Source organism: Microcoleus sp. bin38.metabat.b11b12b14.051 (assembly GCF_013299165.1).
Taxonomy (GTDB): Bacteria; Cyanobacteriota; Cyanobacteriia; order Cyanobacteriales; family Microcoleaceae; genus Microcoleus.
Genome location: NZ_JAAFKD010000022.1, coordinates 1 through 57,671 on the forward strand (window position 1 = coordinate 1; position 57,671 = coordinate 57,671).

The 57,671-nt window shown below is 47.2% G+C and carries 47 protein-coding genes and 1 riboswitch (1 of these 48 running past the window's edge); of the genes, 21 read left to right on the forward strand and 26 right to left on the reverse strand.

The window, feature by feature from the left end; all coding sequences use genetic code 11:
- Positions 1–563: 563 nt before the first annotated feature.
- Positions 564–884, reverse strand: a complete 321-nt coding sequence (locus QZW47_RS21135; RefSeq protein ID WP_293130883.1) for a WGxxGxxG family protein — start codon at positions 882–884, stop codon at positions 564–566.
- 329 nt (positions 885–1,213) lie between these two features.
- Here QZW47_RS21135 and QZW47_RS21140 point away from each other — a divergent pair, with 329 nt between their 5' ends.
- Together QZW47_RS21140 and QZW47_RS21145 are read left to right on the forward strand one after the other, a co-directional pair.
- Positions 1,214–1,858, forward strand: coding sequence for a hypothetical protein (locus QZW47_RS21140; protein WP_293130886.1), 645 nt, complete (start codon positions 1,214–1,216; stop codon positions 1,856–1,858).
- A 20-nt stretch (positions 1,859–1,878) separates the two neighbouring features.
- Entirely contained in the window at positions 1,879–2,631 is a 753-nt protein-coding gene (locus QZW47_RS21145; RefSeq protein WP_293130889.1) for a pentapeptide repeat-containing protein, read from the forward strand.
- Between the two features lie 146 nt (positions 2,632–2,777).
- On the opposite strand, the gene QZW47_RS21150 is transcribed toward QZW47_RS21145, so the two are convergent.
- Entirely contained in the window at positions 2,778–3,308 is a 531-nt protein-coding gene (locus tag QZW47_RS21150) for a hypothetical protein (protein ID WP_293130891.1), read from the reverse strand.
- Positions 3,309–3,391: 83 nt separating this feature from the next.
- On the opposite strand from QZW47_RS21150, the gene pyrE reads away from it, so the two are divergent.
- On the forward strand, positions 3,392–3,967 hold the full coding sequence (gene pyrE, locus QZW47_RS21155; protein ID WP_293130893.1) for an orotate phosphoribosyltransferase: 576 nt from the start codon (positions 3,392–3,394) through the stop codon (positions 3,965–3,967).
- 144 nt (positions 3,968–4,111) lie between these two features.
- Here pyrE and thiC read toward each other — a convergent pair whose 3' ends face one another.
- The 4 genes from thiC to QZW47_RS21175 form a co-directional block, all read right to left on the reverse strand.
- A complete protein-coding gene (gene thiC / locus QZW47_RS21160) occupies positions 4,112–5,485 on the reverse strand; it encodes a phosphomethylpyrimidine synthase ThiC (protein WP_293130895.1) in 1,374 nt (457 codons plus the stop codon).
- A gap of 7 nt (positions 5,486–5,492) precedes the next feature.
- Positions 5,493–5,589, reverse strand: a riboswitch (TPP riboswitch).
- A 232-nt stretch (positions 5,590–5,821) separates the two neighbouring features.
- Positions 5,822–6,382, reverse strand: a complete 561-nt coding sequence (locus tag QZW47_RS21165) for a Uma2 family endonuclease (RefSeq protein WP_293130898.1) — start codon at positions 6,380–6,382, stop codon at positions 5,822–5,824.
- Between the two features lie 100 nt (positions 6,383–6,482).
- Positions 6,483–7,043, reverse strand: coding sequence for a Uma2 family endonuclease (locus QZW47_RS21170; protein WP_293130901.1), 561 nt, complete (start codon positions 7,041–7,043; stop codon positions 6,483–6,485).
- A gap of 168 nt (positions 7,044–7,211) precedes the next feature.
- Positions 7,212–9,941 (reverse strand): Calx-beta domain-containing protein, encoded by a 2,730-nt coding sequence (locus tag QZW47_RS21175; protein WP_293130904.1) that lies wholly within the window; start codon positions 9,939–9,941, stop codon positions 7,212–7,214.
- A gap of 383 nt (positions 9,942–10,324) precedes the next feature.
- Here QZW47_RS21175 and QZW47_RS21180 point away from each other — a divergent pair, with 383 nt between their 5' ends.
- Positions 10,325–10,504, forward strand: coding sequence for a hypothetical protein (locus QZW47_RS21180; RefSeq protein ID WP_293130907.1), 180 nt, complete (start codon positions 10,325–10,327; stop codon positions 10,502–10,504).
- Positions 10,505–10,815: 311 nt separating this feature from the next.
- On the opposite strand, the gene QZW47_RS21185 is transcribed toward QZW47_RS21180, so the two are convergent.
- The 3 genes from QZW47_RS21185 to QZW47_RS21195 all read right to left on the reverse strand — a co-directional run bounded on the left by QZW47_RS21185 (position 10,816) and on the right by QZW47_RS21195 (position 14,283).
- Positions 10,816–12,873, reverse strand: coding sequence for a tetratricopeptide repeat protein (locus QZW47_RS21185; protein WP_293130910.1), 2,058 nt, complete (start codon positions 12,871–12,873; stop codon positions 10,816–10,818).
- 259 nt (positions 12,874–13,132) lie between these two features.
- On the reverse strand, positions 13,133–13,255 hold the full coding sequence (locus QZW47_RS21190; protein WP_293130913.1) for a hypothetical protein: 123 nt from the start codon (positions 13,253–13,255) through the stop codon (positions 13,133–13,135).
- 155 nt (positions 13,256–13,410) lie between these two features.
- Positions 13,411–14,283: a 6-carboxytetrahydropterin synthase gene (locus QZW47_RS21195; protein ID WP_293131131.1), complete on the reverse strand. Its 873-nt coding sequence runs from the start codon at positions 14,281–14,283 to the stop codon at positions 13,411–13,413.
- A gap of 434 nt (positions 14,284–14,717) precedes the next feature.
- On the opposite strand from QZW47_RS21195, the gene QZW47_RS21200 reads away from it, so the two are divergent.
- Positions 14,718–16,220, forward strand: coding sequence for a cyclic nucleotide-binding domain-containing protein (locus QZW47_RS21200; protein ID WP_293131134.1), 1,503 nt, complete (start codon positions 14,718–14,720; stop codon positions 16,218–16,220).
- A 243-nt stretch (positions 16,221–16,463) separates the two neighbouring features.
- On the opposite strand, the gene QZW47_RS21205 is transcribed toward QZW47_RS21200, so the two are convergent.
- The 8 genes from QZW47_RS21205 to psbD form a co-directional block, all read right to left on the reverse strand.
- The gene (locus tag QZW47_RS21205) at positions 16,464–17,144 is read right to left on the reverse strand and encodes a J domain-containing protein (protein ID WP_293130916.1); all 681 of its coding nucleotides are present in this window, start codon (positions 17,142–17,144) and stop codon (positions 16,464–16,466) included.
- 827 nt (positions 17,145–17,971) lie between these two features.
- Positions 17,972–18,934 (reverse strand): cysteine synthase A, encoded by a 963-nt coding sequence (gene cysK, locus QZW47_RS21210; RefSeq protein ID WP_293130918.1) that lies wholly within the window; start codon positions 18,932–18,934, stop codon positions 17,972–17,974.
- Positions 18,935–18,990: 56 nt separating this feature from the next.
- Positions 18,991–19,431 carry an Rrf2 family transcriptional regulator gene (locus QZW47_RS21215; RefSeq protein WP_293130921.1) on the reverse strand — a complete coding sequence of 147 codons (441 nt, stop codon included), beginning with the start codon at positions 19,429–19,431 and terminating at the stop codon, positions 18,991–18,993.
- 1,378 nt (positions 19,432–20,809) lie between these two features.
- Positions 20,810–22,993, reverse strand: a complete 2,184-nt coding sequence (locus tag QZW47_RS21220) for an iron uptake porin (protein WP_293130924.1) — start codon at positions 22,991–22,993, stop codon at positions 20,810–20,812.
- Positions 22,994–23,284: 291 nt separating this feature from the next.
- On the reverse strand, positions 23,285–24,931 hold the full coding sequence (locus tag QZW47_RS21225) for an HD domain-containing phosphohydrolase (RefSeq protein ID WP_293130927.1): 1,647 nt from the start codon (positions 24,929–24,931) through the stop codon (positions 23,285–23,287).
- 245 nt (positions 24,932–25,176) lie between these two features.
- The gene (locus QZW47_RS21230; protein WP_293130930.1) at positions 25,177–26,397 is read right to left on the reverse strand and encodes a transposase; all 1,221 of its coding nucleotides are present in this window, start codon (positions 26,395–26,397) and stop codon (positions 25,177–25,179) included.
- Between the two features lie 33 nt (positions 26,398–26,430).
- On the reverse strand, positions 26,431–26,724 hold the full coding sequence (locus QZW47_RS21235; protein ID WP_293130933.1) for a 4a-hydroxytetrahydrobiopterin dehydratase: 294 nt from the start codon (positions 26,722–26,724) through the stop codon (positions 26,431–26,433).
- Positions 26,725–27,493: 769 nt separating this feature from the next.
- The gene (gene psbD, locus QZW47_RS21240; protein WP_293127209.1) at positions 27,494–28,552 is read right to left on the reverse strand and encodes a photosystem II D2 protein (photosystem q(a) protein); all 1,059 of its coding nucleotides are present in this window, start codon (positions 28,550–28,552) and stop codon (positions 27,494–27,496) included.
- A gap of 16 nt (positions 28,553–28,568) precedes the next feature.
- Here psbD and QZW47_RS21245 point away from each other — a divergent pair, with 16 nt between their 5' ends.
- The 3 genes from QZW47_RS21245 to QZW47_RS21255 all read left to right on the forward strand — a co-directional run bounded on the left by QZW47_RS21245 (position 28,569) and on the right by QZW47_RS21255 (position 29,942).
- A complete protein-coding gene (locus QZW47_RS21245) occupies positions 28,569–28,805 on the forward strand; it encodes a hypothetical protein (RefSeq protein WP_293130936.1) in 237 nt (78 codons plus the stop codon).
- Between the two features lie 169 nt (positions 28,806–28,974).
- Positions 28,975–29,247 (forward strand): hypothetical protein, encoded by a 273-nt coding sequence (locus QZW47_RS21250; RefSeq protein ID WP_293130939.1) that lies wholly within the window; start codon positions 28,975–28,977, stop codon positions 29,245–29,247.
- Positions 29,244–29,942 carry an ABC transporter ATP-binding protein gene (locus tag QZW47_RS21255; RefSeq protein ID WP_293130942.1) on the forward strand — a complete coding sequence of 233 codons (699 nt, stop codon included), beginning with the start codon at positions 29,244–29,246 and terminating at the stop codon, positions 29,940–29,942. The genes QZW47_RS21250 and QZW47_RS21255 overlap by 4 nt, the downstream gene beginning before the upstream one ends.
- A gap of 282 nt (positions 29,943–30,224) precedes the next feature.
- On the opposite strand, the gene QZW47_RS21260 is transcribed toward QZW47_RS21255, so the two are convergent.
- The gene (locus tag QZW47_RS21260; RefSeq protein ID WP_293130945.1) at positions 30,225–30,977 is read right to left on the reverse strand and encodes a DUF4058 family protein; all 753 of its coding nucleotides are present in this window, start codon (positions 30,975–30,977) and stop codon (positions 30,225–30,227) included.
- A gap of 466 nt (positions 30,978–31,443) precedes the next feature.
- The gene (locus QZW47_RS21265; RefSeq protein WP_293130948.1) at positions 31,444–31,686 is read right to left on the reverse strand and encodes a hypothetical protein; all 243 of its coding nucleotides are present in this window, start codon (positions 31,684–31,686) and stop codon (positions 31,444–31,446) included.
- Between the two features lie 124 nt (positions 31,687–31,810).
- Between QZW47_RS21265 and QZW47_RS21270 the strand changes: the two genes are divergently transcribed.
- A complete protein-coding gene (locus tag QZW47_RS21270; RefSeq protein ID WP_293130951.1) occupies positions 31,811–32,023 on the forward strand; it encodes a helix-turn-helix transcriptional regulator in 213 nt (70 codons plus the stop codon).
- A gap of 22 nt (positions 32,024–32,045) precedes the next feature.
- Here the strand turns inward: QZW47_RS21270 and QZW47_RS21275 are convergent, their stop codons facing one another.
- On the reverse strand, positions 32,046–32,384 hold the full coding sequence (locus tag QZW47_RS21275; RefSeq protein ID WP_293130954.1) for a hypothetical protein: 339 nt from the start codon (positions 32,382–32,384) through the stop codon (positions 32,046–32,048).
- A 165-nt stretch (positions 32,385–32,549) separates the two neighbouring features.
- On the opposite strand from QZW47_RS21275, the gene QZW47_RS21280 reads away from it, so the two are divergent.
- On the forward strand, positions 32,550–33,773 hold the full coding sequence (locus QZW47_RS21280) for a hypothetical protein (RefSeq protein WP_293130957.1): 1,224 nt from the start codon (positions 32,550–32,552) through the stop codon (positions 33,771–33,773).
- A 465-nt stretch (positions 33,774–34,238) separates the two neighbouring features.
- On the opposite strand, the gene QZW47_RS21285 is transcribed toward QZW47_RS21280, so the two are convergent.
- Positions 34,239–34,472, reverse strand: a complete 234-nt coding sequence (locus tag QZW47_RS21285; RefSeq protein ID WP_293130960.1) for a hypothetical protein — start codon at positions 34,470–34,472, stop codon at positions 34,239–34,241.
- Positions 34,473–34,643: 171 nt separating this feature from the next.
- Positions 34,644–36,152, reverse strand: coding sequence for a UbiD family decarboxylase (locus QZW47_RS21290; RefSeq protein ID WP_293130963.1), 1,509 nt, complete (start codon positions 36,150–36,152; stop codon positions 34,644–34,646).
- A gap of 606 nt (positions 36,153–36,758) precedes the next feature.
- On the opposite strand from QZW47_RS21290, the gene pstS reads away from it, so the two are divergent.
- From pstS to hppD, 8 genes are all read left to right on the forward strand, one after another.
- A complete protein-coding gene (gene pstS, locus QZW47_RS21295) occupies positions 36,759–37,787 on the forward strand; it encodes a phosphate ABC transporter substrate-binding protein PstS (RefSeq protein WP_293130966.1) in 1,029 nt (342 codons plus the stop codon).
- Positions 37,788–38,132: 345 nt separating this feature from the next.
- Positions 38,133–39,134 carry a phosphate ABC transporter permease subunit PstC gene (pstC, locus tag QZW47_RS21300; protein WP_293130969.1) on the forward strand — a complete coding sequence of 334 codons (1,002 nt, stop codon included), beginning with the start codon at positions 38,133–38,135 and terminating at the stop codon, positions 39,132–39,134.
- A gap of 2 nt (positions 39,135–39,136) precedes the next feature.
- Complete coding sequence (gene pstA / locus QZW47_RS21305) at positions 39,137–40,117, forward strand: phosphate ABC transporter permease PstA (protein WP_293130972.1); 981 nt, start codon at positions 39,137–39,139, stop codon at positions 40,115–40,117.
- A 270-nt stretch (positions 40,118–40,387) separates the two neighbouring features.
- Positions 40,388–41,239 carry a phosphate ABC transporter ATP-binding protein PstB gene (gene pstB, locus QZW47_RS21310; RefSeq protein WP_293130975.1) on the forward strand — a complete coding sequence of 284 codons (852 nt, stop codon included), beginning with the start codon at positions 40,388–40,390 and terminating at the stop codon, positions 41,237–41,239.
- A gap of 333 nt (positions 41,240–41,572) precedes the next feature.
- A complete protein-coding gene (locus QZW47_RS21315; protein ID WP_293130978.1) occupies positions 41,573–42,844 on the forward strand; it encodes an APC family permease in 1,272 nt (423 codons plus the stop codon).
- A 42-nt stretch (positions 42,845–42,886) separates the two neighbouring features.
- Entirely contained in the window at positions 42,887–44,296 is a 1,410-nt protein-coding gene (locus QZW47_RS21320; protein ID WP_293130981.1) for an OST-HTH/LOTUS domain-containing protein, read from the forward strand.
- A 503-nt stretch (positions 44,297–44,799) separates the two neighbouring features.
- Entirely contained in the window at positions 44,800–45,507 is a 708-nt protein-coding gene (locus tag QZW47_RS21325) for an SDR family oxidoreductase (protein ID WP_293130984.1), read from the forward strand.
- A gap of 537 nt (positions 45,508–46,044) precedes the next feature.
- A complete protein-coding gene (gene hppD, locus QZW47_RS21330) occupies positions 46,045–47,118 on the forward strand; it encodes a 4-hydroxyphenylpyruvate dioxygenase (protein ID WP_293130987.1) in 1,074 nt (357 codons plus the stop codon).
- A gap of 310 nt (positions 47,119–47,428) precedes the next feature.
- Here hppD and QZW47_RS21335 read toward each other — a convergent pair whose 3' ends face one another.
- Positions 47,429–47,956, reverse strand: coding sequence for a GNAT family N-acetyltransferase (locus QZW47_RS21335; RefSeq protein WP_293130990.1), 528 nt, complete (start codon positions 47,954–47,956; stop codon positions 47,429–47,431).
- A 28-nt stretch (positions 47,957–47,984) separates the two neighbouring features.
- Complete coding sequence (locus tag QZW47_RS21340) at positions 47,985–50,066, reverse strand: diguanylate cyclase (RefSeq protein WP_293130993.1); 2,082 nt, start codon at positions 50,064–50,066, stop codon at positions 47,985–47,987.
- A 495-nt stretch (positions 50,067–50,561) separates the two neighbouring features.
- On the opposite strand from QZW47_RS21340, the gene QZW47_RS21345 reads away from it, so the two are divergent.
- Positions 50,562–51,248 (forward strand): HAD family hydrolase, encoded by a 687-nt coding sequence (locus QZW47_RS21345; protein WP_293130996.1) that lies wholly within the window; start codon positions 50,562–50,564, stop codon positions 51,246–51,248.
- A gap of 779 nt (positions 51,249–52,027) precedes the next feature.
- On the opposite strand, the gene QZW47_RS21350 is transcribed toward QZW47_RS21345, so the two are convergent.
- Positions 52,028–52,639, reverse strand: a complete 612-nt coding sequence (locus tag QZW47_RS21350; protein ID WP_293130999.1) for a CPP1-like family protein — start codon at positions 52,637–52,639, stop codon at positions 52,028–52,030.
- A gap of 244 nt (positions 52,640–52,883) precedes the next feature.
- Positions 52,884–53,759, reverse strand: coding sequence for a peptidoglycan editing factor PgeF (gene pgeF, locus QZW47_RS21355; protein ID WP_293131001.1), 876 nt, complete (start codon positions 53,757–53,759; stop codon positions 52,884–52,886).
- Positions 53,760–54,449: 690 nt separating this feature from the next.
- Between pgeF and QZW47_RS21360 the strand changes: the two genes are divergently transcribed.
- Both QZW47_RS21360 and QZW47_RS21365 read left to right on the forward strand, forming a co-directional pair.
- Positions 54,450–56,282 carry a peptidoglycan DD-metalloendopeptidase family protein gene (locus QZW47_RS21360; RefSeq protein WP_293131004.1) on the forward strand — a complete coding sequence of 611 codons (1,833 nt, stop codon included), beginning with the start codon at positions 54,450–54,452 and terminating at the stop codon, positions 56,280–56,282.
- 375 nt (positions 56,283–56,657) lie between these two features.
- Positions 56,658–57,671, forward strand: the start of a protein-coding gene (locus QZW47_RS21365; protein WP_293131007.1) for a hypothetical protein. It continues 1,296 nt past the right edge of the window; only the first 1,014 of its 2,310 coding nucleotides appear in the window; the start codon lies at positions 56,658–56,660; its stop codon lies off the right edge, out of view.

The following is a 57,671-nucleotide window of genomic DNA, read 5'->3' on the forward strand; positions in this document are numbered from 1 at the left end:
GTTCCGAACCTAGAGTCTTGAAACGCAGACCGAAGCCCTATCCTCGAATGCAGGAACCTCGCTCTACCTTCAAATCTAAACTGGCGCCGTGATTCAGACTTTTTCAGTGCCATTGGACTTTAGTCCTCTCTTTTCCTAGGACTCGCATTCCTCACTACCAACCCGAATGACTGCACAAAAAACCCATAAAATAGGTTCGTAGTAAGGACTTTAGTCCTCTCTTTTCCTAGGACTCGCATTCCTCACTACCAACCCGAATGACTGCACAAAAAACCCATAAAATAGGTTCGTAGTAAGGACTTTAGTCCTCTCTTTTCCTAGGACTCGCATTCCTCACTACCAACCCGAATGACTGCACAAAAAACCCATAAAATAGGTTCGTAGTAAGGACTTTAGTCCTCTCTTTTTTGAGGACTAAAGTCCTCACTACAAACCAATCGAATGTACATCAAATCCAACAAAAAAACCTCACAGGTGGAGGTTTTTGATGATTATTCGCGCTATTGTGACAGGTTAAGACATCCTGTCCCTGCATCATGCCCACAGCGGGTTATACTGGAGCATTAGCGCAAATCTGTACGAACTGCGGGCTCGCGATCGTTCACTGTGGTAGTATAGCGGACATTTTCTTGGCGTTTGCGGGGCATCAAACCGAGCAAACCCGACAAGCCGAGCAAGCCTAGCCATCCCCAATCAAAATCGCGATCGTTCTCAGCACTGTAGACACCCGAGCGAGGAGTTGTGGTTGTAGTTGTGGTGTCTCTGCTGTTAGTACCAGGAGCAGTATTTGTCTGAGCAGAAGCTGGCAGATGAGCTGGAGCAATTGCTAAACCAGCAGCGATAATAGTGGCACCGATTGTTTTGGTTAAGTCAGAACGTTTCATAATTCAAATGCTCTCTGTTGGCTGCAAAAATCTTTAACTATCACCAATATATCGATCGGCAATTAAAGTTAAATCCACCTGTAGCAGTAAAGATTGATCAACTCCAGCTATTACTACAGATTGATCTCCAATTTTTTTTGAGCAAGCGCATCAAATGAAACGTGACTTGCTGTGGCCTTCGGGCAACAGACAAGGGCGGGCATTACAGCTTGGTTGCTTGTGAGATAGAAGCACCAAATATAATAGACAATCTACTGTTGACAAAAAAAGGTAAACTCAGGTATTGCACAGACAACACTTAAAGCTCGAACGACGGAGATCGAAACAAATTGGGAATAGAGCTACGCAGCTACGTATTTCTAGACAACTTGCAGCCGCAGCACGCAGCATACATTGGCACCATCGCCGCCGGATTTTTGCCGCTGCCGGGGGATGCGTCGCTGTGGATAGAAATCTCGCCCGGTATCGAAATTAACCGAATTACCGATGTCGCCCTCAAATCAGCCTCCGTGCGCCCGGGAGTGCAGATAGTCGAACGCCTGTACGGCTTGCTGGAAGTACACTCGGGCCAGCAAGGCGAAACCCGCGCCGCCGGGTTAGCAATTCTAGAATTCATCGGAGTCCGCAGAGAAGAATGTATCAAACCGCGAGTAATTTCCAGCCAAATTATTCGCAACATCGACCCCCACCAAACGCAATTAATCAACCGCAGCAGGCGCGGACAATTGCTGCTGTCAGGACAAACGCTTTATGTCTTAGAAGTAGAACCGGCCGCCTATGCAGCGCTGGCTGCCAATGAAGCAGAAAAAGGCGCATCGATTAACATCTTAGAGGTTCAGGCAGTCGGCAGTTTCGGGCGACTTTACCTCGGCGGCGCCGAACGAGATATTATCGCAGGTTCTCAGGCAGCAATTGCGGCGGTGGAAAGCGTATCGGGTCGAGAAAATCCAGCAATTTTTGGGCGCAAGGAGTAGGGGTTAAAGGAGATGGAATTATGGCAAACATACAGCATTTAGCGCTGCTAAAAAAAGGTGCAGTTACTTGGATAGAATGGAGAAATCTTAACCCCAATCTCGAACCGGATCTCAGCGAAGCTAACCTGGCATCAGTAAATCTCAGAGGCGCGCATCTCGGGCGGTCAAACCTGTTCAAATCTGACTTGTTTAAAGCTAAATTAATTGCAGCAAATCTCGCAGAATCTAACCTCAGTTTAGCAAATCTTACCGGAGCGCAACTGCTCGATACTAATTTAGTTAAAGCTAATTTAACAGGAGCTAACTTGCGAGCTGCTGACCTCCGGGGAGCTGATTTGAGCGGTGCTAATTTAATAGGAGCTGACCTCAGTGGTGCGAATATCCAACAAACCGATTTAGGAGATGCGAATTTGATCGGTGCGGCTATGTTTCGAGTTAATGCGATCGGCGCCAATCTCAATCATACTAATCTCAGTCAAGCTAATCTCAATCAAGCCGAATTTATTGAAGCACATTTTTACGCAGCTAATTTATCTAAAGCTAACCTCGGACAAGCTCATTTCACCGGAGCATATCTTTTGAGGGCAAATCTCAGTTTTGCGGACTTGAGTGCTGCCGATTTCCGGTGGACAAATCTCGGCAAAGCTGATTTGAGAGGGGCGAATTTGACCGGGGCAAATCTCAGAGGAGCGAACTTGGCGGGAGCTAATTTGGGCGGCGCTCATTTGCAAAATACAACCATGCCTGATGGCAGCATTGTTTCACCATCATAGGTTTGTAGTGAGGACTCGCATTCCTGACTACCAATCAAATTGCTCATCGACAATTCACGTTTGTAGTGAGGACTTCAGTCCTTCCTGTGACTTTGAGTAAATGCGGACTCGCATTCCTCACTACGAACCAAATTTTTGATCTGTAATTAATTTCTACCCGCTGGCGATACATTGTACAGTCCTCTAACCGGGCCCGGTGCTGCCTGCGGTTGTTGCTCCTGCCTCGGTACAAACGGCTCTGGGGCTGCTGCTGCTGGGGAAATCGGGAAACAGCCACTCGGTTGAGGCGCTATCTGGCAAGCAGGAGGTAAAGCCATGATTGAGGCGTCAAAGGGATTGGTGGCATCCGGGACGCGGAGAATCGGATCGCTAGAAACCTGCCGCTGCATGACTCGTCGGTACATCCCGTTGATGCGGCTGGCGTCCCGCTCCATTTCTTTTTCGGGAAAGGCAACGACGCCGCTAGGAGCACCGATGCCTAAATAATCGCCCAAGTAACCTTGCAAGCTGACGTTGTGGTAAAAATCTCCTGAAGCTTCAAAGAATTGTCGGTTGAAGTCGTCGCCAATTGGGTGAAATCGAGCTGGTTCTGCTTGAGCTCCTTTGGCTGATGCCACTGCGACAGAAGCGACAGCGAGAATCAACGCGCCACTCAGACTTTTTAACTTTTGACTCATATATTTCAGCTTCTAGATTAATTACGGTTCCAATATAAACTGATTATCGGCGGATTATTTGTGTTTTCTACACGGTGTAAGTTATGGATGCTGCTGATTTAAATGTGTTGCGCGATCGACTTTTGGATTTGTTGTGCGAGTTTGCCTATCGCGAGGGCGACTTTGTGTTGTCTTCGGGACAGCAAAGTTCCTATTATATCAACTGCAAACCGGTGACTTTGCACGCTGAAGGTGCTTTGGCGACGGGGCGCGTACTCCTCTCGATGCTAGCGCCCCAAGTGCAGGCTGTGGGCGGTTTGACGTTGGGTGCCGACCCGATTGTAACTGCGGTAAGCGTGGTTTCGGCTTTGGAAGGTCGATCGATTCCAGCGCTAATTGTCCGCAAAGAGACGAAGGGACACGGCACAATGGCGTATATTGAGGGGCCCGTATTACCAGAGGGGACGAATGTAGCGGTGTTGGAGGACGTGGTGACGACGGGTAAATCGGCGATGCAGGCGGTGGAAAGGTTGCGTGGTGCTGGCTATAAAGTCGATCGCGTGTTGTCTCTGATCGATCGAGAGCAAGGTGGAGATCAATTATATCGCGAGCAGGGATTGGATTTTCAGGCCGTTTTTACGATCGCCGATCTCAAACAATGGCTTAGTACCAAAAAATAGGGCTCTAAGTTTATTGTATGGTTGGTTGGGTTTGTTGGGTTGGGCGATCGACATAACATTATCAACGTAAATCTTGTCAGGGCGGGTTCACTCTAATCTCTGGTTTAAAACCAGAGAATTTGTCAACCCGCCCCCAGTCAGAGATTAGCTTAGCGCTACAGGTTCCTTAGCAAGAAACTTCTCCAACTCAGTCAAAGCATCAGCATCAACCTTCGTCTGCATCGGACAGAACTTAGGCCCGCACATCGAACAGAACTCCGCAGTTTTGTAGATATCCGCCGGCAAAGTTTCGTCGTGATATTCCTTCGCCCGTTCTGGATCTAATGACAGCTCAAATTGACGGTTCCAATCGAAATTGTAGCGCGCTTTGGAAAGTTCGTCATCGCGATCGCGCGCACCCGGACGGCCCCGCGCAATATCCGCAGCGTGGGCCGCAATTTTATAAGCAATCAGCCCGTTTCTGACATCCTCAGCATTCGGCAATCCCAAGTGTTCCTTCGGAGTCACGTAGCACAGCATAGCAGTACCGTACCAACCAGCCATCGCCGCTCCAATCGCTGACGTAATGTGGTCGTATCCAGGTGCAATATCAGTCACCAACGGCCCCAAAACATAGAAGGGTGCTTCCGAACATTCCTCCATTTGTTTCTTGACATTAAACTCAATTTGATCCATCGGCACGTGGCCAGGGCCTTCCACCATTACCTGCACATCATGTTCCCAAGCTTTGCGAGTCAATTGTCCCAAAGTTTTGAGCTCGGCTAATTGAGCTTCATCCGACGCATCGTGAGTGCAACCCGGGCGCAGAGAATCTCCCAAACTAAACGAAACATCGTATTTTTTGAAGATTTCAATGATATCGTTAAAGTGAGTGTAGAGAGGATTTTGTTTGTGGTGATGGAGCATCCACCGCGCCAAAATGCCACCGCCACGAGAGACAATTCCAGTCAGGCGATCTCTCACTAATGGGAGATGCTCAATCAGAATTCCGGCGTGAATTGTTTGATAATCAACGCCTTGTTGAGCGTGTTTATCAATGATGTGCAGGAAGTCGTTCGCCGTCAGACTTTCCATATTACCGTGAACGCTTTCTAGAGCTTGGTAAATTGGTACAGTACCGATCGGCACCGGTGAAGCTTTGATAATTGTAGTGCGAATTTCATCCAAATTGCCGCCACCGGTGGACAAGTCCATCACAGTATCAGCGCCGTATTTAACCGCTAGTTTAAGCTTGTCCACTTCTTCTTCCATATTGGAAGAGTTCGGAGATGCACCGATGTTAGCATTGACCTTGCATTTAGACGCAATGCCGATCGCCATTGGCTCCAAATTCGTGTGATTGATGTTAGCCGGAATAATCATCCGTCCCCGTGCTACTTCGGCGCGGATCAATTCTGCTGGGAGATTTTCTCGCTTAGCAACAAAGTCCATTTCCTCAGTAATGACACCTTGACGAGCATAGTGCATTTGAGATACATTGCTGTGCCCGTTACGCTTAGCGATCCATTCGGTACGCATATCTTATGTCCTTCCTAAACAGCTTCCCTCCGCTGGTATTACCCAGACTCAGGTTCTAAGGGTGTTTTCTCAGCCCGGATCTTCGGGCACCCCTAGCTTTAGGCATATGATACTATCACTTATGTTGGGCAAAGATTAAATTTTCATAAAAAATTCCACAAGTCTGTAAATATTTAAGAAATTTAAGAAATTTTATTAAATATTAAATATATTTAATTTTGCAATTGATAAATGATTGTAAAGCGCTGCTATCCCTAGGTAATCGGACTTTCCTTACTGGTGATATTTTTCCTGTCAAAAAAGTACGCCCAACCAGCTATCTCCTCGGGAATCGCCTTAACCCAAAATCAAATCAATACTGACTGCAAACTCTGGAAAAGCCAGCGGCGAGACTTGTTCCCCGCGTTCAATCTTTTGTACTGAAGTGTAGCCGTTGGCCGTCGGATTGCGGTAAACTTCTAAACAGTTCGCTTCCAGATCCCACAACCATACTTCCTGAATCCCAGAACGAGCATAGTTCGGTACTTTCACATCGCGATCGAAATCAACATTGCTATCTGAAACCTCTACCAAAAGCAACACTTCTGAGGGTATTGGATGCGCTGTAGCGTAGTAATCAGCACGAGGCTGTAGCAATACAACATCCGGCTGAGGTTCAGTTCTTTCTGTCAACTGAATTGGATCTTGAACACCCAAAATAGCAAGTTCTTCTGGAATTGCGCTCAACCGCCGGACTAAGCGCTTTACACAACTTGCATGACGAGTACCAATTGCTGCCATGACGATAATTTCTCCTTCGATCAATTCAACTCTATCATCTTCACCAAAAACACCAGCATCAGCCATCAGGTGATATTCTTGGACTGTAAATAGCCGTCTTTGCATTTGAACAGACATAACTATTCTCCTTTTTCAGCAGTTATTATTATTTTAGCATATTCGTCTGTAATATTAAATTATCTCTAGTAATCGGCGCAGCTATTCCCTGGGAATTTTCCTAACCCAAAATCAAATCTATACTGACTGCGAACTCTGGAAAAGCCAGCGGCGAGACTTGTTCTCCGCGCTCAATCTTTTGTACGGAAGTGTAGCCGTTTGGCGTGGGATTGCGGTAAACTTCTAAACAATTAACCTCAAGATCCCACAACCATACTTCCTGAATCCCAGAACGAGCATAATTTGGTACTTTCACATCGCGATCGTAATTAACGGTACTATCTGCTACCTCTACCAACAGCAAAATATCTTCGCTATTTGGCAGGGATTCTTCATAAAAATCAGCGCGACGTTGTACTAAAGCAATATCAGGTTGAGGTTCAGAATTATCATCAAGGCTAATAGGATTTTGCACGCGGATAATAGCACGTGTTCGCACCCGATCGCCAAAAAACTCTGTAAGGCGATCGACACGGGCGGCGTGGCGCCTACCAATTGCTGCCATTTGGATAATTTCTCCTTGGATAAGTTCTACTCGTTCGTTATCTCTAAATACGCCAGCCTCACTCATCAGGTGATATTCTTGCACTGTAAATAGCCGTCTTTGAGTCTGAATAGACATAACTATTCTCCTTTGTCAACAGTCTATCTAAGCTTACCACAAAAAAAACCACTCCAAACGGAGTGGCGAAAAGAGGAAAACTTTAAATGGAAAATCTTAAAAAAACATGGTTTAAATCACGCCATAGACTTATTAGTAGGACAAGCAATTATTGCCCTACTAATAGCCTTAGAGTAGAGTAATTGCCGTAGATGCCGGAGCGCCGATCGCACCAGGGCCAAAACCTAAGTTTACAGTCCCAGCAGTTAACCCAGGAACATTGTTAATTGTCAGACTCACGCTCGTTTGACCGGGATTAAAGTTCACCGCACCTCCCGAGGGTTTCTGAGCGTAGGGCCCGATAATGTTGAAGTCTACATTGTTCACGGGTTGACCGCCGCCGGGAGCAACAATCAAAAAGTCGATCGAAGCTGAAACCCCAGTATTGCCGCTGCGGTTAATCGTAAAAGTTCCAGCAGCGCCGTCAGCAACAGAACCAGGAGACGAACCGTAAGAGAAGAAAGTAGGAGGTACAGCAGTAGTATCAACGATCGACAACACCGCAGCCGAAGGACTCGCCAAAGTACCGCCGCTCAAGAACAAATTCATCGTCTCAGTAGGCTCTGCGATGCTATCAAATAAACTTTGAACCGGAACTTGGGCGCTAGCTTGTCCCGGTGCAAAATTCACCGCTTGAACTACAGCCGTATAATCAGGTTGAGAACCCCCAGCCAGAGCAGTACCGTCGCCCGTGCGGAACAAAATCGTGGCCGGTACAGAAAGATCGCCACCGCGATTGATCGTAATCGGAGCAGTTTGGCCCTCGTTGACGCTGTAAGTAGCCGCACTGAAGAAAAACGTGTTTTGACCCGGAGTCGGAGTCGGCGCAGGCGTTGGAGTCGGCGCAGGCGTTGGAGTCGGAAAAGGCGTTGGAGTCGGAAAAGGCGTCGGAGTCGGCGTCGGAGTCGGGACGGGCGGCACATCCAGAATCGTCAAAATTGACGGATTGCTGCCCACATTGCCGCCGCTGAGTACCAAATTTATTGTTTCTGACGATTCCAGAATCATGTCGCTCAGAGCTGCAATCGTGAAACTAGCGCTATTTTGCCCCGCCGCAAAGTTCAGCGAACCCGCCGCCACAGTGTAATCAGGTGCGGTACCGCTAGAAGTCGCCGAACCATCAACTGTAGCGTAGCCGATCGTCGCAGCAGCAGTACCGCCCGATCGAGTAACGTTAATCGTCGCCACACCGCCTTCACTCACCGTGTAACTCTGCTGGCTGAATTGGAAAATACTCGCAGGCGTTGGAGTCGGCGCAGGCGTTGGAGTCGGCGCAGGTGTCGGAGTCGGAGTCGGAGTCGGCGCAGGAGTCGGAGTCGGCGCCACAATGGCGTCAGAAATCCCCAGAATAGTCGCCGGCAAAGTACCCAGAGTCGCAGCGCCTACGGGAGCCTGAAGCTGCAAAATCGCCGTTTCAGTTCCTTCAGCTAAGCCATCAGCCACCAGATTAAAACTGATAGTCTTGGGCGAGGTTTCCCCGTCAGCAAAACTAACCGTTTGGGGCTGCGCCACATTGTAGTCAGCAGGACTCGCTTGACCGTTAGCTCCACCCGGAGAGACAGTATAGTTTACCGATACTGCGCCTTGGCTGCCGCCCGTGCGCGTAACTTGCACCGTAGCATTGCCGCCTTCGGTACCGTTGAAAGTAGGCTGGCTGAAGTTGAGAATTCCGCCGGGGGGAGTCGGTGTCGGCGTTGCAGGTACTGTCGGCTGATCGGAAATTCCAAAAATCGCCGCCGGCAAAGTGCCCAAAGTCGCGCCACCAACCGGAGGCAAAAGTTGCAAAATCGCTGTCTCAGTTCCTTCGGCTAAGCCGTCAGCTTTTAGATTGAAACTGATTTGAGCGGCAGTTTGTCCGTCAGTAAAGGTGACTGTCTGAGCGGGCGCGGCGGTGTAGTCGTCGGGAGTTGCGCCGTTGACTGCACTGGGAGTAATTATGTAGTTTGCCGATACTGCGCCCTGAGAGCCGCCGGTGCGCGTGACGTTGACTGTGACGTTATTTCCTTCTGTGCCGCTGTAGGTGGGCTGGCTGAAGTTCAAGACGCCTGCACCCACAACTGGAGTCGGGGTTGGGGCTGGGGTTGGAGTCGGTGTTGGCGTTGGCGTTGGTACCGGGAATCCGGCCGATTGGAACCACGCCGGATTCGCGCTCAGTTGGGCTGCGCTCAAACCTTGGATGTTGACTAAATACTCGCCGGTGCCGGTATCGCGAATGAGGGTGTTGCCGATCGCAATCCCATTCGATCCTGTACCATCAATAAACTGCAAATCGCTGAATTGCAGCCCGCCAAATAACTGGATGACATCATTTCCTGCCACTCGGAAGTCGGTAATTACGTCGGCATCGGGGACTCCGGGGCCGCCGGTGGTGGCTGTGGGTTTGCCGTCGCCGACTCGCCCGATCGCAAAAATGTCATTTCCGCCACCGCCGCTCATCGTATCAGAACCGAGGTCGCCGTAAAGCACATCGTCGCCGAGATCGCCCAGAATCAAGTCGTTGCCTTTGCCGCCGAACATCGTGTCATTATCTTTGCCGCCGAAGATAGTGTCGTTTCCGTCGTTGCCGAAAACGCTGTCATTGCCGATGTCGCCTCTAACTAAGTCGTTACCTTTGCCGCCGTATACTTGGTCATCGTCTTTACCGCCGTATACTTGATCGTCGCCTTCGTTGCCGTTCGCAATATCGTTGCCGGGGCCGCCGTATACCAGGTCATTTCCTGACCCTGCACTGATTGCATCATTGCCTTCTAGCCCGCTGATGGTGTCGTCACCCAGCAAATTTCCCAAACTAATTGTGCGTCCGTCTGGTAAGATTCCCGGCATCACATCGGGGCCGAGAGTTCCTGTTATGTTTGCCATTTTTTTTACTCCACAGGTTAATTTATTTTGCTTTTGGTAGAAGCACCTGTAGAGATTGTTCAGACTAAGATTGCGCGATTTTAATTGACAGATGAGCTGCTATAAAACCGGGGATTTATGTCAGTATTTATTATCTTTTTCCCGGCAAGTAATCGCTCTGTGCAATTTTATGCTGTGGCGCTATGTTTGCCACTGTATTTCCGATTCGATCTCTTGTTAAAAGTCGAGAATGAGAATGCTGTTGCAATGTTCCCGATATTTAAAGATTATTTCAACCCGAATTAATACTTATTCATCTTCCTAGAAAATGGCGCGACCCGATTGCAATAATTACGAAAAGTTGAGCTATATGTTTCTATTGAATTAAACAGTTTCAGGAAAAAATGTCAAAAAATAAAATATATAAATATAGGACTTACGCACGGGTACTCAGAAACCGGGTTTTTGACGAAAATCTTTCGTTTGGGCCCGCAGATTCGGCAAAAAACCCGGTTTCTTTGGCTCGATGCGTAACTCCTGAAATATTTGATGCAGCCAAAAATCTGCTGCACGCCTCCGCGTAGAGTTTGAATAAAAAAGTGTAGCTATCTGCGTACACTTTACGGCTAACTAACAGTCCGAATATTCATCGGATTGTCAGATAGTGTCCGGTGAATTACTATCATAAAAAAGATCGAATGAATTTTGTTGCGGTCAATTTCTGGGACACGATATATAGCAATCGCCACAGCGGTGAGGACATAAATAACCTCATGAATAGAGCCTAGAGCCCATAGCAGAAACCGTTTGATTTCCTTGACGAAGCAACTGTCCACTGTCCACTCTTCGACTCCCCTCGACTTCGCGGGCGGGCAAGTCGCGAGCGCGCAAGCTGTCAACTGTCAACTGCTGTATCTTTTTCGGCACCAGCAAATCCTTCTTGATCCTGCTTTAATTCTGAGGCAATTGCGCCTCGATCGCGCCAAGCTTCGGCATTTTCGGGTTTGATCGCGATCGCTCGATCGTAGGCGGCCATTGCTTCCTCGTAGCGATTTAATTGTGACAAAGCTGTACCGCTGTGGTGCCAAGCATCATAGGAATCCGGCTTCAGCGCGATCGCTTTTTGGTAAGCTGCGATCGCCTCTTGATAGCGCTGCAATTTTGTCAAAGATTCGCCTTTACCAAACCAAGCCTCGTAACACTCAGAATTCACGGCGATTGCTGATTCGTAAGATGCAATTGCGGAGGAGTGCTGCGACAGTTTCTCGAAAGCGGCGCCTCGGTTGTGCCACAGTTCAAAATCCTGCGGTTTAATCGCGATTGCTTTGTCGTAGGCGGCGATCGCCTCTTGGTAGCGCTGCATTTTTCCCAGCACGGCGCCTTTATTGTACCAAACTTCGTATTTGTCGGGCCGGATGCCCAAAGCTCGATCGTAAGAATCGATCGCCTCGCTGTAGCGCAGCAGTCTCCACAGCATATTACCTCGGTTGTACCAAGTTTCGTATCTCTTGGGATTTAGAGCCAGAGCGCGATCGTAAGAATCGACTGCGGCGGCGTGCTGCTGTACTTTACCCAGCATCGCGCCTCGGTTGTGCCAAATTTCGCTATCGCTTGCTTTGATAGCCAGGGCGCGATCGTAACTGGCGATCGCCTCTTCGTAATGCCGCAATTTTCCCAACAAAGCTGCTATGCTGTGCCAACAAGCGTATGTTCGCGACTCGCTGGAACTTGCTCGCTCGTAACTGGCGATCGCCTCTTCGTACTTCTGCAATTTAGCCAACAAATTCGCTTTATTATACCACGCTTCCCAGTGATCCGGTTTAATTAATATTGCTTGGTCGTAACAGGCGAGTGCTTCTTCGTGACGCTGCAATTTTATTAACACATTTCCGCGCCAATACCACGCCTCACCCAAATTATTATTCATTAAAATAGCTTTTTCAAAGCAGACTACTGCCCCATCATAATCGCCTTGAAGATAAAGCCCTTCACCTTGCTTGATATAATCGTCAGCAATCTGATTTTCGCCCTCGGTAGCAGGTGAAGTTTGCGAAGGTTGAGAATTATTTACCTGCGGTTGAGGTGCGAGTTTTACAGCTTCTTTGGCAACAACTGCCGGAACTTGGGAAATCTCTTGAACAATTTGCGATTTTTTCTCGTAAACTTCTGTCAGCAAAACTTGCAGGTGCATGAGAAATTGAGATTTGAGAGTCTCAATTTGCTCGACGGAAGATTTGGAAATTTCTGTTTCTCTAGTTAAAAAATCTATGGATTGTTTAGCTGCACTTAGTTGCGCTTCTAATTCATCCCGCAATTTTTGAGTCAGTTGGCTAGAATTGGTGAGTTCAGATTCCAACACGCCAATCCCGTGCAATCTTTTATTGGCATCCGCAACTAACTGTCTGACTACTAGCCTGCGGATTGCCCAAAAAAAGGCAATTGTCACTGGTGGAAATATCGTGCCCAGAATTAGCAAAATATTCAGCAGATTTATGGTATTGTTAAAACCATATCCAGATTCAGCACTGTCGCTCTGCGGTGAAATAAAATCGAAAGCGTCACGAACTTGAGGATTGTTTTTAACCCCATTGGCGATTAATTTACTCAGCCAGGTTTCTTGTAAAGATTTGGTCAGTTCGTCACCGGATGCAGCAGCAGTATTCCGGTTGGTTTTGGCCCCACCAGATAGCTCCGGCCCGGCGGCTGCTACCAGCAAACCAGCCGGCGATTTGACAGCACTTGGCTGCGAAAATTGTTCGTGGGCGATCGTCTCAGGCGCGCTAATTGACTCAGCCGGACGGGATGCGCTACGATCTACCGCATCCACAAAGTTCCTAGCCTGCGGTGTCCCACCCGAGACGGGACTTGCAGCAGGAGCAGCGTTAGCATTAGCAGTTAAATTCTGGGATGCGAGGGCGGCCAGAGTCAAGAGAGCTACATTTGAGACTCGCATAAACGTCAACTCATCTAGGAAAAATTAGTGCTGGTTTGTCAGCGATCGGGCGATCGGCCTTTATACTCTCAGCCTTGTACAATAACTGAGACCGGGAATACTGACTTACTATCTCTAAAATACGGGCTGCGTCTGACTTGTCAGGAAAAGTGCCAATAATTGTGGCCGTACAACTTCGGTCAAATAATATAGCATTTCGAGGGAAAGATGAGGTATTCACCGATCGATCTCTCAATCCATCAATCCCTCAATCTAAAATCTAAAATCTAAAATCTAAAATCTCTCCCTCTACCTCACCTTTTTGAGCCTCGGCTATATATTGTCCAGCCTCATCCGGTTGCATCAGCTTCGGAATGATGGGGGCGGCTTCACCAATCTGCACAATAGACTGATGGCAGATAACGCAAACTATGTTGAAATAGTCTGCGTTATCTGCCTTGCACCTGCGATTGACCTAGGAGTCAAACAGTTGTGCAATCACAGTCTCATTAGATCAATATCTGGGTGAACCAGCCCCAACCAACCAGATTTTTAACTCTAAACGCCAGCTAAAACTGCTGACAGTTGCTGATGTTCAGCCGTCGCTGCATCTAAATCAGCACCGTAAATTTCACAACTATTATTCGGACTTTCAATCAGCTTAATCTTGTGCAACTCTGCGCCCAATTCCCGAACGGGCGATCGCAACAATTGACCGATCCGAACTGCAATATTTTCGGCAGTAGGCACCACATTTTCAAAATAGGCAATATCCTTATTCAAAAAAGTGTGATCGAATGGTTCAACAACATAATCATCAACAGCTTTTTGCAAAGCTCCCAAATCAGCAATCATCCCAGTCCGCGCATCCATTTCTCCTTTAACCGTCACCTCTAAATGATAGTTGTGACCGTGACCGTTAGGCCGAGCACATTTGCCGTAAATTTCTGAGTTTTCTTCAAAGCTCAAATCGGGACGAGCTAACCGATGGGCGGCGCTAAAATGAGTAGACAGAGTTAAATAAGCTTCCATGCCATTTCCTAAATATTCAGCCCAAAGTTCCGGGTGTTCAAACAATTGAATTTTGCTCACAGGCAAATGAGGAGCTAGCCGCAGCCAAATTTGCCGTGCTATGTTTTCGGTAGTTGGCAGAGTCTGCTCAAATTCCGGCCACGCTTCGTTAAGGTAGGAAAAATCGAGATCCTGGATCACTTCCCGCTTGATGACGTGCTTGACATCAGACAAGTTGAGTACCATGCCGTACTCGTCGAGTTCTCCTATCATGGAAACGTAAAGAACGTAATTGTGTCCGTGTCCTGGTGCGCGCGCAGTTGGGCCAAACCGCTCAAAGTTCTCGGCTGCGCTCAATTCCGGCAGCCAGTACCGGTGACTCGCCGAAAACTGTGCCCGACGATTGATGATGCACTGCATAAAAGTCAAGTAGAGTAAGCTTGTTAAGTTCTGTAAAGGACTTACTCCTTTAAGCATAAACCAATTTTTGCTGGAATTTTTCGATAATTTTAGGGTGCTGTACTGAATGAAGTTCTACCAATTTTCTAGATACTGGCAACACGCCGCCGCCACATCCCCAGGCCCCGGAGAGCCCCAGCACACAGATATCCGGCAAAAAATACCGCTACAAAACAGTTTCTCGGCATCGGTTGCTAACGCATCACTTACCAGTCTTTGAGAAAGTGCAATTCATCAAGAGGTATAGTTGCGCCGCCCGTACCTTTTTGCAACATAGGGCTCAATCCAGTTCTAGTTTTTCGTATAAGCTCTGCGATAGTTAGCAGTTTGCCGTTCAATTGCAACGAAAACTCATCGCCCATTCGCCATCACCCACTCGCCATCACCAACTATTAATGAATTGGATTACTGAATCAGCCGATCGCTTTTTTGAACATTTTTGGGGTGCGATGACAACCCCGCTATTTTATGTCGGGGACACTCATCTGTCGATCGGCGCGATCGTCAAACTGATAATTTTAGCTTTATTTGCCTTCATTGTAGCTCGGATTATCAGTGAAGGAATCAAGCGCAGCCTGCTAGTTAGAATGGGATTGGATCGCGGCAGTCGAGAAGCAATTTCGACTATCATCAGCTATATTTTAGCAAGTATTGGGTGTATCTTTGTCATGCAAGGTGCGGGGATAAACCTTACTTCTCTCACCGTCTTAGCTGGCGTCGTCGGCATTGGTTTCGGCTTCGGCTTGCAAAATCTCGCCAGCAACTTTATCAGCGGTCTCACTCTGCTCTTGGAACACCAAATTAGAGTCGGAGATTTTATTGAAATTGACCATTTATTAGGAACAGTAGAAAATATTTCGATTCGTTCGACCATTATCAAAACTATTGACGGTCTTTTTGTCATTATACCAAATATTAAATTTGTCGAAACCAACATTATTAATTGGAGTTATAGAGACCCAAGATGTCGCCTTCATATCCCCGTCGGCGTTGCCTATGGAACTGACCCAGTATTAGTTACCGAAGCGCTGTTAATTGCGGCGCGGATAGAATCGAATGTGTTATCTCATCCTTCTCCTAAAGTATGGTTTCGCGGTTTTGGAGACAACGCTTTAAATTTTGAACTTTTAATTTGGATCGATCAGCCGCAGGAAAGCGATGCTATTAAAAGTGCTGTCAATTTTTTAATAGATTACGAATTTCGCCACCGCAGCATCGAAATTCCATTTCCCCAGCGCGATTTGTGGCTGCGAAACCCGCAAGACTTAACTAAACTTTTGCAGAACAATCACAAAGACGATAATTCTCAGGGTCAAGTTTTTCCGCAGAATACCAAACATTCAGCAGAAATAAAATCTAATTCCACCGTTTCCGAGCATAAAAATCCCGGGCCTAAATCGCCTAATAATTGGACGCTACGAGATTTGTTGCGGCGAGTAACTTATTTTGAACAGTGTACGGATTTAGAACTGCGACAGCTAATTGAATACGGGTACCGACAACTGTTTCCAGCAGGACAGATTGTCTGCAAAGAAAATGACCCAGGTGATTCTTTTTATATTATTCTTTCCGGTGCTGTCGAAGTGCTTTCTCAAAAAGCCGATCAGTATATCGCGACGCTTCACGAAGGGGAGTTTTTTGGGGAAATATCCCTGCTGTTGGGAACTCCTAGAACCGCGACTGTTAAAACTAGAGAAGATGCAATTTTGTTTGTGGTGGAACGCCACGACTTGCAAAAACTTTTGGTCGAACAGCCGAATTTGGCAGATCAGATTGCTCAAAAATTGTCGGAACGCCAGCAAGCTTTGAGAGATTTGGGATTGTTAGGTGATGACTCTCTCGATCACACTCCTTTTATTAAAATTAGGAAGCGAATTCAAGTTCTTTTTGGAATTTGACAGTCATTGGTCATTGGTCATTTGTTATTGGTCATTGGTCATTGGTCATTGGTCATCTCGCCCGAAGAGCGAAGCCGAAGGGTGGTCATTGGTCATTGGTCATTTGTCATTGGTTATTAGTCATTTGTCATTGGTCATTTGTCATTTGTCCAACTTCCTTCCGTGCGAGTGTCCTCGCGCTCGAACCTCCAACGTCCTTGGGAATTGGGAAATTTTTCCCATCTCCCGCTCTCCTTCAACTCACTAACTTCTGATTTTTAATTCATCCTGTGCTTCCCGCCGCAGTCTAGCGGCAATTCTAAAGAGTTCTTGGCCTGTGTGCAAGTGGCGATCGTCATAATTGAGGGTAAATAAATGCAATTCTTCTATCCCGTCGCTCACTTGATTGATGCAGTAGTAGAGATGGGCCGCCACTCCAGCAACATTAGATGGATTTGGCATCGCCCTTAGAAAGTTCTGAGCTTTTGAAAGAAACTCGCGGCTGCTTTCGATATAAGCTTGAAACTTTTCTATCAGTTCGTCATCGAAGGGATCTGCTGACAATTCGTTTATTTCCTTTTTCAGCGGCTTCAAAATGCTGTTGAGCATTCGATTGACTGGTTTGTATACTTTAATCAGCCACTGTTCCATTTGTTCGTCGGCGTCGCGTGCTGCTTGTTGTTGCTGGCGGCTGATGTTTGGTGTCCAGGGTGATTGCTGTTCGCTGGGCTGCGAAATTTGGCGATCGTAAGATTGTCTTTGCTGCGCGTCTCCTAATATCTCATAGGCTGCATTGAGGCGGACAATCTCTTCGTGACCGGCTGTCGAACTCTGGCTGTCTGGATGAAATAATTTGACTAAACGGCGGTATGCTTGTTTAATCTCGGCTTGGGTTGCGGTTGGGCTAATTTTTAGGGTTTTGTAGTGATTGGTAACGGAAGACACGCTCTTATTTCCTTGAAATCTAGATTATCTGCGAAAAAATGCTTGACAAAAATATCATTATTTGCTAATGAATTAGGTATTGATATGATATAAATGCCAACTTTTTAGGTAAAAAACCTCTGTTTTTAGACTATCATAAATCTTAAAATATTGATGCTTTGGAAGTGGCAAGCCGAGCCATATGAGCGATTTATCTAGCAGCAGCTACCAGCCTATATTTAAGTCTAGCGCCACAAAATTCAGGCTAGTCAAGTAATGTTTAAAAACGGAGAAAAATTGAATTTAAATCAATTAATTATATATTTTTATAGCGTAAGGATTCAGGTAACATAACTCCTTCCTGGGTAAAGACTTTAGATATGTAGATTGATGCTAAAAAAATCTCTATTGTCACTATTATTGGGAAAAAATGCGGTTTATCGTCACAACAGTGACAATGAACCTTTGCGCGACACAAGCCCTAATTTTACCCTGCAACCCTTGCCATACAAGCGTTGGATCTGCAATGTTTTTGATCTGAATCCTTACCTTTCATCAATTATAGAAGAAACTCGCTAGTTGTATTCTGGGGAATTTATTGTGTCATGGCGGACTGTGCACGGCAAAATTGCTTCAAGAACACGATCGCTCCCAACAGCTTCGCTCAAACATTTTACCTGCAACAACTGAGGCAGACTAGAAAAGCAGCGATGTCCTGAGTTTCCTCTAGGAAATCGCGATCGACTGTTTGATTGTCATACCCAAGCTGTCAACGGCGATCGACAGCCAAGCAGGGCGTACCCGGTACGCCCTGCATTCAGTTTCTACGACTTGCGCCGAAGGCTAGTTTAGTTGACAGCCACGGCTAGACTGAGTTCTGGATCTTGGAACAAAGGAGTGCTCAGATAGCGTTCGCCGAAACTAGGCTGAATCATCACAATCAATTTGCCTGCATTTTCGGGACGCTTGCCGACTTTCAATGCCGCACACAGCGCCGCACCGCTGGAAATACCGGACAAAAGTCCTTCTTCTCGGGCTAAGCGGCGCCCGTAGGCGATCGCCTCGTCATCTGTCACAATTATCACTTCGTCGATCGCATTGACATTCAGCACCGGCGGTACAAAACCAGCGCCGATACCTTGAATTTTGTGAGGCCCCGGCTTGCCGCCCGATAGTACCTGACTGTTTGCAGGTTCAACGGCGATCGCCTTAAACTCAGGTTTCCGTGACTTGATCACCTCTGCAATACCCGTAATCGTGCCACCAGTGCCGACTCCAGCAATCAGGATATCGACTTCGCCCTCGGTATCTGCCCAAATTTCCTCAGCCGTTGTCGAACGGTGAATCTCCGGGTTCGACGGATTCCGAAACTGCTGCAACATATACGCATTCGGAGTTTTGTCTACAATCTCTTGAGCGCGCCGGATGCAGCCGCTCATGCCTTCAATGCCGGGAGTCAGTTCTAGTTGGGCTCCGTAAGCTCGTAACATCGATCGGCGTTCCGTGCTCATCGTATCGGGCATTGTCAAAATCAACTGGTAGCCCTTAGCGGCCGCCACCATGGCTAGAGCAATTCCGGTATTTCCCGAAGTCGGTTCGACTAAAACCGTTTTACCCGGAGTAATCAGCCCTTCTTTCTCGGCTTGATTGACCATATTGACACCGATGCGATCTTTCACCGATGCAGCCGGATTCATGCCTTCGAGTTTGACTACAATCCGAGCCAAGCAACCTTCGGCTTGGGGAATGCGGTTGAGTTGCACCAGGGGGGTGTGCCCCACCAATTCTGTAATGTCGCCAGCAATACGCATAATTTTTGTCAGTTGGTTGTTGAAAGTAAATCTTAATTCCTAGTTGCCGATACTAACTAGATGTAATACATAATATCGAGCTGCCGCCTGCCATTGCGTTTTTCGCGCAGATCCTGTAGCGTATATTTTTGCAACACTGAGTTAGCAGTCGATCGCGCTTCTTGCCAAACTTCCCAAATCACCGCACTTTCTAGAGTTTGAGCAGGCGAGTCTTTTTGGGAGCGATCGAACTCTGAGCCTTCGAGACAGTTGAGAATGTCTAGCAGCGTGATTTTCCATGGTTCCCGCGCCAGCAGGTAACCGCCCTTAGCTCCTCGCTGGCTGCGAATCAACCCGCAGCGTCTCATGGTAGCCAGCAACTGTTCTAAATATCGATCGGGAATATTTTGCTGAGCCGCTATCTGGCGAATTTGCAGGGGTTCGCCTTCCTCGTAGCCATCGGCGAGCTCCAGCAAAGCTAAGATTGCGTATTCGCTTTTACAGGAGAGTTCTACCATAATATTTGCTTACAATACCCTAATTCTCAACTGCTTGCTAAAAGTTACTCAAAGGAAGGAAGAGAGCTAATTGATGTTCACCCACAGGGCTACGCCAGCAGTTGGCTATCCCAATATCGGTAAGCTATCCCTCTGGCTGTCGGGGGTTCCCAGTTTAAAATAGCAATAGTGGCATGGAGTCATCGAGCCTCTACCTAACGCCCTGCTGGGCGATCGTCAATTCTGACATTAAGTAGCATATCTTGTTTTTGACAGCAGTTCCATGAATTTTTAGCACTGGGAAATCATTGATTAACTAGCACTCTTATCTTCCATAGATTTTGCAATTCAACTTGAATCTGCTTGGTTTAGGGATAGTCGCGCGCCCGGAACGAAACAATCTCCGTATATTTTTTTCAGATTGTTTTGACTGCCTAACTTTCCGAATGCAACTGTATTGATTGACAATCAAGTTTAGGGCAAAATTTATAAAATCCCAGCTCTGCAAGTGCGCTTGCAAGTTTACGGTTATAAAACATCATCCCCAACACATTCGAGCCTTCAATCTTAACAATTTTGAATAGTCTTGGACGCACGGGGTCAGAAACCCGGTTTTTACGAGCAGACGCGTTGTGATTCCCAAGTTTGGGAAAAAACCCCGTTTCTTTGTCGGAGTGTGTCCAGGACTGTTGAATGTCTTTCCTACATAGTTTTAGGTGGTTCAAGAAGTCTTTACAAACACAATATCTTCGTGGGTGCGGGCGACTTTTATGCGTGTAAGTTGGCGTTTTGACTGCTACATTTCCTAGAACGATATCTGCATAACCCATCTTTTAAATCAATCAAATGATTTTGATAGACCCTGGCAGACAATTCATTCAAGTTTGTAAATCAGAGTTGTTTCTTGACGCGATGGGTCAAAATTTTCTTGATTTTATCGATCGCTTTTGACTCCGAAGGCGATGCGCCACCTTCAACAAAACTCGTTTAAATCAGCGCGGTGAGCCATCAAGGTCGCTGTTCTTTGATTTAATTTGGGCAACGATGGTTTGAGGGCAAACATACTGGGATACTCCAATTAATTCAAATGCCTGGGTCAGAATTTCCGCCTCAAGTAGTTGCAGCCAATAGATTTAGACAAGTTTACCAAAGTAATTGGAGCCAACGAGTAGGGTTCCCAAGTCAGGCATTAAAAATTATCCTCCATGTTGAGTTAACAATGATAACTCCTAACTCTTTATTATACTCCGGTTTTCCACTGAACTTAATCGAGTTTCACAAAATACAGAAACTGAGAATTCCTACCCCGCACAAAAAAGCCCTGCATGAGGCAGGGCTAACATTGGCTAAAGTTGTCAGCAGAGAGGGTATCACCCGCCCTGCCCGGTCTAACCTGCTCTTAGAACGTAAAAGTAGTTCTCAGAGTACCAATAATGATGTCGTCATTATGGCGGTCTTGATTCGGGTTCGTAATCCAAACGACGCCCGGAGTCAGAGAGATGTTGTCCGTAAGCTGGTACTTGTAGAAACCTTCAATGTGCCACGAAGTATCATTGCGGAAGCTGCGCAAACCGCTCGGAGCATCAAGTTTATTCAAGTAAGGCTCGCGACCTACCACAAAACCGAGCAAGTTGCCTTCTTTTCCTAAATCAGGCAAAGCCAAGGTAGCAGCGTAGTTCCAAATTCTGGCATCGCCGATACCGAGAATGCGAGCATTAGTTAAACCAGCCCAGCCGCCAACGATAAATCTCGGGCTCAGGCGCAAGGAAGCCTGAGCGCCGTAGGAGTTGCTGACTACTTTGCGAGCGCGGAAGCCGTTGGCGCCGCCAAAACCTTCGCTCAAGCCGTTCAGGGAATTAGCCACGCCCGTACCGGTGAAACCGCCTAGGTTGCCAGGCCCGTTCCCCAAACCGTTGTCAAACCCGAAGTTACCTCGGTTAAAGTAACCGTGGTTGTAGTTGACAGCAAATTGTAAGTTGCGTGCGGGAGTAAAAGTCAACTGACCCATGGCTGTGTAGCCGCCGTTGAACAAGCCTCCACCCCTGGCAGGACTGGCTGCATTTGAGGCCAGATAGCCGAAGGATAGAGAAGTCGGGCCGAACACGCCGCCCAGCAAGCCCCTGCCACCGAAGGCATAGTCAAAGCCGATACCCGCGCCGCCACCCAAGCGATAAATTGGGTTGCGCTGTCCGAAGGCACTCAGGGAGCCGTTGCCGCCGTCAAAGTCTTCAAAGTAAGGGTTTACAGTCGGAATAATGTCGTCCCAAACGACAGCGTTAGCTGCCAGGGTAACGTTTAGGTTCCGACTCATGGGAAACTTGTACAGCAAGGTGTCCAAGGCAACAACGTTGTCGGTTCTGCCGACTACATTCCAAGTTTGAGTACCTTCGCTGGTAGCCCCAAGGTTAAATCTTTGACCGTTGCCTACTTGAAGCCTTGTCAGCAACAAATCTCTGCCGGTAAAGCTCGTATTTAAATTCAGACGAACCCGCTGTTGGAAGACGGCTTGATTGTTACCTCTGCCGATTCTGGAGTTGTCTCTCCCCAACAAGCCATCCTTACCACCAAAGTCGTCGCTGAGGGCAAAAATTGCTTCCCCAGTCAGCTTGGTAGTAGTTGAGAATTGGTTGGCTTCAAGTTCGGATGTCCGAGCTTCCAGAGCATCGACGCGACCCCGCAGGGTTGCCAGTTCCGCTGCAAATTCTTCTTGGAGCCGTTGGAGGGCTGCCAAGTCATCTTTGGTCGCTAAGTTGGTCGTACCTGCTTTAATTAGCTCGTTAACTTTGTCTAAACAAGCATTTAAACCGGCGGCGAATTCGTAGCGGGTCATTGCTCGGTTGCCGCGGAAGGTGCCGTCGGGATACCCGGCAATACAGCCGTAGCGCTCGACTAGGGATTGCAGTGCTTGGAATGCCCAGTCTGTGGGCCGCACGTCGGAAAGTTGAGATACTGAGGTAACTTGACCTTGAGTTTCGCCGCCGGCAGTACCTTCGCTGCTGTACTGGTTGAGCTGTTCTAATGTGGCGGCTGGGTTTGTGGGAGCTGCTGGGGCGGCTGTTTGAGCTAGAGATTCAGCCTGTTTGGGCACAATTTGTTGTGCCTGATCTGCCGCTGTCGGGGCAGTTGTTTCTAATTGAGCTGCGCCCAATATCTCTGGGACAGCGGTAGCTGCTGGGGCTGAATTTTCTACTGGTTGAGCGACTGTTGGCTCAACTGCTGCTTCATATTCGCTTGCAGGTTGTGATACTGCTGCGGGATTTGCCGCTGCGGGGGCTATGTTGGCTGCTGCGATCGGGCTTTGTGTTGCGGCAAAGCCCGAAGCTGCGATGGCTGGCTCTGTTTTGTCGCCTGCTGCTTGGGAAATTTCTTGGACTGGCTCTGATGCTGCGGTTGTTTCGTCCGCAGCAGCTACAGCATTGACTTTGGCTTCGGAGGTTTGGGCCGTTTCAGCTTTGGCAGCTTGAGGCTTGAGCGCATCAGCAGCTTGCTGAGCGTCTGCTGCCATCGCGCTCGAAGAAACTACTAGGGTAGCTCCTAAGACTGCTGGGCTGATTAGTAGGTAACTCCACAAAAATTTCGACATATTCACTCTCATCCTCACACCGATTACAGAGAAACTTTTCGAGTCTTCTATGTGGTCAGTAGTTGCTAAACCAGCATACTTTAAAAAGACACCTAAAATTCACTTTTTCTTTTGATTCTTGGGAACTAACTGAGTGTATGGATGCGATCGGCTGCTGTCGGATACGTGTTTTTTACTACGTACTCAACGGCCTCAAAACCTTGCCATACTTGGACTTTGGATTGATTGGACTACTGACACATTAGGCGCTCGATAGCCTATTTACTTTTTAGCACAGCACGTCCGAATCGTCTAGGCTGATTCGACTTTTGCATCCAAACCGTGTCCTAGGACGCTAAAGACTCGGCGACGGTCGAATAGTTCCAATAAATCGGCGTTGATTTTGTTGTGAGCTGCTTCTTGCCGCAAAATTTTCATTGCTGCATCTGTTCGCAAAGCTCGTTTGTAGGGGCGATCGCCCGCTGTTAGGGCGTCATAAATATCGGCGATCGTCATTAATTGCGCTTGAATGGGGATTTCTGTCTGTGTTAAACCTCGCGGATAGCCTGTCCCATCGAGTTTTTCATGGTGTCCGTAGGCTATTTGGGGAACATTTTTTAGATCCTTTGTCCACGGAATTTGGCTGAGAAATTCGTAAGTGTGAGTGACGTGGGATTCGATCGCCGATCGTTCTGCCGGCGTCAGGTTGCCCCTCGACACCATCAATTGCACGATTTCGTCTGGACTCAGCAGGGGTTTAATTGCCCCGTCTATATCTCTGTAAGTTTGCCGAGAAAGTTCTAGCAGTTGAGCTAGGGGTTCTTCTGCCAAAATGTGAGGTTCGTTGGCCTCTAGCAGGACTTCCCAATATTCTGCCAATCTGGTTTTTGCCTCTGCTAGCGACGTGTCTAGCTGTTCTATTTCCTGGCACTTAGCGCACTCGGGGCCAGAGTCTGGGTGTTTTCGGTAAGCTGAATGCTCTAGCAAATATTTATATTTAGACTGGACGCATTCCATTTCCAGCGTCCGCTGAGCTAGGGCGAAACGGTGGCGAATGATTTCTAGCTGTGAGGGGTAGAGCTTTTTCTGCTTGGTCAAAACTGCTTCTGGTACTCCGATTTTGCCAAAATCGTGCAGCAGGGCGGCGTAGCGAATTTCTTGAATTTGACGGTTGTTAAAGTAAATAGAGCGCAGCCATCCACTGCTGACGGCGTTTACTTCTTCTGACAGGCGTACTGTCAGGGCTGCGACTCGTTCTGAATGGCCGAAGGTACATGGATCTCGGGCTTCTATGACTTGCACGCTTGCTTTGACGAAGCCCTCGAACAAGTGTTCTATGCTTTCTTGAAGTTGATTGCGCTCGATCGAGATTGCTGCTTGAGAAGCGAGCGATCGAACGATCCTTTCTTCCCACTCGGAATACTGCTGCGTCGATTCCCAGGCATTCTCTGCCGTCAGCACCTCATCTGCCTTTTTTTTGCGGTTGATCAGTTGCAGTACGCCGATTGTCTCGCCCTGTCGGTTTTGCATCGGCAACACCATTACCGAGCAAGTGCGGTAATTAATATCCCTGTCAAAACTCGTATCTAGCTGGTAGGGTACGCCGGGGGGCAAGTCATAGGCATCAGACAGGTTCAAACTTTGACCTGTAACTGCCACGTATCCCGCCAAGCTTTTGTCTGTCAGCGGCAGGGCAAACTCCTTAAACGACAGTCTGGGTTTAGAACCGTTTTGGGCTACCTTGAACAGCAACTTAGATTTCTCGTCGCTGTGATCTACTAAATAAACGCTGCCCGCATCGCTGTAGGTGATTTCCCGGCTTTTGGATAAAATCAAGTTTAACAAGCCGCCCAAATCGGGGGCGCTAGAGAGCGCCGCGCCAATATCCAAAAGCTTTTCTATTAGCTCTGTTCTTTGAGCAGATTCGTTCAAGAACTCTGGCCTTTCAAATACGATCATGGTCGGAGGATGGCGAATAGCCTTTAATACATTGGACTTGTTGCATCTCGACTTTCTCACACCCGATTTTAACCCAGAGTCGATATTTTCTTTTGAGCGAGCTTTCTGCTCTTGGGACTGTCGCTAGATGCAGTGGCGGCTCGGAAAATGAGAACTCTTCTAATTTAGCGCAGAAATCTCTTGGGCTAGCGCCAGGTCTTTCTCAGTTAACCCTCCGGCATCGTGAGTTTTGACAACTCCCCTGCCTAAAGGCGAGGGGATTCTTGGCTCAACGGGAGTCCAATGACTTTACCCTCACCAAAATTCACCGCGATGTGCCCCACCGCTGTATATCCACGTTGCATCACCACCTGGGCAGCAGCAACATCTCGGTCTGTCTTATACCCACATTCCGGGCATTCATGCACCCGCTCAGAAAGCTCTTTCTTGCCCGTATGCGTTTGGCAATTCGGGCAAGTTTGACTCGTTCCATTTGCATCGACCTTGCTGAAATGCTTGCCTCGCTTGAAGCAGAGATGCCCCAAGATGTTAAGGAACTGCCCAAATCCAGCGTCTAAAGTGTGCTTGCTCAGCATCCCGGCAGACATGGCTTTCAGGTTTAGATCCTCAGCAAAGATAGAATCTGCTCCATCACAAAGATGATGTGCTGTTTTGAAATGGAAGTCTTTGCGAGTATTTGAGAGGGTTTCGTGATGTCTTGCAATGCGATGTTGTAATTTCCGCCATGCGTTAGACCCTTTCTTCTTGCGTTTCAGTTTGCGTTGCAGCGATTTCAGCTTGCGTTGCCCATCAACAAAGAATTTGGGTCTAGCAATTAACTCACCATCAGACGTTGCTAAAAACGAAATCAGTCCTAAATCAATCCCCACTGAATGCCCTGCAATGGGAGGCAGAGGAATGGTGACATCACATTGCAAAGTGAGAATGGCATAGTAGCCTGACGCTCGCTTCACAACGCGAATCTGTTTCACCTCAAATCCGTCTGGAATCGGTCTGGACAGACGCAGCTTCACCCAGCCGATCTTAGGCAGGTTCACGTCATTGTCTCCATCCCATGGACGCAAGACCTCTAAATTGAGTTGGGGAAATAGGAACGACCGCATCCGTTTCTTGAACCGAGGGAATCCATGACCCCGTTCCCACATTGCCACAAATGCGGCTTCGAGTTGTCGCAACACTTGCTGCAAAACATGAGTATGAGGTTGCTTCAGTTCCAAAATTGATTTCTTTGCCGCCGCCAATGATTTGCACTGACTCGCGAAGGTTGGACGGGGAGCATCAGCAGGAAGAATATATTCCCTATTGATGCTACAGGCATTGATGCTGCACTTGCGAGAATTAACCCAATCTTTTCGCTGGGCCAGCGCGAAGTTATAGACCTTGCGGCAAATTTCTAGCCACAGGTCGATAGTTTCGGCTTGCTCAGGTGTGGGAATGAGTTTGTACTCGAAGTTGTAGTTCAGCATAGACGTACTATAGCAGACTGAATAAACCAATCATCATTTATTCAGAATCCTCGATGAGTGATTTGGATATCGAAAAGCCGCCGTGGGACGGCGGGGCTTGTGACCCATTTCTTCGGTCAAGTTAACTGTTACTTTGTTATAGGAGATTTCTATGTCGGGGTGATGTCCTGCGGCTTCTGAGGGGGCGACTAACTTATTCACAAAGGCGATCGCGCCGATAAAATCTTTAAATAAACGGGTACACCGCAGTTGCCGACCTTGCACCGTCCAGCCCGATAATTGACTGGCGCGCTCTTGAATTTCAGTATCGTTAAGTAGATCTGCCATAATTTTTTTTTTATTTTGGGATAAGCTTTTTGGGAGATTAACAGCCAACCTGTAAAAAATCCGACCAAAAACTATCCGCTCTCACCAATAGTGTTGAGGCTCAAGTTTTAATACTTAAGATTTAACACTATTTGAGGTGAGAGCGGTCTAGCGGGTCTTCAGATTAGAACCTGACTGCCGGGAGAATCCCTAGCTGAGCCTGGTTCCCGATGGAATTCGTTTCCAGTTGGAAACGACGGCTGACTGCTAGTGAGCGGCCCCGGCGCACAGCCGGTAGTTTCCAATCTGATGACCCATGCATTTACTACTTTCTATCATGGGCATCACCTCCAGGATTAGCTAAATGGCTTAATATGTGAACGCACCTCACCCAAATACAAGATCTGGTGTGAGGATTTGTGCGCTAGCTTTTGCCAGCGTAACCGAAAGAACCTGCGTTCTGAGTATCATTCCAGTAATCACAATCATTAGAATAACACAAGGAATTAGAAGTGGGGGGATGCAAATTAATATTTTTGCAAGATGTGTACCAAATATTGTATCGATCTCTACAGCCAGCGGGCGATCCTCTTCGAGGGCTTCGCTAACGAGCTTTTGAGCAGATTGCTTTCTCTGTGGGGCGGGTATAAAGGGGGAAATGTGCGATCGGATTACTGAAATCAAAAAAGCTCCTACCAAGCGGCAGGAGCTTTTTAAACATTGAGGGTAAAGCCTAAACTAATTTATCTTACCCTTTCAAAATGTTGCAATTTTTGATACTTCGCACTGATTAGAGAGCGTTACCGCGAGGTAGAACTTCTTCAGGGAAGATGAAGTTTTCGTGGGGTTGGTCGGTCGGAGCCATCCAAGCACGAATGCCTTCGTTAAGCAGAATGTTCTTAGTGTAGAACGTTTCAAACTCAGGATCTTCAGCAGCGCGCAATTCTTGTGATACGAAGTCGTAGGCGCGCAGGTTTAATGCTAAACCGACGATGCCAATAGAGCTCATCCACAAGCCTGTGACGGGTACGAACAGCATGAAGAAGTGCAACCAACGCTTGTTGGAGAACGCAATTCCGAAGATTTGGCTCCAGAAGCGGTTAGCTGTCACCATTGAGTAGGTTTCTTCAGACTGAGTTGGGTTGAAGGCGCGGAAGGTGTTTGAGCCTTCGCCATCTTCAAACAAGGTGTTTTCTACGGTAGCACCGTGGATAGCGCACAGCAGCGCGCCGCCCAGGATGCCTGCAACGCCCATCATGTGGAAGGGGTTAAGCGTCCAGTTGTGGAAGCCTTGCAGGAAGAGCAGGAAGCGGAAAATTGCTGCGACGCCGAAACTGGGGGCGAAGAACCAGCCTGATTGACCCAAGGGGTAAAGCAGGAACACTGACACAAACACGGCGATGGGGCCGGTGAATGCCAGAGCGTTGTAGGGGCGGATGCCGACTAAACGGGAGATTTCGATTTGACGCAGGCAGAACCCGATCAAGGCGAAAGCGCCGTGGAGGGCGACAAATGCCCACAGGCCGCCGAGTTGGAACCAGCGGGTGAAGTCCCACTGTGCTTCGGGGCCCCACAGGAACAGCAGCGAGTGTCCGAGGCTGTTGGCTGGGGTGGAGACGGCGACGGTGAGGAAGTTGGCTCCTTCGAGGTAGGAGCTTGCCAAACCGTGGGTGTACCAGGATGTGACGAAGGTGGTGCCGGTCAACCAGCCACCGATGGCCATGTAGGCGCAGGGGAATAGCAGGATGCCAGACCAGCCTACGAAGACGAAGCGATCGCGTTTGAGCCAGTCGTCGAGGACATCAAAGATGCCTCTTTCGGTCTGGGCGCGTCCGACTGCGATTGTCATTTACGCAAATCTCCAAATGGATATAATTACAACGGATTTGTCTCTAGTCATTATTGCCCAAAGGTTGCTGTGCTTAACAGAACATGGGTTTAATTATGAACAGAGTTTACTTTTCTTTACCGTATTTAAGATTATAGGGGTAATTCTTTACAATGGCAAGCATTTCTTCAAGAACTTCCGGATCTTGACTGGTGCCGAAAGTCGTCTAGGTTCTAGAATCAACCCAGAACCGGGGCGGACAGGGGAAAGTTAGGGGGAGCAATCATAGGCACCGGGCGCCCAAAAAGCTGTTTTTTTTAGAGGAATACTTCGTTGCAGGCAGCCGCAACTGTAAAAAGTTGGGTTTTTTGAGTCTTGATGCGTAAGTTCTATCCTATATATATACTGAGGGTAGAGCTCCAAACTTAGGTTTTTAAGACTATATGTTCAGCATTGACATCATTGTGAAGAACACGCCCGTCTCGCTTTCGGTGCAGCGGAAGTTGGCCGAGGACGCTGAGGCTGTTTACCAGCAGGTTGTAGAGGCGATGGGCAACTCGCAACCCCAAATTTTGGAACTCACTTGCGAGAAAAATCCTGAGAAAAAGGTGGCTGTCATCAGCAGCGAGATTTCTGGGGTGGTGATTTCTCAGAAATCGGGAACTGCTTCTACAGGTAGGGCGCCCGGTTTTGTTTCGATGACTTTGGCAGAATGAGGGCTGGGGGTGTGGGTGCCGATATGGGCCAGTCAGCGGTTGCTGTGCGAGATTTGGGTTTTTGCTGGCCGTCGGGCGATCGAGTTTTGCAAGGTTGCTCTCTAGATGTACCCAAGGGTGAGTTTTGGATGCTTTTGGGTACTAACGGTAGCGGCAAATCTACGTTGCTGAGGCTGATGGCTGGGCTGCTGCACCCCCAATCGGGCGAAATTGACTTGGGCGGGCGTGTGGGTTTTGTGTTTCAAAACCCGGATCACCAGTTGGTGATGCCGACTGTGGGTGCGGATGTGGCTTTTGGTTTGGTTGAGGAAAAGCTTTCTCATCTTCAGGTGCGCCAGAGGGTGGCGGAGGCTTTGGAGGCTGTGAATTTGCTGGATTTGCAGCGCAGGCCGATTTATGCTTTGAGTGGGGGCCAGAAGCAGCGAATTGCTCTTGCTGGGGCGATCGCCCGTCATTGCGAAATCTTGCTGTTGGATGAACCGACGGCTTTGCTAGATCCTGATTCTCAGTTGGATTTGGTGGGGGCGGTTCAGCGATTAGTGAAAAATCGGGGAATTACGGCTTTGTGGGTGACTCATCGTTTGGATGAGTTGAATTATTGTGATGGGGCTTTTTTGTTGGAAAAAGGCCAAGTTGTCGATCGGGGAGATCCGGCGCGTTTGAAGCAGCGGTTGATGCAAAGTCAGGATGTTTAGCGATCGAGCAATTTTAGAAGATTGTGTCATTAAAATATGGTGTCATTGCGAGCGTCTTAGCGAAGCAATCTCAGGGCTCTGCGATTGCTTCGCTAAGAGCTCGCAATGACATTATTACACCTCTTGCAAAAATAGTTAGGAACGGGCAAGATGCCCGTTCCACAGAAAAACATATTTTTGTGGAACGGGCATCTTGCCCGTTCCAAAATTCGATAGAAAAGACTTTTGCAAGAGATATATTCTTGAAAATATGGTGTAATTTTTAAGCATTCGCGACATTATTCATCGCAATTGTCGATCGCGCAACCAAGCATCTGCCCAAATTGTATCGGCTTCTGACAGCGGTGGTATGACTTCCCAATTGCGATAATCTATCTTGAGATCGTAACTTGCTACGTCGTAAATTTCAGTGAATAATTCCTGCAAGTTGATTACAGGTTCAGTATCGCCCGATCGCAGCGGCAAAGGAAAAGCAGGCATCGGGTTTTGTAGGTTAAAAGCGTATAAGTCTGCGAAAGGGCGGCGATTTCCCCGACAAACTAAAATCCGATAGTGGCTGTCAATATTTTTTTCAATAATCGGCATTTTTTGCCCGCGCTGCAATAAATCAATTTCTACTAAATTAGTCCGGCTTCCTAAAATTTTCTCTCGCTTGTCTTCGTAGATTTTACGCCCTTTACAGTCGCGTTTGTTCGTAGGTGATAGAATTTCAATCACTGTTATCAATTTTTTGGTTGCTGTTTCGCTAATTTCTAAATATCCTTCCCGTCTTGGGTAAGGCACGGGAACAGTTACTTTTATTGGCTGGGTTGGCAGTCTTGTAACTTTTGGGTTTGATGTTGCATCTGGAATGCTAATTAGCAGAGTATCGTCATCAGCAGTTTCATAAGTTCTTACTTTTACATCAACTAAATATTTAGGACGGAGTTGGGGAGATAAAAATCTGGCAATTTGATTGATTAACAAGTGATGTATTCCAGGCCAGAATTCGGGATGTTCTAAATAGGGGTCAATACCAGGAAATGGAGATGGCATCGATCGCACTCCTTGACTAAAATCTATTTACAGTTTAACAAGACTTTTTGGGGACAATTAGGTCGATCGCACTTCCGGCATTTATTGCAGTCTGCGGGAAGTTTAAATCCCTCTCTGATAGTTAAAGTCCGCCAGGGGTTTAAATTCCCCTCTGATAGTTAAAGTCCGCCGGGGGTTTAAACCCCCGTCTCATAGCTAAAGTCGTCTGAAGACGACTGAAAAAGCAATAAATCTCAATTTCAATGCTTTTTTAAAGTCCGCCAGGGGTTTAAACCCCCGTCTCATAGCTAAAGTCGTCTGAAGACGACTGAAAAAGCAATAAATCTCAATTTCAATACTTTTTTGAATCATTTCTTCAGTCCACTTAAGTGGACTTTCGCTTTGAGGCAGGGGTTTAAACCCCTGCCGGAATACCGCAACAAATGCCGGAATGTGCCAACAAACGCCAGATATAAGTTCGATCGCCCTAACGTTCGATCGACGACAATTGCATCGGAATTGGCACGCTGGTTTCAGTTATGGACAGCGCATTCACGAAAACAAGTGTATGGGAGACGGTGGGCATTAAGCGACGGAGTGCATTGAGGTAAGATTCGGCATCACGGCGGCGGCTGAAACGGGCGACTGTTAACCGCTGACAGTTGGGGAGGTGGCGAATTATGCACCAAGGCACAAGTCGATCGCGATAAGTCGGTTCTTTTGGTATCATAGATTTGTTCTGCCCACTTTTGTGGGTGGTAAAGGAAAGGCGATCGCTCTAGATTTCTCAGGTCACGGGGCGATCGCTATCTGTATATCATTAAAAGCTATGAGCATAGCTTGTGTCAAGCATAATGGGGCAAATTCGCTTACGAGTTCGAGAAATGGCCCAGGAGAAGGGTTGGACGCTGAAAGAAGTTTCCGAAAGAACGGGCATTCCCTACAGCACGGTCAAAAAATACGCGCAAGCTCCTAAACTGGCAACTGTGGACTACACGGCTTTGCAGAAGCTTGCTGCTGTCTTCGATGTGATGGTGGAAGACTTGGTTGAGGTTTTGGAAAAATAGGATCGCACTTTCTTTCTCTTCCTTAGCGCCCTTTGCGTCTTCGCGGTTCGTTGTTCGATCGCATTTCGGCTATTTCCCTGGTGTCATCTATTAATTCTTTTGTTATTCTGTCAAGGCGATCGTTTGCATCCTTGGCAAGTTTCAAGCAACCAACACTTACAGCCATGCCGCTAGATGTGGTGACAGCGCCTTCAGGAACTTTGCCTGATAATAGGAGTGCGGCACCGACAAGGCTAATGCAGGTAGAAAGTACGGTTGCTGCTAAAGCTGCGTTAAAGCTATAACGCGATTGGCGCAAACGCTCTTTGACAATAATCATTTCTAGTGCGGAGTGAGGGTTGGTGATTAACTTGTTATTCATGATTTTGTAGAACCTGTAGACTTCATATTTTTATTGTCAAGCCAAATCCCTGAAACCTTGACTAGGCAATGATTGTCTTGTTGCTGTCTTTTGACTTTGCTATGATTGCCTTATGCTTTAGATATGACTGCGCTAAGAATTGTTTTTATGAAATTGAGGTAATCAATGCCAGACTCTAGCCCATGCAAAAAAAGGAAAAAATTTACTCTAGTTGCATCTGAAAAAGGTGTAGAAACCGCAGGAAGAGCTTTAATCAGGCTAGGATTTGACTCAAAAAGTAACTTTGCCGAGTCTCAACGGTTATCGCGCAGTACAGTTACAAACTTTTTCAAGCAAGTTCCAATTCAGCTTGATTCATTTAAAACAATATGTGATGCACTAAAATTAAAGTGGCAAGAGATTGCTGGAATAACAGGAGAGAGCAGAAATTATGAGCAAATAGAAAGACAGGTTAACCCAAGCCCTGATATTGAAGAGGGAGTAAAACTGAAAATGCTTTCCCGCACAGTAACTGTTTTAGACGAGCCAACTCAGACAAGCAAAGCTGTAATTACATTAAAGGGGGATATAGATTCGATTTCAAATCTCCAGGTTCTTGCATTTATTTTAAAAGAATATGGAGGTCATACTATACAAATTACTGATATTAAAGAAGGCAGTATTAAATTAATTATAGAAGGGTCTCAAGAAGATATTGAGCGACTTTTAATTCAGCTCCAGTCAGGAGAATTAACCGAACTAGATGGATTTCCTGTAGAGGAGGCTCAAATACTAAGCGAAAGTTCAGAAGAGCAGCAACACAGTTTGGAACAAGAAGCTACCCGAACAACAGGATTAGGACAAATCCAAGCAGAGCAGCGATTGCGGAAAGAAATTAAGCCGAAGAGCAAAGAGTACAAAAGGGTGCGTGAAATTCAAACAAGCGTGAAAATGCTGCGAGCGCAGATACAATACTATTTAGAGAAAGAAATTACCCTAACAACTTCTTCACCAGCACAATTTCAACTAAAGCGACGTTTGGAAACAGACATTCTGCCACGGATTCGGAAGTACGAACAGGAGTATTGGCAAATTCTTGCCAAAACAGCGGAAACAGTGGAAATTCCCGCACCGGAAGCTGAGATTATTGTTGCCGAGATTGTCGAAGAAGTTGGGCAAATCGAAGTGCAACAACTGTATCCAGATGAAGTGCTTCAGATATTGCGGGAGATTCGGGACAAGCTGAACCAACCGGGACTGACAGCATCTGCGAAACTTAAAGGCGTAATCTCAAGCATTCCGCCGTTTGTGGGAATTTCCTACGAGGCTGAATTGGATACAGAGAATATTTTCCAGTGGCATTTCCCAACCTTTCAGAAGTGGGCTAAGGCACTAGCAAAAAAGTCCTAGACCTGGAGTCAAGTAGGGTGCGTCAGAAGCGTGAAATTTTCGATAAAAACTCACAATCTCACAACTGACGCACACCCCGAATAAATGGTGCGTCAGAATTAGCATTTTCGGTGATGATTCAGAATTACCTTTCCTGACGCACCCTACCGCTTTGGTTGTAATGTGTAATTCCCGATCGCCATTCCTAAAAATCACAAAAATCCTCAATCCATTTCTCGATCGCCAAAAGTGCGATCGGCGTGGCCAGTTTTGATGGTAAACCGCTAGTCGATCGTAAAAATTCTGCGCTCGCACTTATCATCAGAGGCAATTCTGCTTTCAGATCGTCCTGACAGATAACACTGCGACACCGACTGCTTAACGTTTCTAGCAAATCGGATTCAACCCACTCGTGCGTCCAGGATTAGCAGATAATTTCAATAAGCGCGATCGAATGAAATCAATCTTGTCTAGTAGAATAGTGGGTTACGCAACTTCTTCTAATTCAGGAACATATTCAGCTTCATAGTTTTCGATTAAGACACCAATAACTTCCATCATCGAAGCAAGGGGATGGTTTTCGTTCTCGCCCACTCGATCGATCAGGCTATCCAGTAGTTCGACTAAACGCTTGTATTCCTGTTCTGTGTGAGGAACAAAAACTATTTTAGTAAGCGATGACCAAGTAATAGTTGTTTGTTCTAAATTAAGAGTTTGCATGATTTTTTCCACTTTTAACCGTGTTTGTCAGGTGCGTCGCCATGAGATTGTCGATCGATTTTCATGATTTTTCATGGCGACGCACCCTACGATTAAATAATTTGTGTAATTCTTGTAGGGGCAATCCCCCCGTGGTTGCCCAGATCCGGGGTAGGCACGGGGGCACTACCCCTACTTCATCTCATACCCAAACAAATTCGGATCGACTTCTCCCAAATTTAAATCAGCCAAACCATACTCCGCCCAACGCCTTTCTACCATCGCCGTCATATCAGGATCGGATTCCAAAGGTTTACCCCATTCATGATCGGTTTCCGGTGGCATCTTCGTAGTAGCATCAATCCCCATTCTGCCGCCCAAACCAATCTTTTCACTGGCAAAATCTAAACTGTCAAAGGGCGTATTTGGTAAGATAAATACATCTCGAACTGGGTCAACTTTAGAACTAATTGCCCACACTACTTGACGCGGGTCGCGAATGTTGATACTTTTATCCACAACTATCACAAACTTGGTGTAAGTAAACTGCGGCAATGCACTCCAAAATGCCAATGCAGCCCTGCGCGCTTGACCGGGATAAGCTTTGTCAATGGAAATAATTGCTGCTTTGTAACTCAGCGCTTCCATTGGTAAGAAGAAATCGACTATTTCTGAGACTTGTTGCCGCAAAATAGGGGTGTAAATGCGGTTTAGCGCGATCGCCATCATAGCCTCTTCTTTCGGTGGCCGCCCGCTAAATGTGGTTAAATAAACCGGATCTTTGCGGTGCGTCATGCAGTTGAAACGAACTAACGGCGAATCTTCCACGCCGCCGTAATAACCCATGTGATCGCCAAACGGCCCGTCGGGTAAAACTTCACCGGGGGTAATCGTTCCTTCTAACACGATTTCGGAGTCCGCCGGTACTTCCAAATCTACTGTTTTGCACTTCGCCAACTGCACGCCGGAACCGCCGTAAAGTCCGGCAAATAACCATTCTGACAAGTCAACGGGAATTGGTGTCGCGGCGGCGAGAATGATTAGCGGGTCAACTCCCAGGGCGATCGCAACTTCCAACTTTTTACCAGCCTGCGCCGCTTTCCGCAAGTGTCGCGCGCCACCACGGACAGATAACCAGTGGACAGTCATCGTATTTTTTGACTGCAACTGCAACCGATAAACCCCCACATTCGGCGTACCGGTTTCGCAATCCTTGGTAATTACCAAACCCAAGGTGATAATTTTGCCCGCATCTCCTGGATAGGGGCGAATCATCGGGATTTTGTTCAAATCCACGCCTTCTCCCTCGAATACCACTTGCTGACAAGCTGGGAAGAAGTCACGGCCTGGTTTGGCTTTCACTACGTCGAACAGGACTTTGCCGAATTCGATGGCTTGGGATATCTTTTTCGGTGGCTTGGGCTGTTGTAGCATACCTAATTTTTTGCCGAGTTCTTCAAGCTCGATCGGCTTTTCCATATTCAGGGCCCAGCAAACCCGTTCTTCCGTGCCCAACAGGTTAATCGCCACAGGGAATTCAGCCCCTTTGACGTTTTCAAACAGTAAGCCGGGGCCACCTTTAACCAGCATTTGGTTGGAAATTTCGGCAATTTCTAAGTCGGAATCGACTAAAGCGCTGATCCGGCGCAGTTGTCCCCTGTCTTCTAGCAGTTTGAGGAAGCCTCGCAAGTCTCTAGCCATTTTTTTTAAGAATTGTTAACGTTATCTATGTATTATGAGGCGATCGACGGTCGCAAGTTACTTTCGAGCGACTTCAAGAATTATTTAATGAACCGCGAAGACGCAGTAGGCGAAGCGGTGCGTAAGCACTAGGGCTCGAAGGAAGAGACGGAAGGGGAGATGGGGCGTTGAGTGGCTGAGGGGCGGAAGTGTGTTAGCGCGTGAAGTGTCGTAAAGTGCGATCGTACCGTGGCGATTTTGCGCTTCGATGCAAAAAACTGGGAACTCGAAATTTTAAATTTTGGCAGTCGCAACCTAGGGTTTTGCAACTGGCCTGGGACTGCTGGGAACCTCTAAGGTTAAGAAAAAAGATCGGGATTGTCAAAGGGCGATCGTCTTTTGAAAGGTTCGCTAACGCTATTTCCTCATCTTTTTAAGCTAATGTTAACCAGACATTAAGAAAATATTATTGTTGGCATTCCCAGTTTTTAATGATTAAAAGTTTAACCTAATTTTAACCAAAATTTAAAGCAACCTTATCACTTTAGCTGTTTTTAACTGGGATTTCAGTCTATCCTAGGTCGTAGATTTGTAAAGTTTCCTATCAATTATTGAGGACGAGAAGTTATGATTTTGTTTACTAAGCCCTGGCGGCGTACTTTTATAGTTGCCCTAGCTGTAGCAGCATTTTCGCTAAGTCTGGTTACTTCCGCTGTAGCTGCGGTTACATTAAATGGTTCGGGAGCCACTTTTCCTAAACCTTTGTACGATCGCTACTTCTCTCAAATGAGAAGTGCAAATCAAATTACTGTAAACTACGAAGGCACAGGCTCCGGCGCTGGTATCAAAGCCTTAATCGCAGGTACTGTGGATTTCGCAGGCAGTGACGCGCTAATGACTGCTGCACAAATCGCTCAGGTACAGCGCGGTGTCATGGCAATTCCGACAGCCGGCGGGGCGGTTGCAGTTGTCTACAACTTGCCCGGAGTTAGCAATGTCAAGCTGAGTGCCGATGCCATGAAGGGCATTTTTGAAGGCAAAATTACTCGCTGGAATGATGCGAAAATCGCAGGTATTGCCGGACAAGCTAAAAATTTGCCAAATACTGCAATTCGCGTAGTTGTTCGCGCAGACAGCAGCGGTACAACCTTTATTTTTGCTAACCACTTGCAGGCTATTGGCAGCAGCATCAAAGGTGCCGCTCAACCGAGTTGGCCCGGTAGCCCTCTCAGCGGTCAAGGCAACCCCGGCGTAGCTGGTTTGGTGAAACAAACACCGGGTGCAATTGGCTACGTTCAAGATACTTTTGCTCGTCAAAACAATCTGCAAACAGCGTTTATTCAAAATAAAGCTGGCAGATTTGTAGATGCTAACTTAGCAGAAGCCGAAAAAGCTTTGGCAGGGGAAACATACCCGGCAGATTTCCGCTTGGTTGAAGGAAATCCGAGTGATGGATATCCAATTGTTGGCTTGACTTGGCTGTTAATCTACAAACAGTATCCTGCTGCGAAAGCAGATGCTGTTAAAAAGATGGTTAATTGGGTGATGACTACAGGTCAAGGTCTCAACAAAGGATTAGAGTTTACCTCGATTCCGCAAGCTACGGCTCAAAAGGTGATTCAAACAGTGAATCAGAGTGTAGTTGCCAAAGGTTAATTCAGAGATTTTCAGGGAGTTTTGAGTCAGAGCGCGTCCAGTCGATTAGGATAACAAAAACGGTTTGTAGTGCGGACTTAAGTCCGCTCTTCGGAAGCGGACTTAAGTCCGCACTACGAACCAATCTTACTTGCGGTCAGTCGATCGGACAGAGTATCATACATTTGACTCAAAACTCATAACTTGCAGATTCTTAGGTGCGTTGTGCGTACCCGACAATATCGTTTCAGGGGCTTAGGTACGCATCGCGTACCCTACTAGCTAGTTTCAGGGTAAGGTGCGCCACAAGCACCTTACAAGCTAGTTTCTCAATCAAAGATTTCGCTTTTTACGCCATAACTGGGTATGACCAATTCTTCAAAAAAACCGAAAAAATCTACTCGAAAGCCTGTGGGAATCACCACCCATGTAGACTTAACTGATACGAATGGTGAAGGTTTGTGGCTGGAGTCGGGATTTACAGCATTTGTATGGGCTTTCGCGATAGCGACTGCGGGCACGCTGTTTTGGATGAGCGAGGTAATTTTTAAGGATGCTTGGCCGGCGATTAGCAAGTTTGGACTGGAGTTTTTGTGGAATCCCAAATGGGATATCGGAGAATTGCAGTTTGGGGCCTTGCCGTTTATCTACGGTACAGTAGTTAGTTCTGCGATCGCCATTATTATAGCAATTCCTTTAGGACTTTCAGTCGCGATCGTTACCAGCGAGAACTTTTTGCCGAGTTGGGTGCGATCGCCCTTGGGATTCATGGTTGAATTAATATCAGCCATTCCCAGCGTCATCGTTGGACTCTGGGGCATCTTTGTGTTAATTCCCTTTCTCATGCCTTTACAGCAGTCACTGTTCAACAATTTTAGTTGGTTCCCCTTATTCAGCAGCGAACCTTTAGGGCCAGGAATGCTGCCCGCTGGCATACTTTTATCGATTATGATTTTGCCCACAGTCGCCGCTATCAGCCGCGATGTCTTGCTGGCGGTTCCAGTAGATTTGCGTAGTGCTTCGATGTCTCTCGGCGCCACCCGCTGGGAAACCATATTTAAGCTGTTATTGCCCGCAGCAAGTTCGGGAATTATCGGAGCGACTATCTTAGCATTGGGACGCGCTTTAGGCGAAACAATGGCAGTCACAATGGTAATTGGCAACTCAATTCAAATCAACCAATCTATATTAGCTCCCGGCTACTCAATTCCCGCTCTTTTAGCAAGTCAATTTCGGGAAGCTCAAGAAGAACTGCACATCGGATCTTTAATGTATTTAGCCCTAATTTTATTTGCAATTACCCTATTGGTGAACGCAGTTGCAGTCTTGCTGGTTCAGCTAATCGGCGTTAAGGGAGCTAAGAATTAAATATGACTCAAGCACGAAATTCAAACAGCATTGTGGATGCAGAAATCAATAATCCCCTGTCGCTGAGCCGAAATTTGTTCAGTCGGGGAATGACAGTTATTGCATTCTCTCTTACAGGTCTTGCCCTGCTGCCTTTGTTCGCTATTTTGTATAAAATATTGAGCGAAGGACTGACACATCTGAGTTGGAAAGTGCTAGTATCTCTGCCCGCACCCGTCGGAGTAGAAGACCAGCCCAACGGCTTTGCCAATGCGATTCTCGGCACAGCTCTAATGGTAGGAATTGGCACATTATTTAGCGTACCAATCGGCGTGATGACGGGAATATTTCTGTCAGAATTTGGCAGAGAAAATAAAGCCATAGCGAATACTATCCGCTTTATCACCGTCATTCTCAGCAGCGTTCCTTCAATTGTAGTCGGCGTCTTTGCCTACGCTTTAATTGTCGTGACAACTAAGTCATTCTCAGGATTGGCTGGCGGTTTCGCCCTAGGGATTATCATGCTGCCCGTTGTAGCGCTAACAACAGAACAAGCATTAAAATTAGTGCCTGCTTCTTACCGCCTCGCTTCTGCTGGTTTGGGAGGCGGACGCTTTCAAACAATGTTTCGGATTATTATTCCCTCAGCACTCCCAACTATCACCACAGGCATTTTACTCGCAGCTTCCCGCGCCGCAGGCGAAACTGCACCTTTAATCGTAACTGCCTTGTCGAGCCAATTCTGGCCTCCTTTAGTTGAAAAGTTGGGCGAGATAGTTCAGTCTCCCGTCGGCGCAGAAACTATCGCAAAAATCCAAGAAATTCCCCAGACACTGCTGACTCCGACTCCTTCTATGTCAGTATTAATATACAGTTACGCTAGTTCTCCTTATAAAGAGCAGAACGAATTGGCGTGGACTGCGGCCTCTGTCCTTTTGGGCATGGTTTTGCTCACCAGCTTGGCCTCCCGCGCCGTCACTCGCAAGCGCTTGCAAAATCGGTAAATTGCTTGAGAAGGAAGTTCGGCAACGAGCAATGTATGGGATGTAATGTATTTAACGGATTAATGTTATACAAGATTGCATTCATTCTCTTTCCTCTCTTGAAAATATCTGCGTTTATCTCTGTTTATCTGCCTTAAATCTGCGGTTTGTGTATCAATATATCCGTGACTTCAGAAATGAGTGCATAGATAGCAAGTCTAACTAAATAAAGCCATCAGGTAATATTCTGCATCTATAAATCTACCGCCAACACTAGACAAACTGCAAATAATGAAACCTAAAAGCAACGTAAAAGCTGAAAAATATAGCGAGCAATTCGTAGAAGATGGGACTCCTGAAATTGACCCAAATGCCATGCCAGCATTGCGGGTTCAGGACTTGAGTTTCTACTACGGAACTCACAAAGTTCTGGAAAATTTGTCGATGAATATCCCTCACCCGCAAGTGACAGCGATTATCGGCCCTTCAGGTTGTGGCAAATCAACGTTTCTGAAAGCTCTTAACCGCATCGGGGAATTGGAAGGAAAAGTTCAAATCAAAGGCAGGGTTGAGTTTTTTGGGCAGGATATTTACAGTCCCAAGGTAAATATTAATAGTTTGCGCCGCCAAATTGGCATGGTCTTTCAAAGGCCGAATCCTTTTCCGCTGAGCATTTACGATAATATTGCTTACGGAGTACGCATTTTTGGTCGCAAAAGCAAAGCCGAGTTAGATGAAATTGTGGAATCTGCCTTGAAAAGTGCGGCGCTTTGGGATGAGGTGAAAGATAATTTGAAGAAGTCTGCTCAAGGGATTTCGGGCGGACAGCAGCAGCGGCTTTGTATTGCTCGGGCTTTGGCTGTGAAGCCGAAAATTTTGCTGATGGATGAGCCTTGTTCTGCTCTTGACCCGATTTCTACTATGAAGATTGAGGAGTTGTTTCAAACTCTGCGGGAACAGTTGACTGTGGTGATTGTAACGCACAATATGCAGCAGGCGGCTCGGGTTTCTGATTACACGGCTTTCTTTAATACTGATGAAAGCCGCATCGGGCGCATGGTGGAATTTGGGCCGACTAGCCGCATTTTTACTTCTGCAAGTAATTCGAGTACGAGGGATTACATTCAAGGCCGTTTCGGTTAATCAGGTTCGTACTGAGGACTTCAGTCCTATGAGGTTCGTAGTGAGGACTTCAGTCCTATAAAATAGGTTCGTAGTGAGGACTTCAGTCCTATAAAATAGGTTCGTAGTGAGGACTTCAGTCCTATAAAATAGGTTCGTAGTGAGGACTTCAGTCCTATAAAATAGGTTCGTAGTGAGGACTTCAGTCCTTTCTCGGTAGACTTTAAGTCAATCAGGACTAAAGTCCTTACTACGAACTTCATAGGACTAAAGTCCTTACTACGAACCTCATAGGACTAAAGTCCTTACTACGAACTTCATAGGACTAAAGTCATTACTGCGAACAATTTTTATATGTCTCCCCCACTTTTGAAGCGAGAATTGAGTGTTTTCGGTGCAACTCTCATGGGCCTGGGCTCGATTGTGGGTACGGGAGTATTTGTGAGTATCGGGATAGCGGCGGACATTGCGGGGCCGGGAGTGATTGTGGCGGTGGCTGTTGCTGCTTTAGTTGCTGTTTGCAACGGGCTTAACAGCGCTCAGTTGGCGGCGAGTCACCCTGTGAGCGGCGGTACTTATGAATATGGTTACAAATATCTCAATCCTTGGCTGGGTTTTACGGCAGGCTGGATGTTTCTGTTAGCGAAAACGGCTTCGGCTGCTACTGCTGCTCTGGGTTTTGCGGGGTATTTTTTAAATGCGGTTGGTATTGTCGATCGCACTTACCTAATCTTAACAGCTTTAATCGCCCTCGCCGCCCTAACTTTAATTGTATTAGCGGGAATCAGGCGATCGAATATCGCCAATACTGTCACAGTCTCAATTACACTTTTATCCTTAGCCGTATTTGTAGCTGTCGGTTTACCAGAGGTGAGATGGGAAATCCCGAGCCTAAAGTATGATAGCTCGATCGGCTCCATCCTCCACGCCACGGCCCTCATGTTTGTCGCCTACACCGGTTACGGCCGCATCGCCACGATGAGCGAGGAAGTGCGGGAACCGCAACAAACCATTCCGAAAGCCATAATTTTCACTTTAGTCCTGACAATGGTGCTTTACGTAGCGGTAGCAGTAGTTGTCGCAGGCGCGGGGAACACTGATAAATTGTCGTTGCACGCAGCCAGCACTGCCGCACCGTTGGAAGTCATCGCGCGCAGTTTCCCGATTCCCGGAGTTTCCCAACTGCTAGCCATCGGCGCCATTACTGCCATGCTGGGAGTCTTGCTGAACTTAATTTTAGGCTTGTCGCGCGTCTGGCTGGCGATGGGGCGACGGTTGGATATGCCGAGAGTCTTGGCGCGTCTCAATCCTGCGGGAACTACGCCCTATGTGGCTGTGGTATTTGTCGAAATTACGATCGCACTTTTAATCCTCATCGGCGATATCAAAACCACTTGGTCGTTTAGTGCTTTTAGCGTTTTGATCTACTACGCTATCACCAACGCAGCCGCCCTGCAACTCTCCCGCGCCGAAAGGCTTTACCCGCAGTGGTTGGCTTGGGTGGGTTTGGCTGCGTGTTTGTTTCTGGCTTTCTGGGTGGAGAGGCAAATTTGGCTGGCGGGGCTGGCTTTAATTGGCGCCGGTTTAATTTGGCGGGCGATCGTCCGGCTGCTAGCGAGAAAGTAACATTATGATAGATTGAGACACCATCCTGCATTGTAGAGGGCCATGCCCGATCGAACTCCCTTACTAGCGACTCCAGAATCTGCCGCCTTCAGCGCCATCAGTCGCTATATCGCTCAAACACTAATTTCCATTCAGGAACAACACCCCGAATGGATAGCTGAAAAATACAGGAAAACCGCCTGGGGGAAACCTGATTTTCAGTCAATTTTGATTGCCAAATTGACCAAAAGTTTCAAAGTAGCCAGCGATACAGATTCCCTGCTGCTGATTGCCCAAAAATACCTCCAAATTCTCCTGGTTCCTGAATTCGTTAATTCACCTCAATTCAGCAAATTATTTGCCAAAATTCAGCAGCTAGCACTATCCCAAACAGCACCACCCCCATCACAAAACTCTGTTTCCTCAAAACCCCCAACTCCCACCGCCAATCAAACAAATTCGCTAACTGTTGGCATTGCTATCTTGCTGCTAGATGTCGAAAACTTGCAACTCAACGTCGAAACCGAAAAATTCCTAGAGGGAATTTGCCACTATCCCATCCAAATCAAAGTTGCTTTTGCCAACTGGCGCAGCATGGGCAAAAAAGATGCCGAATTTCACCAGCGCGGCTATCAACTGATTCATGTCCCCCCCGGTAAAGACAGCGCCGACTTAAAAATGGCAACAGTCGGCGCATCGATTTTCGTACATTATCCCACAGCCAAGGAGATTTTTGTCTGTTCGTCCGATCGCGCCCTCACCCACCTCAGCAATACCCTGCAAGCCCACGGATTAACAGTCTTTCAAGTCCGCAAGCAAATAGATAAAATCATAGTTTTAAACAGCAAAACCGGACAAGTGGAGACCCATTCCCTGGTTACAGTACCGGAAATTACACCCGTTGAAAAATTAATTATTCAGCTCAAAGAATTAATCAAAAAAGAGCAACAACGCACTTCAGCTCAGTGGCTTAAACTTTCTACACTTTCAGCCTTATTTAGGGACAATTACGGTTTGCCTCTCAATCAAATCGTTGCCGAGCAAATGATTGGCAGTAAAACCCGGGATATTTTTCTCAAATATCCGACCGAGTTTGTCCTTCACAAACCATCAGAAAATTCTCAAACTTATGTCACTCTTTTTGAGGTTAAATTGTCACCGCAACCGCCAATACTTAGCAAAGAAATTCTGAAAACAACCCCCGAAGCACCTCCGACATTAACAGATATTAATTCTTTGGAAGACTTGGAAAAAGCTTTAGTCAAAATAGTTAGCGACCTAACCGCAAATTCTCCTGATAATTATGTATTTCTCTCCAATGTAGGCAGCGAATTTCACAAACAATACGGCAAACAAATTACCCAAATAATCAAAGAGTTTAACCTCGGTAGAAAGTTCCCTAAATTTTTACAATCCTGCACTTCTCTACAGCTAAAAAAAGCCGAAAAAGGCTGGCAAGTTTCCCTAAATTAATTATCAAAAAGTCATTGGTGATTGGTCATCTCGCCCGAAGAGCGAAGCCGAAGGGTGGTCATTGGTCATTTTACCCGCTCGCGTAGCCGAAGGGTGGTCATTGGTCATTAGCCATTAGTCATTGCTATTTCTTTCTGTCAACTGTCAACTGCCAACTGTCAACTGCCAACTGTCAACCCCTCGACTCCGCTCGGGGCTCTTCTGTCAACTGCCAACTGTCAACTGCCAACTGTCAACTGAGGGCGGGCACAGGGGCACCGCCCCTACCAACTGTCAACTGTCAACTGCCAACTGCCAACTGCCAACAGTCAACAGTCAACAGTCAACAGTCAACTGCCAACTGCCAACAGTCAACTGCCAACAGTCAACAGTCAACTGCCAACTGCCAACAGTCAACTGCCAACAGTCAACCCCTCGACTCCGCTCGGGGCTCTTCTGTCAACTGCCAACTGCCAACTGTTTGAGTTATCATACAATCTGGACGTAAAGAAATGTAAAGGGATATGCAGGACAAAGTTGTGGTTGTGGTGGGTGCGACTGGGGGCATCGGTTCAGCAGTGGCTCGCAAACTTGCTGGTGCGGGTGCGACTCTAGTCCTTGCCGCCAGAGACAGCAGTAAATTAGATGCTTTAGCTAGCGAACTTTCAGCAACAGAGGTGTTGTGCGTGCCGACAGACATCACCAATTTGCCACAAGTTGAGACGCTGATGCAAAAAGCTGTGGGGCATTTCGGACGAATTGATGCTCTCGTTAATGCTGCCGGTGCCGGAATTCTCAAGCAGTGGAACAAGTTAGAACCTGCTGATTTAGATGCCATGCTTGACTTGAACTTGAAAGGCAGTTTCTATACGTCTCAAGCAGCGGCTAACGTGATGAAAGACCGTAAATCCGGCCACATCTGCAATGTCATCGGGATTTTGGGCAAGCATTCGATGGCGATGGGAACAGCTTATTGCGCTTCAAAATTTGGGGTAGTTGGTTTCAGCAAGTGCATGGCAGATGAGCTGCGACGTTACGGGATTAAATTTACGCTATTCTATTTTGGCGGGGTCGATTCTCCCTTTTGGGATAATGTGAGTTTGAAGGTAGACAGGTCAAAAATGCTGACTACTGAAACCGCTGCAAATGCAATTATGTTTGCTCTTTCGTCTGACCCGCAAGCTGTGCCGATGGAGATTAACATTCAGCCCGAAAGTCATTTGTTTTTTTAGCGATTGATAACTGCTTTGAAAGCATTGAGCAGTAGGTAGCGGAAGCTGAGGGCTAGAAAATTTATGACATTTTTAGGCTGGAAAATTTGTGCAGCAACCCTATAGGTAGCGTGTTAACCGCGCGCCGAGAGCGCTACTTAGTAGCGCCTCAAACCATTTTTTGTCTCTAGCAGCAGTTCGAGTTCTCATCTGAGGTATTGACCAATCAATCCCTCAATCCCTCAATCCCACCAATCAAAAATGGAAAATCTAAAATCTAAAATCCCAACCTGTACCTCACCTTTTTGACAAAGGCTATAAGTCCTCGCTGCGATGGGTCAGCTACAAAATTAAAGTTGTGCCACCTACGAGGTTTCCTTTAAATGCAGATGTATTTCTGCCTTCAGAGGGAGTGAGGATATTCCAGTTTTACGTTATTATTAAGCGAGCGTACAAAAAATTAATGCAAAATATCCATTCCTCTCTCTCTCCCTGGCAGTTTTCCACTGAAAACTTGGGAATTTTAGATTTTTCACTTTCCATTTTCAATTATTGATTATGGATTTCGATCGCATTCAGTTTTACGTAGAAGATGCTAAAGTATCCAGGGACTGGTTTGTCAGCCACTTAGGCTTTCAATCAACAGCCGGTTATAGCAACAGCCACACTCGCACTGAAATTGTCAGTAGCGCAAATGTATGTTTTGTATTATCTTCCCCCCTGAGGGCCGCCAGTCCCGCTGCTAGTTGGTTGAAGTCTCATCCTCCCGGGATTGCGGATGTGGGTTTTAGGGTGAATAATATTGAATTAGCGGTAGCTAGAGCGGCGGCGGCAGGCGCGACAATCCTGCAACCGATTCAAGAAGAACTAACAGCAGCAGGCTGCTTTAAGCGCGCAAAAATCGCTGGCTGGGGAGATTTAAGCCACAGGCTGGTTGAGCGTATCGGGGAGAATTCACTGCTACCAACTTCTCCTAAGCTGCCACTATTTGCTACGATCGACCACGTAGTTTTAAATGTTGAATCTGGCGATTTGTCAAGTGCTGTTAGTTGGTATCAAAACATATTAGGTTTTGAGCCTCAGCAAAATTTTGACATTCAAACTGAGAAATCGGCTTTGCGGAGCCAAGTTATGGTTCATGCTGATGGTGGGGTGCAATTCCCGATTAATGAACCCGCATCGGCCAATTCTCAAGTTCAAGAGTTTTTGACTGCCAATCGGGGGCCGGGAATTCAGCACATGGCTTTGCAAACTGCTGATATTGTGGGTGTTGTTGCGGAATTGCGATCGCGCGGTTTGCCTTTTCTGCCTGTACCTCCCACATATTACTCCCAATTGCGGCAGCGGCAAAACTATTTGCCGGCAGATTGGCAAGCCATTGCAGCTTCTGAAGTTTTGGCAGATTGGCAAGAAGATACTCCCGCTGCGATGCTCTTGCAAATCTTTACTCAACCAATTTTTGCGGAACCGACTTTCTTTTTCGAGATTATCGAGCGCCGAGTTACTTTTGTTAACGGCAAACAAGTGCAAGCTGGAGGTTTTGGGGCTGGGAATTTTCGGGCTTTGTTTGAGGCCATTGAACGGGAACAAATGAAGCGGGGAAGTTTGAGCGTCGATATCAAGTCTGGTTAAATAATTATCCAGACGCACAAACAACTTAAAAACCGTATTTTTTAGTCACTGGCGATGGCTTTCATTCAGTTGACAGTTGACGAAAGGACAGCTACCTCTACCTCTACCTGCAAGTCCGAGGATTGGAGTAATGAATAGTCTGATTTTAATTTCTCCCTACAAGGGTTCCGGCTTTCAACCAATTCTTTCTGGTAATATCGTTTCCGGTAGCATCGGAATTAGATATATTTGAATCGTCGATAGTGCTGTAAAAACTTTTTAACCTCGCACTGCATAATTCCGATGCTACCAAATCTCATTTAATTGCCGATCAAATCTTTGCCAGCACTGCAATATCCGCCCACCCGTAGGCAATTTCTTTGAGGGCAGTTCCTGCTCTCCTTGTCTGTTGCTCCTCCACTTTTTTACCTCCTAAAAACTCATAAAACCTGCAAGCAGAATTGTCTCCCAGTACCCAAACCATCAGGGAATTCAAACTTGCTGCTGCTAATTTTGTGGCCACTGCTCGCACGAGTTTCCGTCCGATTCCTTGACGCTGATATGCCTCCAAAATATAGATAGCAAATAATTCTCCTTGATAAACATATTTGCCCGTGCGCTCGCAACCACCCGCAGCAAAACCCACAATTTGTCCCGAGTCATTCTCAGCAACGCAGACAAAATCCCCAGTATTTTTAACGTTAGAGAGGATTTCTTGCCAATTGCTTTCTCGTTTTTCATAGGAAATATTCGCGAGGTAATCTGCGGGTACAATTTTTCGGTAAGCTGTCCGCCAAGTGTCTACGTTAACCACTGCAATTGCAGGTGCGTCAGCAATGTTAGCTTCTCTCACAATCATCAGAAAATACTCCTTTCCCGCCCTGAAATTATATTTTCGAGTCGGCGCAAACTATGCGATCGCGCCCTTCTAGTTTAGCTCGATAAAGCGCGCGATCGGCTTCTCTAATGAACCACTCAATCGATAATCCCTCAGCAGGCACAACATTAGCGATGCCGATGCTGAGGGTGATAAACTTATTTACCTTGGAACCATCATGAACAATGGCGGCTGCTTTCAAATCCCTCCGAATTGATTCAGCAACCCGCATTGCTGCTTTCACATCAGTCTGCGACAAAATTAGCCCAAATTCTTCGCCACCGTAGCGAGCTGCTAAATCTCCCCCCCGCTGAGCGTTGCGATCTAAAATCTCGGCTACTTGTTTTAAACATTCGTCGCCTCCTTGATGCCCGTAACAATCGTTATAAAGCTTGAAAAAATCGATGTCGCACAAAATTAAAGATAGTTGTTTTTTCTGTCGCTCCATCCACTGCCATTCTAACTTCAATGTTTGGTCAAAACAGCGGCGGTTGGGAATTTGAGTCAACCCGTCCATGGCCGCCAGCCGCTGCAATTCCATGTTAGCTGCTTCTAATTCTAATTTTGCTTGTTCTAGGGCTAAATTTTTCCCAGCTAATTCTTCAGTTTGCCGTTTTTCTTGCTCGTACAAAAATCGGATAGAAGCTTCGGCTGCTTGCAATTCTTGCTCTGCGGATTTGCGCTTGATAAACTGCCCTAATTGAGAACCGACAGCAGCCATCATCTGAAGCAAATCTTCATCCGGCGGCAGTTCTTCCCGGGAAAAAAAAGTCATTATTCCGGCAATTTGACCGCTAGCGTGAATGGGGAAACCGAATCCCGATCGCAATCCCACAGCCTCGGCCAAGCCCGATCGCACAAAATCGCGATCGGCCGCCAGATCCGTAACCCACTGCCCGCAACCGCTCTGCCAAACCGATCCTGGCAAACCGACACCCGGCACAAAAGTAATCTTCTGGTTTTTTTGAGCAAACTCGCTCACTTCCCTCGCTACTGGCCAAACTCCCACCCGCCGCAAATAAGGAGTTTCCTCGATCGGACAGCAGAGTGGCAAACACAAAAGAGGCTGGTTTTCGCAATTTGTTTCCGTACCAAATCTAGTGTTTTTCTCCCCCTCTACAGGCGTCCAAAGTTCGCCAATGTCCCACCCAAAACTTTCGCAAATAGCTTGGATAATTTTCGGAGTCGCGAGTTCTAGAGAACTAGATTCGGATAGAATATGAGTGACAGCATACTGTGCTTTTTGACGGTTTTTTATGCGCTGTTGCTCGGTAATGTCTCTGCCGATATAAACAAAATCTTGTGTTGTATCGCTGTCTGCATAGTTGCTTTCGATGCTAGTCTCGAAAGTAGAGCAGGAAAAGGCGAGAATCAGCTTTAAACCTATTTTCGTTTGACAAACTACTTTTACCTGATGCCAAGATTCGTTTTTAAGTGAAGGAGGTAGCTGGCTGACTTGGCGCAACAATTCCTCATCAGCGGTAATCATAGATATGGATTGCCCGATTAATTCCGATTCGGCATATCCAAATAATTTTTCAGCAGCTTGATTGACTTTTTTGATTTTTCCCGATGTTGCTGTCACTAACAAAACATCGCCTAGAGAGTTAATAATTTTTTCAATATAATCGTTGGCTGCCGCTAAATAATCGACTTTAATACTGTTTTCGTTCGCAGCCTGAACTATGTTTTGCTGAGCTGCCATCCTACCTGTCACGTCTTCGCATAAAATTATTAATGTTTCTGCATTTTGTAGTTCATCACCACCAAAAATGCACAAATTCATATACAAATAAGTTCCGTTTTTGAGCACTCTAGTAATTGAGTTTAACTGAAAGTCTTGCTGTCGTCCTTGAATAATATCTTCCAGAATTTCTTCTAGTCCGATCAGTTCGGGAAAACTTTCGCGCACATCTTTTCCTTTGCTTACTTCCTCGGGAAGGTCGGCAAAATTTTGGACATTCAAAGATTTTTCTTGAATCTTCAGTTTCCGATCGACTACCAAATATTCAAGCCTGCGTAAGGATAACAGCCTATTAAGAAGCAGATTAATACTTCTCGGGCTGCTCTCTAAACTTAATGTTGGAAGCATCTTGTTATTGTAGAGCATCACTCTCAAGGTTAGCAGATAAGATTAGTTGTTGTTTGACTGCTATTTCTCAGATGATTTTTGTCCGGGCGAATACCTACAAGTGTTACCGATCGCTCATTTATGGAAACAGTAAGCTTGGGATTTTGCCAGCAGTTTTTTCCTAATTTTGACAACAAATGCAAAATATTAATTTGACAACTTTTTTTGAACAATAGCAGTCAAACACAGCCTGGATTTAGACTTAGATTTATTAACAATAGGTAGCGGCAGGCACTATTTGTGCAGCACGTCTTAAATTGTAGATTCCCTGATATTGGTTGCCACCGCTACAGTTGAGGGTTAGCACAGTTTAATTTAACTGTTTTCTTTAATTAGCACCATTCCTATAGACATTACATCCTCACGGTATTTGTGTCAAGTTTCGTAAAAAAGCTGTTACCTTTAATTGATATAATATTAAATAATTTGTATAAAATCTTAAAAATACTCTGCTAAATGCTAAGACTTATTACCGACTTTGACGGCCCGATAATGGACGTGTCCGATCGCTACTACCGAGTTTACCAGCAGTGTCTGGCCGAGACTCAACGCCAGGGTCAACCAGTCTGCCAGCTACCGAAAGCCAAGTTTTGGGACATGAAGCGCGCGCGGGTTCCCGAAACCGAAATCGGCATTTTATCAGGATTAGATGCAGCCCAGGCCGTGGAATTTGCCCAAAAACGGCGTCAAACTGTCCACACTCTCCCCTACCTAATTTACGATGCACCAGCTCCGGGCGCCGTAGAAACCTTGGAGCAGGTGCAGCGCGCTGGAATAGACTTAGCCGTCATGACTATGCGGCGCGTCAGGGAACTAGACGAAGCCTTCACCCGCTGTCATTTAGGCGGATTTTTCCCCGAAAACCGCCGCTATTGCCTCCCCAACGATTACGTCAAAACTGGCGATGTCAAAGATAAGCCCCTGCTGATGGCAAAAGCTCTCGCCGAACTGCCGCCAGCTTCTGACCTTTGGATGGTGGGGGATACGGAGGCAGACATTATAGCAGCAAAAAACCACGGTGTCAAGGTAATTGGTGTTTTGTGCGGAATTCGCGATCGCACCCAACTAGAAATCCACCAACCGGATTTAATTGCTAACAATTTGAGCGAAGCAGTTGAAATTATTTTATCTCGCCAAAATTAGTTATTTGTCAAGAGTCATTGGTCAAGAGTCATTGGTCAAGAGTCATTAGTCAAGAGTCATTAGTCAAGAGTCATTAGTCAAGAGTCATTAGTCATTTGTGATTAAGTAGGCGGAAATATATATTGGCTGTCATTGCGAGGAACGAAGCAATGCCAATATTTGCGATTGCTTTTATCAGAGATCGCTCCTAAAAGCGTTACTCGCAATCACACTTCAGGACGTTTATTTATGTCAACCTACTCAGTCATTAGTTATTAATTGTTAGCTGATGTGATTTGTCCGAGGTTGTGATTCCACAGTTATTAGTTGCTGACTCTTGACCAATGACCACCCTTCGGCTTCGCTCTTCGGGCGAGATGACCAATGACTCTTGACTAATGACCACCCTTCGGCTTCGCTCTTCGGGCGAGATGACTAATGACTCTTGACCAATCACCAGCGTTACTCGCAATCACACTTCAGGACGTTTATTTATGTCAACCTACTCAGTCATTAGTTATTAATTGTTAGCTGATGTGATTTGTCCGAGGTTGTGATTCCACAGTTATTAGTTGCTGACTCTTGACCAATGACCAATCACCAATGACCAATGACCAATGACCACCCTTCGGCTTCGCGAGCGGGCGAGATGACCAATGACTCTTGACCAATCACCAATGACTCTTGACAAATGACCAATGACCAATCACCAATGACCAATCACCAATGACCAATCACCAATGACCAATGACAAATGACTCTTGACCAATGACTCTTGACCAATGACTCTTGACCAATGACTATCGCAGAAAACCGCTGACCAGCCACAGAATTAAAAACGTAAACAAAGCGATAAATTTCTCTGTTGTGATAAATGCCGTACTGAGCAAAGGGCCCAAAAGACCTCCCAGCACTAAGCCTATAACCAAGCCAGCCACAGTCAGCAGCACGGCCCGACCAAATTTTTGTTCCTTGCGATTAACAAAATAAAGACAAGAGCCGACTCCTAGAGCCAGAGTCAACTGTAGTAAAGAATCATTAGCCGCCGGATAAATACTCAGTCCGCCCAATCCCGCATAGACGCCGGCCGGCAACAAAATGTCCGATCGACTAGGAGTATCGATCAGGCGCTGCAACCAAGCTGGGCCGCCCGCAGGAGGAGAGGGAGTAAAGCTAGCGGGTGCTGGAGTCAGCCGCTCAGGAAAGCGGATGCGTTCGGGCACTTTAATTTTACCTTCTTGTCGCTGGCGCAGTCGATCCATGAGGATGGCGTCGTAAGCAGCCTCGATCGATTCCAAACGTTTCTTGTCACCGCTGTACTGCTCGGCCTTGCGCGATCGCGCCTCTTGCACTTCATCAAAGGAAGCATCTTCATCGACTTCAAGCAGTTGATAGGGAGTTGGCTCACTCATTGTAATAACCCGCTGAACGCTCTCGTTATAGGGCAATCTTAACAAGAGAGGAAAGCGGGGCGGGGGCTCTTGCCGCTTTCCCAAAAATTTTGCTGCTAGTTTTTAGTGTTTTGAGACAGGAACCAGCAAACCTTACGAAGGCAAAAGGTAGAAGATATTCGGCATTGGCAGATCAAAAATCATTTATTCAAAGAAGTTTATTTTTACCTTTGCCGTCTAAATTTTTAGCTGGTGCCGAATGCCTTCAGCAGGGATCGGTGCTGCTGGCGCTCACAATTCCCGACCACTGGACTTTTTTAAGTCGATCGCGGCGGTAGGAAAAAAAGCGAGCCGAGTCAGAATAAGTACAAACTGGAGCCAGCGCCACTTGAGAACGATCGATTCCCAATTGTTGCAATTGCAGAGCATTGCAGAGGCGAACATCCAGACGTACCTTTGATGGCTCCGGATCGGTCAGTAGAGGTGATTCTGGCAATTGGTGCAAAAACTCTAGAATGCCGTCGGCTGTCGCACTAACGGCACTCTCGGGAGCAATCGTGGCTCCCAGAGACGCTGCCACTTCCACAGATACCTGATAAACCTCTCCAGCGATCGCCGGCCCCATAGCAATCTTCAGATTTTCTAGTTGACTGCCGACGGCCAAAAGTTGAGCGATCGCCTCTGGTAATATCTTAGCAGCAGTCCCGCGCCAACCCGCGTGCACGGCGGCCACAAGTCCGGTACCGCTGTCAGCAATCAGCACCGGCACGCAGTCGGCCGAGCACACCCACAGCGCCTGCAAAGCTGCCGAGGCTACCAAACCATCAGCCTCAGCATAGGTTGGGGTAGAAGTGGACGGCACCGCAACCACCGGCGACAATTCGCTGGTTTTGAGTACCGCATTGCCGTGTACTTGTTGGAGACGGTAAACCGCAGATCCGGGTGCGAGAACTTCCGTCAGTTCGATCGGTCCCGAGGGCGAGAAATCCCGAGTAAAAAAGCCGTGAGACCACCGAGAAAGCAGGCTGCAAGTTAGATAGGGCAAGCCTCCGGAGGTTTGCCACTGCCAAGTTATACCGTTTTGTTGTCCGAGCCCATCAGAATTCCGAAAATTTGTCGCGCGATCGCCAGTTACAGTCATGAAACTTATCCTTCTCCAAGCGCATCAATTAGCTTGTCTTGTATTGTGAACGATCGACAATTTTGCCAGCCAAGTTTAAATATTCGATTTATGCCATCAAAAAAAAATAGGATTTAGGGGCATTTAACCCACGAAGCCGACGCTGCCTAGTTTTTCTCTTACCTGAGTGAGGCGATCGGGGCAGACAGGGAAATCGCCAGAGGGGATGAGAATTTGATTTTTTGGGGAATAGTTTATTGAAACATACATTTATTTGGCGAATCGACTGCTGCTTAATTAACAGACACGAACACCAAAGCGCTATTATCAGTGTGGCCCTCACAGGCGCAGCCGATCGGTGCGATCGCACCTCGCAAAAACTAGGGTATAGATGGCGACTCGACACAACAAAATGCGAGCTGGTTCCACGGCAAAAAAATTGCCTCAAGCCCGGTAAAATCAGTTAAGTCTGTATATAGAGAAAGATTGCCATAGATTCGATCCAGACCGCCAAAAACAGATACAAGCCCGACGACCCCTGTCGATCGCAGCCCAAAACTTGAGACCGAGGTTCCTGCTGCCAGATCCATCTGGTGCGGACGCTACTCTCAAATCTGAAACCGTTCAACGCTCGCGGTAGCCTCCGTCTCAAATCTCAAACCGAATGAATTCGATCTCCTTGCGCCTCCTGTTGAGTTGGGAAAAAAAATAGTGAAACCCTTTCCAGACAAGCAAATAACAACCCCTTTGAACACCAAACAGCAAAAAAAACACTCCACAGGCGCCCAAACCCGATCGCGCCTTTTGTCCGAACGCTCACTGCTGGTGGGACTGGGTTGCCTTGCCAGTCTGGGACTGCTCAGCAAAGGCATAGTTTGGGCCCAAACCGAAACACCGCCAGCAGAACAAGCCGTCCCCGGCGCAGCAGAGCTCCAGCCGCTATTTGAAGCTCCTCTCGCGCCCCCGGAGCCCGCAGCCAGCCAATTAGAGCCACAACCAGACCCTGAACCGCAAGCAGAAGTTCCCAGCCGAGCGTCAGATTACGTCACCGAAACACCCCCGGCCCAATTTTATCTGCCAGAACCCGCACTGATTCCCCTCCCAGAAGCGACAGCCCAGGAACCTCCTTTTGAAGCGCCAATTAACCCAGAAGCCCGCGCCGAAACCGACACCACAGACTACAGCGCTGGCGCGAACAGCGGCTACGAAGCCCCGACAACCATCGAGTTTGCAGAACGATCGACCGGCTGCGAAGGTTCCCTCTCATCAGGACAAGGAGTTGGCGGATTGTGCGGGCCTGCTGCTGTTTCCGAACCAGTGACAGCAGAAGCAAATCCTGGTAGCTACAGCCCGGAAACCCCGATCGCCACAGAACCCAGCTACAGCCCGGAAACGCCGCTCGCGGGCAGCTCCTATATCGCACCCCCTCCGCCTCGAAATCAGCCAGCCAGCCAGCCCGGGAACTATCGAGGAAGCCTGCCGAACACTATTCCGGGAACTGTTGCCGGAAATAATAGCGATCGTGTCGCCGGCAAAGTCGGTCAAGCCGTCCCACCCATCAGCAACCAGATTTGGGGTGGTTCAAACCAGCCGGAATCAGCTTATGCACCTCCAGCCTACTCGGCAGACGGCGGATACTCGGCACCCCCAGCCTACTCGGCAGAGGGCGGATACTCCGCAGGCGCTGGATACTCGGCAGAGGGCGGATACTCCGCAGGCGCTGGATACTCCACTAACCCTGCATCTTACGGCGGCGAACCAGCGCCCAGCATGGGACTCGGGCCCGTGCAAGTCGGTGCGATTAGTGTCACGAGCGGCAGCAATACAGGCTTTGCTTACTACAATCTGACGCCCCGTCCTTTAGGAATGCCCGGAAATGGCAACACCAGCCTGCTGTTTCCGCTATCTATCGCAGCAGAAATTACTTCGGCATTTGGATGGCGGACTCATCCGCTCAGTGGCGATGGCAGGTTTCACACCGGCACCGACTTGGGGGCCCCGATGGGAACCCCCGTACTGGCGGCTTATGCTGGTCAAGTGGCGATCGCCGATTGGTTGGGAGGTTACGGTTTAACGGTGGTGCTCAACCACAGCAAAAAGTCTCAAGAAACTCTCTACGGACACCTTTCGGAACTGTTTGTCAAACCCGGAGAATGGGTGAAACAAGGAGATACGATCGGGCGCGTCGGCAGTACCGGAATGTCTACAGGGCCTCACCTGCACTTCGAGATCCGGCAAATGACTGACCAGGGTTGGGTGGCGATCGACCCAGGTTCTCAGCTAGAATTCGCCATGGCGAAAATGATCGGTTCTTTGGAAACCGCCAAAATACCCCAAATTCCGAAAATCGTGGAAACACAAAGTGCTAGGGGACTCAAAGATTTAGAAAACGATCTGCCCCAGCTTCCACCTCTGCCGCTGGGAATGGACATCGAAGTGCACAACCTTCAGCCACCATTCCCAGAGCTGCTAAAACCTGATATTTCTAAGATCAAAGCTCCCGAAGCTGTCAAACCTAAAACTCAGAAGCAAGCTAGCAGATAACAATTGGGATTGCTCCCACAACGATCGCGATCGACTAAGTTTGTAGCAGGCTCCAATTGCCAGTAAAAGTGAGGAATGCCAGCCGTCATATCATGTGCTGTCGATTACCATAACAAAAACGGATCTCTTCGGACTCCCTTCCGCACGTGCGATCTAATTTTATTGCGGTTACTCGACAGGACATCAGTTCGGAATGTTTACCAGCAAGAGCATGGTAATGTGGAAAAATAATAAATAACAATTGGTAACTTGCAGCCTATGTTAATAGTGCAGCATTGGTGGGAATTAATTTTATTTCTGATTGTTCTCGTCGGGCCACTCCCATTAAGCTTGTCTCTTGCCTTCGAGAATCATCAGGAAAACAGTAACTGTTCCTTGCCCCATTTTCTTCTGGTAATTCTCACGGGATGGAGCACAGTACAAGTTTGTACGGGACTGATTTTAGGAAGTGTAGAGCGCCTAAATCTACCTGAGTTAATTATAGCAGAAATTGTAATTTTTGCGATCGGCACAATCCCGACTTTTGCCCAAAAAAACCGAGCTTTTAGCTTCCGGCACTGGCAGGTGCCCCAACTCAAGCAACCTCTGAGCCCGTGGGAACTCCTGATTGTCGGTAGCGCAGCTTTTGCAGGATTTGTGTTGTGGGACACTCTCACCACCAAGCCCACAACCAATTATGACTCATTGTGGTTTCACCTGCCGGCGATCGCCCGCTGGTATCAAACCCACTCATTTACACTACTAGATGCCGCCGGAGATTGGATTTTTGAACAAGAGCAAGCCAGAGTATATCCCTACAACTGGCACGTTTTATCTGCCTTGTGCATCCTCCCCTTCCGAGAAGATTTTGTCGCAGCTTTTCCCCTGCTAATTGCCTGGGTAATTGAAGGAATTGCCGTCTATCTACTGAGCGTAAAATTTGGAGCCAGCCGAATTCACGCTATGGCAGCATCATCTTTAGTATTGACAGTACCGATGGTGCTCAACCAAGTTAACACCATTCACCCAGACTTACCGCTAGCTGCCGTATTTACCGCGAGTTTGTATTTCGGTTTGTCCTATTGTAGCAGCAGAGCCACCTCGGAACTATCCTTATTTTTGGCAACAGTAGGAATGCTAGCCGGAATTAAAATCACCGGATTAATCTATGCAGCCTCACTTGTAGGAGGATTAGCAATCTTAGAAATTCAAAGATTCGCGATTCGCGAGCAAAATTACGCCGCAACCAATCAAAACTTACCCACAGCCTCTGTACCTAGGGCGCGCCACCGACAACAGCTTACCGCTATCCTTCGCACCTCAAACAACTTTTTGCGCGCATCCGGCAATTTCCGCATTCGGCACCTCAAACCAGTCTTGCTGGGCGGCATAGCTTGCTGCTTGCTTTTA

Excerpts from the sequence above, each read along its gene's own strand:
- QZW47_RS21135 (WP_293130883.1), bottom strand. The coding sequence starts at position 884 with ATGAAACGTTCTGACTTAACCAAAACAATCGGTGCCACTATTATCGCT.
- QZW47_RS21145 (WP_293130889.1), top strand. The coding sequence starts at position 1,879 with ATGGCAAACATACAGCATTTAGCGCTGCTAAAAAAAGGTGCAGTTACT.
- QZW47_RS21150 (WP_293130891.1), bottom strand. The coding sequence starts at position 3,308 with ATGAGTCAAAAGTTAAAAAGTCTGAGTGGCGCGTTGATTCTCGCTGTC.
- pyrE (WP_293130893.1), top strand. The coding sequence starts at position 3,392 with ATGGATGCTGCTGATTTAAATGTGTTGCGCGATCGACTTTTGGATTTG.
- thiC (WP_293130895.1), bottom strand. The coding sequence starts at position 5,485 with ATGCGTACCGAATGGATCGCTAAGCGTAACGGGCACAGCAATGTATCT.
- QZW47_RS21165 (WP_293130898.1), bottom strand. The coding sequence starts at position 6,382 with ATGTCTGTTCAAATGCAAAGACGGCTATTTACAGTCCAAGAATATCAC.
- QZW47_RS21170 (WP_293130901.1), bottom strand. The coding sequence starts at position 7,043 with ATGTCTATTCAGACTCAAAGACGGCTATTTACAGTGCAAGAATATCAC.
- QZW47_RS21175 (WP_293130904.1), bottom strand. The coding sequence starts at position 9,941 with ATGGCAAACATAACAGGAACTCTCGGCCCCGATGTGATGCCGGGAATC.
- QZW47_RS21180 (WP_293130907.1), top strand. The coding sequence starts at position 10,325 with ATGTCAAAAAATAAAATATATAAATATAGGACTTACGCACGGGTACTC.
- QZW47_RS21185 (WP_293130910.1), bottom strand. The coding sequence starts at position 12,873 with ATGCGAGTCTCAAATGTAGCTCTCTTGACTCTGGCCGCCCTCGCATCC.
- QZW47_RS21195 (WP_293131131.1), bottom strand. The coding sequence starts at position 14,283 with ATGCAGTGCATCATCAATCGTCGGGCACAGTTTTCGGCGAGTCACCGG.
- QZW47_RS21200 (WP_293131134.1), top strand. The coding sequence starts at position 14,718 with ATGAATTGGATTACTGAATCAGCCGATCGCTTTTTTGAACATTTTTGG.
- cysK (WP_293130918.1), bottom strand. The coding sequence starts at position 18,934 with ATGCGTATTGCTGGCGACATTACAGAATTGGTGGGGCACACCCCCCTG.
- QZW47_RS21215 (WP_293130921.1), bottom strand. The coding sequence starts at position 19,431 with ATGGTAGAACTCTCCTGTAAAAGCGAATACGCAATCTTAGCTTTGCTG.
- QZW47_RS21220 (WP_293130924.1), bottom strand. The coding sequence starts at position 22,993 with ATGTCGAAATTTTTGTGGAGTTACCTACTAATCAGCCCAGCAGTCTTA.
- QZW47_RS21225 (WP_293130927.1), bottom strand. The coding sequence starts at position 24,931 with ATGATCGTATTTGAAAGGCCAGAGTTCTTGAACGAATCTGCTCAAAGA.
- QZW47_RS21230 (WP_293130930.1), bottom strand. The coding sequence starts at position 26,397 with ATGCTGAACTACAACTTCGAGTACAAACTCATTCCCACACCTGAGCAA.
- QZW47_RS21235 (WP_293130933.1), bottom strand. The coding sequence starts at position 26,724 with ATGGCAGATCTACTTAACGATACTGAAATTCAAGAGCGCGCCAGTCAA.
- psbD (WP_293127209.1), bottom strand. The coding sequence starts at position 28,552 with ATGACAATCGCAGTCGGACGCGCCCAGACCGAAAGAGGCATCTTTGAT.
- QZW47_RS21245 (WP_293130936.1), top strand. The coding sequence starts at position 28,569 with ATGGATATAATTACAACGGATTTGTCTCTAGTCATTATTGCCCAAAGG.
- QZW47_RS21250 (WP_293130939.1), top strand. The coding sequence starts at position 28,975 with ATGTTCAGCATTGACATCATTGTGAAGAACACGCCCGTCTCGCTTTCG.
- QZW47_RS21255 (WP_293130942.1), top strand. The coding sequence starts at position 29,244 with ATGAGGGCTGGGGGTGTGGGTGCCGATATGGGCCAGTCAGCGGTTGCT.
- QZW47_RS21260 (WP_293130945.1), bottom strand. The coding sequence starts at position 30,977 with ATGCCATCTCCATTTCCTGGTATTGACCCCTATTTAGAACATCCCGAA.
- QZW47_RS21265 (WP_293130948.1), bottom strand. The coding sequence starts at position 31,686 with ATGATACCAAAAGAACCGACTTATCGCGATCGACTTGTGCCTTGGTGC.
- QZW47_RS21270 (WP_293130951.1), top strand. The coding sequence starts at position 31,811 with ATGGGGCAAATTCGCTTACGAGTTCGAGAAATGGCCCAGGAGAAGGGT.
- QZW47_RS21275 (WP_293130954.1), bottom strand. The coding sequence starts at position 32,384 with ATGAATAACAAGTTAATCACCAACCCTCACTCCGCACTAGAAATGATT.
- QZW47_RS21280 (WP_293130957.1), top strand. The coding sequence starts at position 32,550 with ATGCCAGACTCTAGCCCATGCAAAAAAAGGAAAAAATTTACTCTAGTT.
- QZW47_RS21285 (WP_293130960.1), bottom strand. The coding sequence starts at position 34,472 with ATGCAAACTCTTAATTTAGAACAAACAACTATTACTTGGTCATCGCTT.
- QZW47_RS21290 (WP_293130963.1), bottom strand. The coding sequence starts at position 36,152 with ATGGCTAGAGACTTGCGAGGCTTCCTCAAACTGCTAGAAGACAGGGGA.
- pstS (WP_293130966.1), top strand. The coding sequence starts at position 36,759 with ATGATTTTGTTTACTAAGCCCTGGCGGCGTACTTTTATAGTTGCCCTA.
- pstC (WP_293130969.1), top strand. The coding sequence starts at position 38,133 with ATGACCAATTCTTCAAAAAAACCGAAAAAATCTACTCGAAAGCCTGTG.
- pstA (WP_293130972.1), top strand. The coding sequence starts at position 39,137 with ATGACTCAAGCACGAAATTCAAACAGCATTGTGGATGCAGAAATCAAT.
- pstB (WP_293130975.1), top strand. The coding sequence starts at position 40,388 with ATGAAACCTAAAAGCAACGTAAAAGCTGAAAAATATAGCGAGCAATTC.
- QZW47_RS21315 (WP_293130978.1), top strand. The coding sequence starts at position 41,573 with ATGTCTCCCCCACTTTTGAAGCGAGAATTGAGTGTTTTCGGTGCAACT.
- QZW47_RS21320 (WP_293130981.1), top strand. The coding sequence starts at position 42,887 with ATGCCCGATCGAACTCCCTTACTAGCGACTCCAGAATCTGCCGCCTTC.
- QZW47_RS21325 (WP_293130984.1), top strand. The coding sequence starts at position 44,800 with ATGCAGGACAAAGTTGTGGTTGTGGTGGGTGCGACTGGGGGCATCGGT.
- hppD (WP_293130987.1), top strand. The coding sequence starts at position 46,045 with ATGGATTTCGATCGCATTCAGTTTTACGTAGAAGATGCTAAAGTATCC.
- QZW47_RS21335 (WP_293130990.1), bottom strand. The coding sequence starts at position 47,956 with ATGATTGTGAGAGAAGCTAACATTGCTGACGCACCTGCAATTGCAGTG.
- QZW47_RS21340 (WP_293130993.1), bottom strand. The coding sequence starts at position 50,066 with ATGCTTCCAACATTAAGTTTAGAGAGCAGCCCGAGAAGTATTAATCTG.
- QZW47_RS21345 (WP_293130996.1), top strand. The coding sequence starts at position 50,562 with ATGCTAAGACTTATTACCGACTTTGACGGCCCGATAATGGACGTGTCC.
- QZW47_RS21350 (WP_293130999.1), bottom strand. The coding sequence starts at position 52,639 with ATGAGTGAGCCAACTCCCTATCAACTGCTTGAAGTCGATGAAGATGCT.
- pgeF (WP_293131001.1), bottom strand. The coding sequence starts at position 53,759 with ATGACTGTAACTGGCGATCGCGCGACAAATTTTCGGAATTCTGATGGG.